Source organism: Streptosporangium sp. NPDC000396, from assembly GCF_042898655.1.
Classification (GTDB): Bacteria; Actinomycetota; Actinomycetes; order Streptosporangiales; family Streptosporangiaceae; genus Streptosporangium.
Genome location: NZ_JBIAZA010000009.1, coordinates 114,058 through 170,082, shown reverse-complemented (window position 1 = coordinate 170,082; position 56,025 = coordinate 114,058). Strand labels below are relative to the sequence as shown.

Below are 56,025 nucleotides of genomic sequence, written 5' to 3'. Positions count from 1 at the left end.
GTGGCTTCTCCCGCTCGGGTGACGTGCTGCTCCAGCCATTGCGGCAGGCCTTGGAACCGTTGTGCCTGCGCATGCCCGAGATACGGCTGTCGAGCCTCGGCGAGGACAGCGTGGTGCTCGGAGCCGCCTGTCTGGCCATCGACCACGTGAACCGGCTCCTGCTCTCCGCCGAGGATCCCCTGCTCGCTCTCAACACTTCTGGAGGGGTCAGGTGAGGCGGCCGCTGCCATGGCCAGGCTGCCGCAACGCCCGCGACCTCGGAGACCTGCCCGGTATCCGGCAGCGCGCATTGATCCGGTCGGAGGGTCATGAACGGCTGACGGCGGAAGGCCGGCGGGCATTGCTGGCCTACGGCGTCAGCCGGGTGATCGACCTGCGTCTTCCCGCCGAGTGTGAGCGGCTGCCCAGCCCGTTCGCCGACTCCCTCGTCTACCGCAACGTGTCGGTGCTCGGCTCGCAAGACGTCCTTCTCGCGGGTATGGGCGCCGACCTCGCCGAGATCTACCGAGTGATCCTTGACGACTTCGCCGCGCACGTCACCTCGGCCGTGGTGGCGATCGCCCAGGCTCCGCCGGGTGGGGTGGTCCTCCACTGTCACTCCGGACGCGATCGCACCGGCCTCGTCACGGCTCTCGCCCTGAGGGTCGCCGGGGTGTCCCGCGTGCTCGTCGCCGAGGACTACGCGCTCACGGCAGCCCATCTCGGGCTCGAGGAGGACACGGACGACATGGCCCGCTCGCACTTCGAGCAGACCCGGCCGGAGACGATGCTGGCCACGCTGGATCACCTGGACGGCCGGTACGGCGGCGCGCTGCCGTACCTTCTCGATCACGGGATGCGGGAAGCCGACGTGCGGGCACTCAGAGGACGACTTTGTGCGGAGCTATTGACGTGAAGACCGCTATCTCCATACTTACGTGGTAGACCATTGAAAGTCGATGGCATTGCCGCCTTGTGGCGGACACGTGCGTACCACCCCCAGGAGGTTCCCATGGCCCGACGTCTGTCGTGCCTGATCACCGGCGCAGTGGTCGCCGCCACCATGCTCAGCGGTTGTGGTGGAGACGCCACCGGCGACGGCCCCGTCGAGATCTCCTATGGCATCTGGGACATCGAGCAGCAGCCGGCGCTGGAGCAGGCGGCGGCCGCGTTCAGCAAGAGCAACCCCAATATCAAAATCAAGATTCAGGTCACGGGCTGGGACGAATACTGGGCCAAGCTCAAGGCCGCGGCGACCGGCGGCGCGGCGCCCGACGTCTTCTGGATGAACGGCCCCAACTTCAAGCTGTACGCCTCCAACGGCATGCTGCTCCCACTGGCGGACAGGATCGCGGCCGAGAAGGTGGACCTGTCGGTCTTCCCGAAGTCCCTGGTGGACCTCTACACCTACGAGGGCAAGTCCTACGGGCTCCCTAAGGACTTCGACACGATCGGCCTCTGGTACAACAAGAAGCTGTTCGACGCCGCCGGTCTGAAATACCCGGACGAGTCGTGGACCTGGGACGACCTGCGTGCCGCGGCGAAGAAGCTGACGGCGGCGGACAAGAGCGTCCACGGGATCGCGGCGGAGCTCAGCAATCAGCCCACCTTCTACAACACCATCGCCCAGGCCGGCGGCTACGTCCTGTCCCCGGACGGCACCAAATCCGGTTACGACCAGCCCGCCACCATCGAGGGACTGAAGTTCTGGACCGACCTCATCAAGGACGGGCTGTCTCCCACCCAGCAGCAGATGACCGACAGCAAGCCGGTCGAGATGTTCGAGTCGGGCAAGGTGGCGATGTACTACTCGGGCAGTTGGTACGCGGGCCGATTCAACAAGAACGCCGCCACCAAGGACACGATCGACGTGGCCCCTCTGCCCGCCGGCAAGAACAGGGCGGTCGTCACTCACGGCGCCACCAACGTGGTGTTCGCCAAGTCGAAGCATGTGGACGCCGCATGGAAGTTCGTCCGCTTTCTCGCCTCCAAGGAGGCCGCCGAGATCATCGGCCGCTCCGGTTCTGTCATTCCCGCCTACGCGGGAACCCAGCAGGCGTGGATCGACTCGGCTCCGCAGTTCAACCTGAAGGTCTTCATCGACCAGCTCTCGGTCTCCTTCCCCTACCCCAGTTCCAAGAACACCGCCGGGTGGATGGATGAGGAGCTGCCGTACCTGTCCAAGGCCTGGACCGGCGAGGTCCCCGTCGAGGAGGCAGCCAAGGCCCTCGCGGCGAAGATGAACGCCTCGCTCGCCCAGGAAAAGTGACAACCGTCGCCCCTCCGAGCCTGGAGGGTTCCGTTTCCGGCTCGAAGATTCCGGCGGGACGGCGTGCGCTCACCGGACGCCGCCGCAGCGAAGCTCTCTGGGGCCTGGTCATGATCGCTCCCTTGGGTCTGGGGCTCGTGGTCTTCTACCTGTGGCCGATCGCGCAGACGTTCTACTTCGGGTTCACCAAATGGGGACCGTTCGGTGGCAGCGAATGGACGGGCCTGGCCAACTACGAGCGTCTCCTGGCCGATGGGGAGGTCTGGACCGCCCTGCGCAACAGCCTTGCCTACACCGCTCTGGTGCTCCTGGGCGTCCCCGTCGCCATCATGTTCGCGGCGTTGCTGAACCAGCGCCGGCTGCGTGGCCGCGGGATCTTTCGCACGATGTACTTCCTGCCCGTGGTCACCATGCCGAGCGCGATCGCGATGCTCTGGCAGTACCTGTACAACGGCGACTTCGGCGTGCTGAACCAGTTACTGGGCCTGGTCGGTGTCGACGGCCCTTCGTGGGTGTCCGATCCCCGCACCGCTGTCTACGCACTAGCCGTGATCGGTGTGTGGATGGCGTTCGGCTACAACCTCGTGATCCTGATGGCCGGGCTGCAGAACGTGCCGAAACATCTCTACGAGGCCTCCGCCATCGACGGAGCCGGTCCGGTCCGCCAGTTCTTCTCCATCACCGTGCCCATGCTCAGCCCGACCATCTTCTTCGTCTCCGTCATTTCGGTGATCGGCACGTTGCAGATGTTCGACCTGGTCTATCTGATGATGCCGCCGGGCAGCCCGGCGTTGCCGGCCACCCAGACGATCGTCCACCTCTTCTACTCCACGTCCTTCGTGAAGAACGATCCGGGGTACGGCGCGGCCATCGCCTTCCTCCTCTTCGTCGTCATCGCGCTGCTGACAGCGGTGCAGTTCCGGATCCAGCGCAGGTGGGTTCACTATGAATAGCCGCCGGTGGGCGCTGGCCGCCTCCTACACCGTTCTCGTCATGGGTGTCCTCATCGTCGTCGGTCCCTTCGTCTGGCAGGCCCTGACCTCGGTCAAGTCCTTCCAGGACTCGGTCCGTATCCCGCCGACGGTGCTGCCGTCGCCGTGGGACTGGTCCGGCTACGCCAAGGTCTTCGAAGCGGTGCCGCTCGGCCGTCAGTTCGTCAACACCGTGCTGATGGCGGGCGGGCGCACCATCGCTCAGCTTGTCTTCTGCTCGCTGGCGGCTTTCGCCTTCGCCCGCCTGGAGTTTCCCGGACGCCGGTTCTTCTTCGGGCTGTTCCTCGTCGTGCTGATGGTGCCGTCGCAGCTTTTCGTCATTCCCCAGTTCCTCATCATGCAGAAGCTGGGCTGGCTCAACACGATCCAGGCTCTGATCGTGCCGGGCATGTTCAGCGCCTTCGGCACATTTCTGCTCCGCCAGTTCTTCGCCGGCCTGCCCCGGGAGCTGGACGAGGCGGCCGAGCTGGACGGGTGCGGGCCGCTCCAAAGGTACTGGCGCATCCTGCTGCCGCTGAGCAAACCAGGGCTGATCGCGCTCGCCGTGCTCACCCTGCTGTGGTCGTGGAACGACCTCATGTGGCCGCTCATCGTCAATACCGATCCCGAGATGATGACCCTCTCCGCAGGCCTGGCGACGCTCAGCGGCCAGCACAACATCGAACACCCCACCCTCATGGCAGGTTCGCTGATAGCCACCGCGCCGGTGATCGTCATCTTCGCGATCCTGCAGAAGCAGATCATCGAGGGCATCGCCAACACCGGCTCCAAGTCCTGATCATCAGTCCCCCTAACCCCCAAGGCGATGCGTGATGTCCAGAATCCCCCAATTTACCGTATTTATCGCTATTTACCTCTTATCGGCGCTGGTCGTACTGCCCGCCCCGGCCCAGGCCGCCGTACCGGTCAAACCGAAGATCATGCAGTTCAACCTGGCCGGTGGAGAGTGGTGGAAGGGAACCAAGAATCCCGTCGTCAACGCGATCGCCGCCACCGCGCGGCAGGTCCAGCCCGATGTGATCACACTCAACGAGATCTGCCGCGACCAGTACGACGCCCTGCGGGACATGCTGAAGCCCGAAGACGGCAACGGCTGGCGGATCAGCGGATGGGACTTCCACGCCGAGGCCGACAGCCTGAAGTACACCCGCTGCCTGGGCCTCAACGGGACGAGTGAGCCCTGCTACGCCGCCGGCACCTGCCACCTGGCAGTCGGCTCGGCCATTCTGACGCGGCTGGGCGCGAGGGACCGGAAGGTGTGGGACCTGCCGAGATTCATCCGCAGCGACGGCGCCGAGTACAAGATGCTCTGCGTGAAGACCTGGTTGCCGGTCGAACAGTCACCGCCGCGCCACCAGTACTCCCAGGTCTGCGTCACGCACCTGGATCCCGTCGGCGGAGTCGTGGACCCGGCCAAGATGGTGGACGGCTGGACCTCGTTCTGCCTGCCGAAGACCGCGACCTGGCCAGGGGAGGACATCCGGCACTGCCAGGCGAGCGTGATCCGCGCCCGGCTCGAAGAGAACATGATGATCCCGGATGCCAACGGACACCACGCCCCCCTCCTGGTCGCAGGAGATCTGAACCAGAGACTGAACGAAGTGGCCTTCACCTCCTACGCGCAGGTCCAGCAGCGTGCCGCACAGGTCACCCCCGGTCGCCGCTACTTCGGATTCTCCGATTTCCAGTTGCCCGGAACGGCTCCCCTGAAGTTCCACTACCGGGAGGCGGGGGTGGCCACCAACCCGTGGACCTTCTGCCGCGTGCCCGGCGTCCCCACGAACGCCCTGCCGCCGGTCAACGTCTCCTGCTCACCCGACAGCACCCCCGTGAAACTCGACCACGTCGTGTACCAGACCGAGTTCTGGAATTCCCCCACCGCCCAGGCGACGAGCATGTATCGCTCCCCAGGCGACAGCTCCTCCGGCCTGCTTTCCGATCACCGGCGTTATGACGCCCAGCTGACCTGGCGGCCGCTCCCTTAGCCAGACGCGTATCCCTCACACATCAGGAGAACCCATGCTCCCCCCTTCCCTTCGCAGAATCGCATTAGCAACAACCCTGGCCGCCGCGGCACTCACCGCGGCCCAGCCGGGTACGGCTCAGGCTCAACCGGACAATGGCCCGGTGAACGTCCAGCTGCTGTCCCTCACCGACTTCCACGGCTACATCCGGCCGCAGCCTGCCACGGTCAAGGACGCTCAGGGAAACAGCATCGTGGTGGGGGGAGGTCCGTACATCGCCACGCATCTGAAGAACCTGCGCGCCGGTCACGAGAACTCCATCACCTTCACCACAGGCGACGACTTCAGTGGCTGGCCGAATGAGGTCTCCTTCCACGCCGACGAGCCCACCATCGAGTTCCTCAACGCCATCGATGTGGACTTCACCACGGCCGGCAACCACGAATTCGACATCTCCTTAGATTTCCTACGGAACCATATGGTCAAGGGGCAGTGCTTCGGCCAGATCGACGTCGACAGCTGCTTCACCGACTCCACCGGCCGTCGTTTCCACGGCGCCGACTACACCATCTCCTCCGCCAATATCACCAGGAAGGGCTCGACCAAGCCGCTGCTGCCGCCGTACGTCATCAAGCACGTCAAAGCGGGCGGCAGGCAGATCCCCGTGGGCTTCATCAACCTGACCACCCCCACCACGGTCACCGGCACGACCTCCTACCAGCCGGGACTGGACAACCTGCCTCTGGTGGAGACCGCGAACAAATACGTCGCCGAACTCAAGCGCCGCGGTGTGGAGGCGATCGTGGCCAACGTGCACGAGGGCGGAACAGCCGGAGACATCTATGACCGGTGCACCGATCCGAAGGGGCCCATCTTCGACTTCGCCAGGCAGGTCTCACCGGAGATCGACGCGATCGTCTCCGGGCACTGGCACGCTCTGTTCAACTGCACCGTGCCGGACCCCGACGGCAACCTCCGCCCGGTGGTGGAGGCGGCCAACCACGGTCGGCTGATCAACGAGATCAACCTGCGGATCGACCCGCGCACCCGCGACGTCATCCGTTCGGCCACCACCTCGGTGAACCACCCGGTCACCCGCGACGTCCCAGCCGACCCGGAGACGGTCAGGCTCGTCGACCACTGGGTGGCGAAGGGCGCACAGACCTTCGCCCGGCCGGTCGGCACGATCGCCGGTGACCTCACCCGGGTCCGTGATGCCGACGGTGAGAGCACGCTGGGCAACGTCATCGCCGACGCGCAGCTCGCGGACTCCCAGCGGACCCGCGGCGGCGTCGCCGATTTGGCGGTCGTCGCCGTCGCGCCCCTGAAGGGCTCGGCCTCCCTGCGCGGCGACCTGCTCCACGCCAAGGGCACCGATCCGGCCGACAGCGATGGCACCGTGCTGTACGGCGAAGCCCGCGCGGCCTTCGGGTATGCCAATCCCGTGCTCACCGTGTCGGTCACCGGCGCCCAGCTGGACCAAGCGCTGGAGCAGCAGTGGCAGACCCAGCCCGACGGCACGGTACGCTTCGGCCCGCTGGCCGTCTCCGGGAACGTCCGCTACTCCTACGACGCATCCCGGCCGGTCGGTGACCGGGTCAACCCCGCCGACGTCCTGATCGGCGGCCAGCCCCTGGACGTTGGGCGGAGCTACCGGGTCGCGGGTCTCGCCTACACCCTGACCGGGGCCGACGGCTTCAGCGCGTTCACCGGATTCACCGACGCCGTACGCGGCAGCCGTGACTACGAGGCGTTCCGCGAGTATCTCGTGCGCAGCGCGACGGTGACGCCGCCCCCGCTGGACCGCGCCACGGCGCTTGGGTAACTCCACCACAAGAGTCCCCAGGTCATCGACCTGGGGACTCTTGCTCGCATGGCGGCCCGTTACGGCACGCAGTCGGGGCTCCTGCGGGTGCGATTAATCATCCGGCCAGGTCAAGCTACGTGCCGGTACTCCCTCAGGACGCCTCCCAGTCGATCATGCCGGCGGATGCCGAGCGGCGAGATTGAGGCTGAGCCGCTGTTGGGATCGGGAAGTGGTCGGAGCGGGGCTGCCTGCCGGAGGGTGCGGTGTGGCCAGTGTTCGTTGTAGAAGGCCTCGGTGAACTTGGCATCGCGGTCACGGATAAGGAATTTCGCTGCGCTGCCGGCGTCTTACAGGTCCATGACGAGGTTGTGGCCGAGCTGAGCGACCCACTCTACGGTGGGATGGGCGGTGACGCCGAGGACTCGATGACCGTAAGGTCCCGTGCGGCATCCTGTTCGTGCTCTCCACCGCGATCCTGGGGGAGTTCCTGCCCCGGGAACTGGGCTTCGGCTCAGGGATGACCTGCTGGCGTTGGTTGCGCGACTGGCAGCAGACCGGTGTCTGGGATCGGCAACGCTGTATGCCGACCGGGCCTACGACCACGATTGCCACCGCCGTTCGGCGCGCGAGAAACGGATTGGCCCGGTCATCGCCCGCCGTGGCACGGCGCATGGCTCCGGCCTCGGCGTGCACCGCTGGGTGGTCGAGCAGACGATCGCGCTCCTGCACTGGTTCCGCTGACGTCGGCGCGGGTGCTGCACGTGTTCTTCACGCCGTCGCCGGAGGAGGCGGCCTGGGCCGATCAGCGCACCGGCAGTCCCGAATCGTGCTTCGCGCTGGTGCTGGCGGTGAAGTGCTTTCAGAAGATGGCGCGGTTCCCGTGAAGGCCACCTCCAGCGACGATCGCAATGCTCGGTCCGACGCCCGCATCCAGCGTTTCGGCGACTACGCCACCGACGAGGTCGCCCACGCGCCCGAGCCGTTCGACGCCCGCCACCACTGGTCAGGATCTTCGCGATCGACCTGGTCCACGAGCTTGTCCGCACTGGGCGCGCTTGAGGAGGTGGAGCGCAGTCGCCGCGACACTGTCGTGCTGTCGATCGATGACGACCGGCGTCACGGAAAATTCTTCAAAGAAATCCGGGAGGAGGTGTCGGATCGGGGCGGTGGTGTTCGTAGCAGGGGTGAGGCCGCCCGCAAGGGGCGGAGCCAAGGCCAAGGAGCCGCGATCATGAAGCTGACGACCATGACTCAGGTCACCATCGATGGAGTGATGCAGGGAAACGGCGCCGCGTCGGATGACCGCAGGAACGGATTCGAGCGCGGCGGATGGGCCCGGGGGAAGGGCGACGACGAGACCAGGACGTTCATCACGCAGACCTACCAGCGCGCAGAGGCGTTCCTGTTCGGCCGGCGCACCTACGAGCTGTTCGCCGGCTCCTGGGGATCAATAGACCAGATGCGCGCACATCCCATCGGCGTGGCCTTGAACGAGGCCCCCAAGTACGTTGCCTCGACCACGCTCACCGCGCCGCGCTGGGAGGACACGACCGTTCTCCGCGGTGACCTCGCGGCGGCTATCAGTGAGCTGAAGGCCAAGCCCGGGGGTGAGCTGCAGGTGCATGGCAGTGGCATCCTGACCCAGTGGTTGTTGGAGAACGACCTGGTCGACGAGATGATTCTGATCGTGATCCCGGTGATCCTCGGCCAGGGCGCGAGACTGTTCCCGGAGACCGGTCCGGATCTTGCGCTCGACCTGGTCGAGTCGCGGGTCGACTCGAAGGGTGTGACGATCCAGGTCTACCGGCCGGCCGGGCGCCCGCGGTATGCAACGGCCTGAAGTCCCTGACCAGCGAACCACGCTGTCTTGACACCACAGGAGATGATCTTCAGATGCGGTACCTGGTTTCCGTGATCGATGACAAGAGCAATCCCGGCAGCACGGACAGGCGGCCTGCCATCAGCGCGTTCAACGAACGACTGATCGCCGAGGGCTACTGGGTTTTCGCGGGCGGACTCGCGGACACCGACGCGGCCACGGTCATCGACAACCGGGGCGAGCAGGCGGTGTTCAGCGACGGGCCTTTCGTGGAGTCGAAGGAGTACCTCGCCGGCGTCTGGGTGTGGGAGGCCCCCGATCTGGATGTGGCACTCAAGCTCGCCGCCGAGGCGTCGAAGGTCTGCGATCGGAAGGTCGAGGTGCGGCCGTTCCTGTGAGCGACGTCGAGGAGGCGATCACCCGGGCCCACCACGACGAGTGGGCGCGGGTGGTGGCCGCCCTGACCAGGCGTTTCGGTGACCTCGACATCGCCGAGGAGGTGGCTGCCGAGGCGTTCGCGACCGCCGTGGAACGGTGGCGGGCCGACGGTGTGCCGCCCAATCCCGGCGCGTGGCTGACCACCACCGCCAACCGCAAGGCCATCGACCGGATCCGGCGTGAGAACAAGCGCGACGACAAGCACAGGGAGGCTCAGATGACATACGACGACCCGCCCGAGCCTGTTGGCGCCATCGATGACGACCGGCTCCGGCTGATCTTCACCTGCTGTCACCCGGCGCTGGCGATGGAAGCGCGCGTGGCGTTGACGCTGCGCATGCTCGGCGGTCTGACCGTGCCCGAGATCGCCCGTGCCTTCCTGGTGCAGGGGACCACCATGGAGCGGCGCATCACCCGCGCGAAGGCCAAGATCAAGGCGGCTCGCATCCCCTATCGGATGCCGTCCGCCGATGATCTGCCGGCTCGTGTCTCCGGCGTCCTGGCAGTCCTGTTCCTCGTTTTCAACGAGGGCTACCTGGCCAGCGGCCCCGACACCGATCCCGTACGACACGAGCTGACCACCGAGGCGATCCGGCTCACCCGCCTGATCCGCGCGCTCCTGCCGCAGGACGGAGAAGTGGCCGGGCTGCTGGCGCTGATGCTGCTCACCGAGGCCCGCCGCACCGCCCGGATCTCGGCGAACGGCGAACTGGTCGCGCTCGACGAGCAGGACCGTGGGGCCTGGGACGCGGAACTGATCGCCGAAGGTCATCGGCTGGTGCGCGAGCGCCTGGCCGCTGCCGCTGCCGGGGTGGCTCCGGGTCGCTACCAGATCCTCGCCGCGATCAACGCGGTGCACACCTCCGCCCGTGACATCCGCGACACTGACTGGTCGCAGGTCCTCGCCCTCTACGACCAGCTCGTCCGCCTCGACCCCTCGCCGATCATCGCCCTCAACCGGGCCATCGCCGTGGCCGAGCTCGACGGGCCGGAGGTGGCACTGGCCATCGTTGACCACCTCGCCGAGGCGTTGGCCGGCTATCACGCCTACCACGCCACCCGTGCCGACCTGCTGCGCCGGCTGGGCCAAAGTCAGCAGTCACGCGCGGCCTACGACCGGGCCATCGAGCTGGCCGGCAACACCGGCGAGACCGTCTACCTCACCCGCCGCCGCGACCAACTGCAGTAGCGCCCGCGCTTGAAGAGCGCACTTGATACGGGTCCAGCCGAGATACGGGTAAAACCGGCCATGAGTCGATCTTGAGAACGTCAGGGCCGCGGATGAATTCGGTTGCACTGGGACTGTTGAGCTTGGTGGGGTATCTGCATGAATGGTGCCACTGAGCAGGGGCAACGGGCGAGGACAGGAAGAGACCGTACGATCACGCGATGTCCGGCTCCATGGCACAGGCTGGCGGTGCTCGGGGCTCTGATGCTGGCCGCCCTCACCTTCAACACCGCGGAGAACCTGCCGGTCGGCCTCCTGAGGCTCATGTCCGAAGACCTACGGGTGTCCTTGTCAGCGGTTGGTCTCCTGGTCACCGGTTACGGCGTTACGGTGGCCATCGCATCTGTGCCGATTGCCCACGTCGTGCGGGCCGTGCCCCGACGTTATGTGCTCATGGGACTGCTGGCCGCGCTCGTGGTGTCCAGTCTCGTTGCCGCGCTGGCCCCCTCTTACTGGCTGCTCCTCGTGGCGCGGCTGCTGACCGCGCTCGCCCAGGCGCTGTTCTGGGCCGTGATGGGGCCGGTCGCGGTGGGCCTGTTCGCACCCGAGTTTCGGGGGCGTGTGGTCGGGGCGCTGTCCGTGGCTGGCTCGCTCGCCCTCGTGTTCGGTGTTCCCGCTGGGACCTGGCTGGGCCAGAAGAGTACCTGGCAGGTGCCCATCGCCATGCTGGCGGCTCTGGGGCTTGTCTCTTTGGTGACGATCGCCGTTCTGCTGCCGACTTCTCGTCCGGAAGAAGAGCCCGCCGCCTACGCGACCGATCCCGACGCGTGGCGGTTCGGGACGGTGCTGGCGGCCGGGACCTTGTCCGCCACCGGGGCGTTCACGGGATACACCTACATCGTCACGTTCCTGGGCGACGTGAGCGGGTTCTCCCCCCGCGCGGTCAGCATCCTGTTCGTGGTTTTCGGCGTCGCGTGTCTGGCCGGAGTGAGCATCACCGGGGCGTTCCTGGACCGCTTTCCGCAGACCGCGCTGGCCACCGCCGTGACCACGCAGGCCGTGGGCATGCTCGGCCTGTACGCGTACGGCGCTCATCCGGTGGCGGCGGTGATGTTCCTTACGCTGATGGGCGGCGCACTCGGCCCGGTGTTCATGACCACGCAAAACGCGATGTTGCACTACGCGCCGGGCCGCACGGACATTGCCCTCGCAGCGAACTCCGGTGCCTACAACGTCGGCATCGCGGCGGGTGCCGCGCTTGGGGGACTGGTCCTGCCGCTCGCCGATGTACGGAGCACCTTCCTCGCCGGCGGGCTGCTGACCGTCGGGTCCTGCGTGGCCCTACTCGGAGAGGCTCCAATCCCCTTCCGAGATTACGAACATGATCGGCTCGTGGCCGCTTCTGGCCGTATCTCGGCCGGACCCGTGATACAGCGATGAAAGGCGACGCGGAACGCTGCACTATTGACATGTTCAGACGCCAACCCTTCTCGCCGAGCAACGGCGCAGGCTTCAGCTCGCCGTGTAGAGGCTCAGTGCAGAGAGCTTGAAGCGTTGCTCTTGTGCGCGCCTAAACGCTAATGGGGTTGTGATATACTTTGTAAAGGCGCTCTGGGGGCCAACCTAACGGTCGGCCCCCAATAGAGGACTAAAGACTCACATCAACAAGCAAAAATTCGGGGGACGAGTCTATGCGGTGGGTGAGTTGGTCGCGAGCCATCTGTCGATGTGTGTGGATGAGGGCGGCAATCTCTTTGATGGAGAGACCACCCGGCACATAGGCCTCGCGTGCTGCTTCCTCGGGAAAGAGAGCGTCTCTGCGGGCGCGAGCATGGGCGAGGATTCGGCCGGCTGCGGCGAAAGCTGCCGCGCGGGTGGACGTGGCGCTATTTTCACATATTTCTAGAAAAGTCAGAACATCTCGAACTTTGTGTAGATGGTTCACTCTGAAGGTGCGGCCGACGGACCGTTTTCCCTGGGGAGGCGTAATCGGTCTTCGTTGTATGAATTTCGGCGTTCCGCGTGCTGACCTTACGTGATGCTGGAGCGGACCAAGGAGCGTCTGCGCTGCAAGCCCAGGGGCGGGCGGCATGCCCGGGGTGAGGCGGCCCGGATGCGCTCCGGCTAGGTTGATCGCGATCTGTCCCGCTCTGAGAGGAGTCTCCGGCCCCATGGCCTCCATCCGCCACGAAATCGTGATCGACGCGTCCCCCGAGCACACCTGGGACGTGCTGCGCGACGTCGGCGCCGTGCACGAGCGCCTGCTGCCCGGCCGCGTCGCCGGCACCCGGATCGAGGGCGACCAGCGGTTCCTGACCTTCCCCGACGGACACGTGATCCGCGAGCTGATCGTCGCGATCGACGATGACGCCCGCCGCCTGGCCTACTCCGTCGTCGAGGGCGCGCGGCCGCCGGTCGAGCACCATCACGCCTCGTTCGAGGTCCGCCCTGAGGGGGACCTGGCGAGCCGGCTGATCTGGACCACCGACGTCCTGCCGCACCCGCTCGCCGCCGAGATCCGGATCCGCGTCGAACGCGGCGCGGCGGAGATGAAGCAGGCGATCGAGGCGGCGGTACGGGGCTGAACCGCGGGCCGGGGTGCCCGCTCGCCGTACGGCGGGCCTGGTCGCCTCCGTGCGGCGAGCGGGTGTCACGCCCGGCCTGTACGGTGGACCTGCTGGTGACCTTGACCAAGGTTTGTCAATCAAGTGATTGACTGGGCGATATGTCCGATTTACGGTCATCTGCATGGTTTCTGATGAAGGCGGTCAGCGGGAAATGATCCTGCAGGTCGCGACCAGGCTGTTCGCCGCACTCGGCTACGACGGCACGTCGACCCGTCAGATAGCCGAAGCCGCCGGGTTGAACATCGCCACCGTCAGCTACCACGTCGGCACCAAGCGGGACCTGTATCTCGCGGTCATGGAGCGCGCCCACCGGACCCACACGGCCGTCCTGGAGGCGGCGGTCAAAGACCTGATGGCCGCCTCGCCCGAGCGGAAGGTCGCCGCCGTGCACCGGCTCATCGACAGTTACATCGACTTCTGCGCGGAGAATCCCGAGTTCCCCGCGTTGTGGATGCATCGCTGGCTCTCCGACGCCAGCGACATCACCCACCTGGAGCCGCAGTACGTCCAGCCGCTGGCCCAGCTCGTCATCGACACCGTCGCCCCGGTGGCGACCGCGGGGGACGCCGATCTGGACTACACGATCAACTCGGTGATCTGGTGCGTCCACAGCTTCGTCCAGAGCGGGGTGCTCGACAAGGCGGGCGAGCGTCGCGGCCCGGACGACCCGCGCGCCCTGCGGCGTTTCCGTGCCCACATGCACCAGATGGTCCACCGTACCCTCGGACTCCCGGGTGATCCTCCTCGCGGAGAGAACCGCGAAGAGAACGGAGAGAACAAGGCGTAGAGCGGGTCCGGCGCGGGCGTTCCGCTGCGGAGACCGGGACGGCGAGGGCGATGACGGGTGCCCCGCGCGGTGGTGTGCGCGCCGATCCCAATAGACTGACACAACGTGACTGCCAAGCCGCTTATCCCCAATGTCCTGGCCGCCCGCTACGCTTCGGCCGAGCTGGCCCGCCTGTGGTCTCCCGAGTACAAGGTGACAGCCGAGCGGCGCCTGTGGCTGGCCGTGCTGGCCGCGCAGGCAGAACTGGGCATCGAGGTTCCCGCGCAGGCCGTGACCGACTACGAGAAGGTCGTCGAGCAGGTGGACCTGGCCTCCATCGCCGAGCGGGAGCGGATCACCCGCCACGACGTCAAGGCCCGCATCGAGGAGTTCAACGCCCTGGCCGGGCACGAGCACGTGCACAAGGGCATGACCTCGCGGGACCTGACCGAGAACGTCGAGCAGCTGCAGATCCGCGACAGCCTGCTGGTGGTCCGTGACCGGTGCGTGGCGCTGCTGGCCCGCCTGGGGACACTGGCCGCCGAGCACTCGGGCACGGTGATGGCGGGGCGGTCGCACAACGTGGCCGCGCAGTCGACCACGCTCGGTAAGCGTTTCGCGTCGGTGGCCGACGAGCTGCTGGTGGCCTTCGCCCGGCTGGAGGAGCTGATCGTCCGCTACCCGCTGCGCGGGATCAAGGGCCCGGTGGGCACCGCCCAGGACATGTTGGACCTGCTGGGTGGCGATCGGGACAAACTGGCGCGGCTGGAGGATCGGGTGGCCGCGCACCTGGGGTTCGCGCACCGCCTGACCAGCGTCGGGCAGGTCTACCCCCGCTCGCTGGACTACGAGGTGGTCACGACGCTGGTGCAGCTGGCCGCGGCCCCCTCCTCGCTGGCCAAGACGATCCGGCTGATGGCCGGGCACGAGCTGGTCACCGAGGGCTTCGCCGAGGGACAGGTCGGCTCTTCGGCGATGCCGCACAAGATGAACACCCGCTCGTGCGAGCGGGTCAACGGCCTGACGGTGATCTTGCGTGGTTACGCCTCCATGGCGGGAGAGCTGGCGGGCGACCAGTGGAACGAGGGCGACGTGTCCTGCTCGGTGGTGCGCCGGGTGGCGCTGCCGGATGCGTTCTTCGCCTTTGACGGACTGGTGGAGACGATGCTGACCGTGCTCTCGGAGTTCGGCGCGTTCCCGGCGGTCATCGCCGCCGAGCTGGACCGGTACCTGCCGTTCCTGGCGACCACGAAGATGCTGATGGCCGCGGTGCGGGCAGGGGTGGGCCGGGAGAGCGCACACGAGCTGATCAAGGAGCACGCGGTCGCGTCGGCCCTGGCGATGCGCGAGCGGGGCGTGGGCAACGAGCTGCTGGAGCGCCTGGCGGCCGATGAGCGCTTCCCGCTGGACGCGGACGCGCTGGCCGGGCTGATCGAGCAGCGGATCGCGTTCACCGGAGCGGCGGCCGAGCAGGTCGAGGCGGTCGTGGCGCGAATCGGTGAGATCACCACCCGCTACCCGGTGGCGGCCGCCTACGCCCCCGGCGCGATCCTCTGAACGGGGTGGAACTCACCGAGGTCGGCGATGTGGTCGCCGCCAGCGGTGACGACACACTGATCGTGTGGACCGCGCAGGGAATGCGCGACGGGGTGCGGGCATGGGCGCTGGGGGAGGCGGTGGCCGTGGCCTGCCCCCAGCTGAACCGCCGCGACCGGTTGACGGTACGCGGGCCCGCGCACCAGGTGGCCGCCCTGGTACGGCTGGCGCTGCCCGAGCTGGGGTCGTCATATCGGCTGCAGGGCGATCAGGCGCTTATCACCGAGCTGGTCGAGCGGTTGCCCGCCGGCGGGCCGGCGCACTCGTTCGAGTGGATGGACAGCGCCCAGGCGTTGTCCCCGGCCGAGGAGCACGCTGGTGAGGACGCGGGCGAGGCCGGGTGGTTACGAGATGCCGACGGTGAGGTCAGTGCCCTGCTGGCCGAGGCGTCTCCGTCGGCGTGGGCGGTTCCCGGCCTGGCGGGGATCCGCCGCTGGGCGGGACTGCGCGGCCCGGACGGGGCCCTGGTGGCCACGGCCGCCGACGCCTGGTCCTGCCCGCAGGTGGGGTTCGTCGCCGGGGTGGCCACCGCTGTCACCCGCCGGCGGCGAGGATACGGGGAAAGGGTGTGCCGGTTCGTCTTCGACGAATTGGTCGCCGTGCACGGCCGGGTCGCCCTGATGGTCGACGCCGACAACCACGGAGCCATCGGCCTCTACGAGCGCCTGGGCTTGCGCGGCCGGCCGGTGGCGGCGTGCGTTGTGGGCTGAGAATCCCTGACGAATCGACCGCTGCCGCACCCCGATGACGGGGTGGTCGTTTGTCGGCGGCACCCCGTTCACCACCCGTGATCCGCAGGCGGCACACGTACGAGCGGGCCGGTCGGGGGTCGCCGCCGGGCGTGCCGCCGGCCGCTCACCGGGACATCGCGTTGCCGACGGCCGTCTCGTCGATGGCCTGCCCGGCCAGGAGGCCCTCACGCCCGGCGGACGTGAGGCGGGCCTGTTCCGCCCAGCGCACGGCCGGGCCCGTGGCGAACCCGGCGAGTAGGAACAACACGCCCAGCGCCAGCCACCCCCGGGCGTCCTGGGTGAGGATCAGCGTGGTGAGCAGCAGCGGGCCGGCCATCCTCGCCACCGTCACACCCATGCCGAAGAAACCCTGATACTGGCCCTGCTTGTCCGAGGGTGCCAGAGCGAAACCGATCTCCCACGCGCCGGAGGCCAGCAGCATCTCCCCGAGCACCTGCAAACCGGCGCCGGCCAGAAGGACGCCTACCGCGACCCACGTCGATGTCCCCGTCGACAGCGCGAACACCGCGCACGCGGCGAGCATCACCACACCCGCGTGCCGTACGAGCCGGGAAGCGCTCGCAAGGCCGGTCACTCGCCGGGCCACCCGGACCTGGAACAGGACCACGCTGAGGGTGTTGAGCACCAGCAGCGCCGACACCATCCAGGCCGGAGCCGTGGTCCGCTGCACGATCCACAGGGGGAGCACCACGCTGAGCAGCGGCATGTAGAGCATCATGAACGCGTTGAGAAGGGTGATCAGGGCGTAGGGCCGGTCCCGCAGCACCGTCAGGTGAGCCTCACCACCGGCCACGGCAGGAGCGGGCGGCACTGCGGGAAGCCGCAGGAGCACCAGAGCCGCGGCGAGGAAACTGGCCGAGTCCATGAGGAAGACGGCCAGGTACGCCGTCGAGGTGCCGATGTGCAACGCCACCCCGCCGAACGCCGCGCCGACGGCCAGCCCGGCGTTGGCCGTCGACTGGAGGTACGCCCGTGTCTCGGTCCGTCTCTCCGGCTCCACGAGCCCGGCCAGCAACGCCTGCCGTGCGGCCCCGAAGCCGCTGACGCAGGTGGCGTAGAGGACGGCCGCCACCACGAACGCCGGGAACGATCTGACGAACAGGAAGGAGCCGACCGTCACAGCGGTCGCGACGGCCAGCAGCGCCGCCACGCCACGTGGCCCCCGCCGGTCGGCCAGATGCCCGAGCGGTACCCCCATGACAGAACCGACGGCCCAGCCGAGGGTCAGGGCGAAGCCGATCTGGGTCGGCGACAGTCCCACGATCCGGGTGAAGTACAGCACCGAGCAGACGTAGTAAGCGCCGTCGCCGACGGCGCCGATCAACTGTGCCAGGGCCAGAACCCGCGGCGCCCCGGAAGCCGGGAGAAACTTGCTGAACATGACACTCCTAAACAGGCCCGGAAGTTTCCAGCCGCGAAGGCGGCGCGGGCCTCGATGAAGGACGGCCGGGTGCCCGTGACATGGCGGATGGCCGATCAGAGGGGGGTGGTGGTGCGGGGTGGAAGACGGCCGGGTGGCCGGGGCATGGTGGGTGGCCGATCAGGGGAGTGAAACGGGACAGGAAGACCGGGGCGTCGTCTGACAGGGTCTCCTGGTGGGTTTGGCGGGGTTTCCTGGATGGGAGGAGCCGGGACGGTACGGCGGATCGCCGTTCTGGCGAGGATCCGGCGGGGGTCTGGCGGGGGGAGTCCTGGCAGGGAAGCCAGGTGTGAGCAGGAGGCGGCCGATCTGAAGGTGCCGGCCACGGCGCGCAGGACGAGCCGTGGCCCGCGGCGCCGAACCATATCCGGCGAACTGCGACGCTGGATTTCTCCCGTGCCGGGTGACTCTCGGCGCCGCCGGGATCACTTCTTGTCGATCAGTGCTCTGGCCGCGGGGACCACCTCGCGTGTCCAGCGCAGGAGCTGGGTGGAGTCGGCCTGCTCGGGCCAGTAGATGGCGGCGTCGAAACCCTCAAGCCCGGCGATGAACTCGGCCCACTGGGCGGGCGTGGCGCGGATGGGATCGCTGCCTTCCTTTGGAAGGCTGCGTGCCGGGGTGTCGGTGATGTGGCCGACGATCTGGGCCAGGCGGGTGATGTCGGCCGGGTCGCGCCCCGCGTCGAGAGCGGCCTGGCTGATCGTCCGCTGGGCGGTATCCCATTTCTCGTAGGGAAGGTACGAAGGAATCGGCGCGGCCCAACCGTCGGCGATGCGACCGGTCTGGGCGTGGCCGCGCGGGCCGACGGAACCGAGCCAGATGCCGATCGGATGAGCCGGGGCGGGACCGCTGTGGATGCCGTCGACGGTGTAGTGCTCACCGGTCACCCTGACCGTGTGGCCGGACTGCCACATGGCCCGCATGATCTCGATGCCCTCTTCCAGCGCGGCCTGCGCCGTGGCGGGAGTGTGGGTGGGCCCGCCCATGGCGGCGATGGCCTGCTGGAAGCCACCGGCGCCCAGGCCGAGCTCGAACCGTCCTCCGCTCAGCAGGTCGAGCGTGGCCGCGGCCTTGGCGATGAGGGCGGGCCCGCGGAGGGGAAGGCTCGCCACGTCGGGAAATATCCGGATCTGGGTGGTGTCGGCGAGGAGCGTACCGATCAGCGTGAACGTGTCGGCGAGCTGGGGAGCGTAAGGGTGGTCCTGCACGCCGAGCAGGTCGAGGCCTTCGGTGTCGGCGAGCCTGGTGAGCTCGCGGATGGACCGGAGGTCGGCGGCGGTGGGGTTGAGTTGGAGGCCAAAGCGAAAGGTCATGGTCAGCTCACGGAGTCGTTCGAGTTTGGGCGCGGGATATGTGAGTCGGTGGTGCCGCGTCGAGGTCGATGCGGACGCGACCGTCTTCTGTTGGGTTGCTGAGCTCTGAAGGCTTCTGCCGGGTTGTTGAGTTCTGCGGGGCGACCCCCGGAGGAGGACGTTCCTCAGAACTCTGTCTTACTGCATGGCAGAACTCTGTCTTACTGCACGGCGCTCAGGCGGCGCCTCGCTGCGTTGTCGCTCTGCCATGAGAGCGCCACGCAGGCTTCCCGCTCGTGCAGCCTCGGGGTGTGCCGCCATGCTCCGGCGGCTTCTCCGCGTTGCGGGATATCCGTTCGGATCGCCGCTCGCGGCGGACGAGACCACGGGGCACTCCCTAGGTCGCTCATCGATTCACCTCTTCGGGGAGCAGTGCAGGAAGACACTAAACGGATCAGTTTCATTCGTCAACTAAACCGTTCAGTGTTGACTATGTCCTAAACCGTGTAGTTAAATTCTTGCCATGAGTTCAAGCGCAGGTTCCCGTGTGAATCGGGCCGTCTCCGGCTTCGAGGGCGAAGGGCCCCCGTCGGGGGCCGACTGGGCGAGGCGGATCCCGTCATGACCGCCCTTGTCTCGACTTCGCCGCTTTCCTCGGCGAGGCCGAAGTCCTGGATGGGTCTCGGCCTGCGACTGACCGCGTTGGTCGCGCCCGCCGCGGCGGGTGCGGGCGGGCTCAACGTGGTGGCGTTCCACGTGGCCAACCGATCAGGATCGCGGCAGGCCACCGGTCTGGTCGCGATCGGCAGTGCGGCCGGCGGCACCGGTGGCGTCTTCGCCGGGGCGGTCGTCATGAACCTGTTGTCGTGGCAGGCCGTTCTGGCCCTGCCGCTGCTCAGCCTGCTGGCCGTGCCCGCCGCCCTGGGCCTGGCCGAGTCGGGGCGCTCGCGGGCACCGTTCTTCCCTCCGCTCGCCGTACTGAGGGAGAAAACCTTCCTGGTCGCGACGGTGCTGATGCTCGCGCTGGCCACGGTCAACTTCGGGCTGGTCTACGCGGCGCCGTCCCGGCTCGCCGCGCTCAGCGGGTGGTCGGCCGTGCAGACGGGGATCGCGTCGTCGGCGGCCTCGTTCGCCGGCGCGATGCTCTCGTGGACGCTCGTGCGGACCGCGCCCCGTCTCGGGCCGGTCGGCCTGCGGGCGGTGCTGATGGCGGCCTCCGTCGCCGCGCTCGTGCTGGCGGGATGCGGCCCGTGGGTCGCCGGGCTGCTGCTGGGGTCGGCCGCCGGGTCGTTCTCCGCGGCGTCGGGCCAGGGCGTGCTCATCGGCCCCGCGATCGCCGACCTGCCCGAGGAGCATCGTCCGGCGGTGATCGGCCTGTTCAACCTGGCCTTTCTGCTGGGCACGGCGGCAGGACCGGCCCTCGCGAGCCTGCTCAACCAAACCGTTTAGTTCATATAGTGAGCGCCATGGATCTGTTGAACGAGTTCGGCATTCCGGTCATCCCTGACGCCGTCAACACCACCCAGCGCAAGCGCGAATCGATCATCGAAGCGGCGCTGGCGGAGTTTCTGCGCGAGGGTTACGCCGCGGCATCGGTCGACTCGATCGCGAGCCGTGCCAAGGTGTCCAAACCGACCATCTACAAACATTTCGGCAACAAGGAGCGGCTTTTCCTCGCGGTGATCGGTGGTGTCCTGCCGAAGACCTACGCCGATCTGGAGCCTTACAATTCCATGATCGCCGAGGCCTCCGACCTGCGGACCGCCCTGATCCGCCTGACACTTGACTGGACCAAGCTGTTGTTGCGCGACGACATCCTGTCGCTGCGCAGTCTGGTCATCGGCGAGATCGACAGGTTCCCGCAACTCGGTCACCTGTGGTATCGCGTGAGCTACGAGATGAACAACGCGCCACTGGTCAACGCGATCACCGAGCTTCACAAGCGGGGTGTGCTCGACGTGCCCGACCCCGTTCTGGCCGTGCAGCAGCTTGTGGCGCTGACGGTGGGCGTGCCGCAGCTCGTCAAGACGTTGCAGCCGGATCTCGAGATCGACGACGCCGAGCTGACTCGCACGATCACCTCGGGTGTCGATGTCTTTCTCGCCCGCTACCGCAGCGCGAGCCGCCTTTGACCGGTGGTTTCGCCGTGTGCGGTGGCGTGCCCGCCGTACGGTGAAAAACCTGGTGCGCCCGGCGGTTCCGGCAGGCAGAGTTGACGAAATGATGTCCAGTTTTGTGCCTGGTCTGGCGCTTTCGCGTGACTTTTATGCCCAGGTCGTGCGGCCTATGGTCGCCGACGTGCCACACAGTGCGGCGCTCATCGGCGCCGGTTCGGAGGTGCTGGCGTTCGACACCGAACGCTCCACCGACCATGACTGGGGGCCCCGGGTGGTGCTGTTCGTCTCCCCGGAACTGACCGAACAGGTCCGCTCGATCGTCGTCGGCAATCTGCCGGAGGCCTTCGGCGGCTACCCGACCCGTTTCGGCGTGTCGGACGGTGTGCAGGTCACCGATGTGACCGCCTGGTTCCGCGAGCGGATCGGCTTCGACCCGCTGCGACCTCCGACCACGCTGGACTGGCTGGCCACGCCCTGGCAGCGGCTGGCCGAGGTCACCTGTGGTGAGGTTTTCCACGACGGCCTGGGCACGCTGGAGCGCGCCCGCGCCGCCTTGCGCTGGTACCCCGGAGATCTGGGATTGTATGTACTGGCATGTCAGTGGAGGATCCTGGCCCAGCAGGAGGCCTTTCCCGGCCGGTGCGGGGAGGTCGGCGACGATCTCGGTTCGGCGGTGCTCACCGCCTCTCTGGCCCGCGACCTGATGCGGTTGGTGCTGCTGATGCGCCGTCGCTACCCGCCGTACGCCAAATGGCTGGGCAGCGCTTTCGCGCGCCTGTCCGGCACGGCCGAACTCGGTGAGGACCTGTCCAGAGCGGTCGCGGCCGGTGACTGGCGAACCCGGGAGTCTCATCTGGGGGACGCCTACCGGCGCGTCGCCGCCCTGCACAACCGGCTCGGCGTGGGAGAGCAGCTTGACACCGCGACCCGCGGCTTTCACGACCGGCCGTTCCAGGTGATCGGTGCCCAGCGTTTCGCCGACGCGCTCACCGGAGCCATAGCCGACCCCTGGATCCGGGCGCTGCCCCCGATCGGGTCGGTCGACCAGCTCAGCGGCTCCACCGACCTGCTCACCGACCCGGAGAGGTGCCGTACGGCGATGCGAGCCGTACTCGATCTCTAGGGGTCTGTTCGTGGATCCGCGGCGCAGGCGAAGCTCCGCGGAACAGCTCTCAGGTCTCAGGCCGCGACCGGCTCGCGGCCGCGACCCAGCATGCGCCGCTCGAACCACAGCGAGGTGAACGGGGGCACCGCGCACGCCAGGCCCAGCACGATCGTGCCCGTGCTCCAGCGCGCCACCCGGGCCGCGGCGAACACCCCGGCCACGTAGAGCACGAACAGCGTGCCGTGGATCGGGCCGAAGATCTTCACTCCCAGGTCGCCCGCGTCGGTGAAGTATTTGAAGTACATGCCCACCAGCAGCCCCGCCCATGAACATGCCTCGGCAATCGCCACGTAACGGAACAAACGCAGTGCGGTCGGCACAGCGGACACCTCTCCTCGGATGCGGGCAACGGCCCCAAGCCTAGGGCCTTGGTGACGATGACTTCGGCAGCCGGGCAGCGTTGCCGAGCCGCTGCGGAAAGGCGTGCTTGGGTGAGCCGGTCGTTGAGGTGGTGCTCGATGGAGCGCATGTGGCGATGAGGCTGTTGCGGCGCGGCCGGGTGAGATCGTAGCCGGCGTTCGTCATGGGGTACGGCGTGCCGGGCAGTCCGGTCATCAGGCAGCTCGTCGAGGGTGCGCAGACGGCGCCGGCAGCCCCGATCGTTCGGGGCGTTGACGACGGTTTCGATCCGCGGGGCCTTGCCGTTCTTGCGGTAATGCCTGATCCGGGAATGCCGGTGGAAGGCGTTGGCGGTGGCCTCGATGCCGCGGGTGACCATCTTGGTCGTGAAATCGCCGGTCGCATTCGCACACCTGCCGATCGAAGATGATCTCCAGGGCGCCCGGGTGCCTCGAGTGTATTTCCTATCATCTGAGTGGGTAATGCCGTGAGAAATCGGCCTCTCCTTCCGTCGTCCGCGTAGGAGTCTTTTCGTTTTACTTAATCTGGTCCGCTGTCGAGTGTGGCGTTTGTGTAGAGTTTCGCTGACCAACCTCCTCAAGTGTCGTTTAATGTGGGACGATTTGTGCCGTGCGGGACGAGGTGGAGTTCGCTCGGGCGAGTAGCGCACCGTCGGCTAGCCTCTATAAGGGGATGCGTCTGTTCACGGTCGCGTTTCTGCTGCTCACCCTCACGCTATGGCCCGATTTCGTGGATCGGGACCCCACCCCTTCCCGATGGTTCATCGTGGCCGGAGGTGTGGCCTTCTTTGGTGTCTGTTATGTCCGGGTGGTGTCCTCTTCGATACCGCGAACCGAGCGAATCCGCACGCCATGGGCATTCGCCGGCATGGTGGTCGGGGGATTTGCGCTGATTCCCGGCCTGCCGCCTAGCTGGATTTATTATCTGCCCTTTTATCTGCTTACCGCACTGGTCATAACGCACCGTCCGTACGTGGGGCTGATCTCCGCTGCGGGATGCGTCCTCATCGTGGTGTTCGTCGGGCTGCTCCGCGGAATCGCCCCGGTCCAACTCGGCATGCTGGCGCTCGAGCTGGGAGTGTTCGCCGTCACCCTGACCGGCATCCACCAGTTGATCGAGTTCACGGTCACCCAGTGGGAGACCCAGAAGACCTCCGAGCGGCTGGCCACCGAGCGCGAGCGTCGGCGGCTTTCCCAGGACCTGCACGACCTGGTCGGCCGCGACCTGGTCGCACTGGTCATGCGGGCCGAGGTGGTGGCGCGGAGCGAGCCGGGACGCCATGTGGAGGAGGAACTGCGCCACATCGCGGCGCTGGCCCGGACGACGTTGAACAACACGCTGGCCGTCGTCGAGGAGATGCGGGCCCCGGACGTCGCGGCGGAGCTGGACGATGCCCGCGAACTGCTGATCTGGGCGGGCATCGATCTGGCGGTGTTCGGCGTCCCTGCCGAGGTCCACCGGCGGGCGGCGTTCGCATGGTTCCTGCGCGAAGCCGTTACCAACGTGGTCAAGCACAGCGGCGCTCAGACCTGCAGGGTGATCTTCGGACCCGACCGGCTGACGGTGGAGGACGACGGGCGCCCCGGATGGGCGGTGGTGCCCGGGGCCGGCCTGACAGGACTGCGGGAACGGCTTGAACAAGTCGGCGGGGAACTGCTCATCGGGCGCTCGCAGGACGGGGGTGTCCGGGTGGTCGCGAGGCTCGTCAAAGGGAGATAGCGCCATGCCGGAAGCACCGCTGGACATCCTCATCGCCGAGGACCAGAGCCTGATTCGCAACGCGCTGGAACTGCTGCTGTCGGGGTATCCGGGCCTGCGGGTCGTGGGGAGCGCGGCGAGCGTGGAGGAGGCCGTGTCCATGGGTACGCTGACGCAGCCCCACGTGGCACTGGTCGACCTCCAGATGCCCGGGAAGGCGGGGAACGCCGAGGACGACGCGCGCAACGGGGTGGAGGTGGTGGCGGCGCTCGGGAAGCGGTCGCCGCAGACCAGATGCCTGATCCTCTCGGCGTTCCGCGAGCCGGACGCCCTGCGGGCGGCACTGGCCGCCGGGGCGCGCGGCTACCTGGTCAAGGACACCTCGCCGGCCGAACTGGTCGTCGCGATCAGGCAGGTGGCCGCGGGCGAGTTCGTGATCGACGACAGGCTCGCCGCCCGTATCGCGCTGGCCAAGCCCTGTCCGCTCACCAGGCAGGAGGTCGCGGTGCTGCGTCACGCCCGCGACTTCCTCGCCATCGCTGAGATCGCCAAGACGATGCGGCTGAGCGGCGGCACCGTCCGCAACTACCTGACCCGGGCGATCCAGAAGACCGGCGCGCGTAACCGTCACGAGGCGGTGCGCATCGCCGCGGCCAACGACTGGCTGTGACGGTCGCGAGCGCGCCATGAGCCCCGTCTACCGGGCGGGGCTCAGCGCTTCGGGACGCAGCCGCGCCAAGACGGCCATGCCGGCGAGCGCCGTCCAGCACGCCAGCACCAGCAGCGGTATGGCCACCGGCCCCGTCCCCTGCTCGGCGGCCAGCCCGAGCCGGTAGAGCGCGCTGGTGGGCAGGTACTGGACGACCTGGCGCACCGCCTCGGGGAAGGCCGAGGTGGGAAACCACAGGCCGCCCAGGATGGCCAGCGGGAAGAACACCCCAAGGCAGGCGAACTGCGTGGCGTCCCCGGCGACCAGCAGCCCGATCGCCACGCCGAACACGGCGAAGCAGAGGCTGCCGCCCCAGGTCGCCGCCAGCGTGAGCGCCCAGTTGACGGCCGGCATGGTCACCTGGTTGAGCGTCACGCCGAGCAGGAAGATGGCCATGAGCGCCGGAAAGGCGAGCAGCCAGGCCGCGACCAGCTTGCCGAGCACATACCGCCGGGGTGACAGCGGGGTAAGGGTGAGCTGGCGCGCCCAGCCGCTGCCACGTTCCTCACCGAGCCGGATCCCGCCGCCGGTGAGCGCCGCGTAGAAGGCACCCGACACTGCGAGGGAGAGCATGTACGTGGCGGCGAACCCGGGCTTTTCGGTCCAGCCTTGCACGGTGAACAGCTTGGTGAACATCACGTAGAAGCCGGCCGAGAAGAGCACGGAGAAGACCAGGAAGTAGCCGCTGCGCACCATGCTCACCACGTCCAGCCGAATGTAGCGGCCCATCAGCGTCCGGTCTCCTTCGTCAGTGCCAGCAGGACGTCCTCGAGCGAGGTGCGGGAGATCTCCAAGCCGGTCACCCCCGACCGTCCGGCACCGTACAAGGTGTCGAGCGTCGCGTCCTGGTCGGAGGTGACCAGTTCCCAGCGTCCGCCCTCGGAGGGGCCGTTCCGCACCCGCACGATGCCGGGAAGACGGGCGAGATCCTCCTCGCGCGCCTCCTGCTTGCCGAAGCGGAGGGTCACGTCGCTGACCCGGGTCATGATCTGCCGGGCGGGCCCGTCGGCCACCACCTTGCCCTCCTGCAGGACGATGATCCGATTGGCGTACTCCTCCGCCTCCTCGATGTAGTGGGTGGCGAACACGATCGTCCTGCCCCGCCCGGCCCGGTCGAGGATGTCCTGCCAGAACGCGTGGCGGGATTGTACGTCGAGCGCGGCGGTGGGCTCGTCGAGGAAGAGCAGCTCGGGGTCTCCGGCGATGGCGAGGGCGAACTTGACCCGCTGCCGCTGGCCGCCCGAGAGCCTGCCCACGCGACGCGACCCGAGGTCGGCCAGCCCGGCGTCCCTGAGGATGTCTTCGGTCCGGGCGGCCCGGCCGTACTGCGCCGCGACCAGACCCACCAGCTCGCGCACGCTCACATACCGCATCAGGCCGGTGTCCTGAAGCATCACCCCGACCCGCCCGCGCGCGACGGCGTTCTGCGGGCGGGCGCCGAACAGGTGCACCTGGCCGGCCTGTGGCGTCAGAAGACCCAGCATGACGTGGGTGAGCGTGCTCTTGCCCGCGCCGTTCGGCCCGAGCAGGGCGACGACCTCGCCGGCGCGGACCTCCAGGGAGACCCCCGCGAGCGCTCGCAGCCTGCCATAGCTGAACGCCGCGTCTTTGATGCTCACTTGCGCGGTGTCACGTGTCATGTGGTCAGCGCCTCCCGGTGTCGTCGGCGGACGCGATCAGCGTGCGGCGGAAAGACGGAAACCCGAAGTCTCGCCGCCGTAGCACTTTACGGCTGACGTCAGAAAAGTCCACAGACTCGTTTTCCATCATTTACCGATGACATTTGTCACTGCCGGCATGGTTAAGTTCTCATCATTGACAGAAAAATCGGTTATGTGAGGATCGGTGCGTCCGACAAAGTGAAATGGGGCTTTTTGGTGGGTCGGGTGCGGAGCCCGGGCCAGCCATGAATCCGCGACCTCGATCTTCTGGGGGCCTCCGTTCGGCAGCCGTGTGAGGGGGTGAACCACTCATGAAGCTTGAGAGCACCGCGACCATCGACCACCGCAGCATGACCGCTCAGCCGCTCGGTGCCGGCCTGTCCGGTGCGGAGTTCGGCGTCGTCGTACCGGGCGCGTCGTCGTGCTGCGCGGGCTGCACGTCCAGTTCGTGCGGCGCCATCGTGCGGCCGTAACCAGCAAGCAGCGGGGCCCGCGGCTCGTCTTTCGGGCCCCGCCTCCACCAAATGCCGATCATCGACAGGAAAGCGCGGTGCCAGCCATGCAGAACGACTCGAAAATCGACGTCTGCGCCATTCCCAAGCCCGTCCTCATCAACATCCCGGTCGACGACATGGAACGCGGCCTCGCCTTTTATCAGGCGTTCCTCGGGATGCCGCTGGCGCGTTCACTTTCGTACGAAATCTCCTACCACGCGCCGGTGTCCAGCGACGGAATCCTGCTCACGGTGAACCAGCGCAGGTTCCCCGGCGAGCCGGTGACCCTCTACTACCACGTCGCCGACCTGGACGCCGTGTTGAAGCAGATCGTCGAGCACGGTGGCAAGGTGACCGCCGGGCCCTACGACCTGCCGCTGCCCAAGCAGCTCAAGCCGGAGTTCCAGGAACAGTTCCGCGACAGCCCCTTCTATCACGGCGACGCGGGCGACTCGATGGGCAGCGGCGCCAGCGTGGCCGACGCCGAGGGCAACCGGTTCGGGCTGGTGCAGTTCAACGAGTGGGCCCACGCGACGTTCCGGCTCGGCGAGTACGCCACCCCCGTCACCGCCGAGCAGCTCGTCGACCAGTCGATCGCGCTGAACCGGAAGGTGCCTCCGCCCACCGAGATCTTCGAGGGGTAAGTGCGTCGATGGACAACGTCACCGACCCGCAACTCGCCGAGGCCAGCGCCGGGGTGAGCGCCTACCGCCTGCTCAGCCCGGGCCTCGAAGCGGCCGGCCTGCGCACCCACCAGGCACGTTATGACAACCTGGGCGAGGCGCGCTTCCCCCGCGTGGCCGAGGAGTTCATCGTCGCCGGCCGCTTCGCCCCGTGGGACCGCGAGGCGCAGCTCTCCGGCGCCGACTACTTCGGCGACGTGATGGCCACCGCCCTGTCGGTGATCGACCACGAGACGCCGAACGCCGCCGACACCGTCGAGTTGCCGCCGCCGGTCCCGCTGGCGATCGCGTTGGACGAGGCCGTCGCACGCAGGCGCAGCGTGCGCAGGTATACCGGCGACCCGGTCGCCCTGGCCGAGGTGGGCACGATGCTGCGGTTCGCCGCCGGCGTCACCGGCGAGGCCGACGCCGAGCTGATGCGCGGCGGCACCGCCACCTACCGGTTCCGCGCGGTGCCGAGCGGTGGCGGACTCTACCCCGTCGAGGTCCACCTCGCCGCCTTGGACGTGCCCGAGCTCGCTGTCGGCACCTACCGCTACAGCCCCGTTGAGGACGTCCTGGTCCGCACCGGGGACCGCGCCACGGTGGACCGGCTGCGCGAGTCGTTCGCCATCCCCGGCGGCATCATCTCCGTCGAGAGCGCCGCGGCCGTCGTCCTCCTGGTGGCCAGGCCCTGGCGGTCCATGCGCAAGTACGGCCCGCGCGGCATGCGCTTCGTGCTGCACGAGTGCGGCGGCATGGCGCAGAACATCCACCTGGCCGCCACCGGGTTCGGCCTGGGGACGACCGACTGCTCCAGTTACATCGACGACCTGTCCAACGAGGCGCTCGGACTGGACGGGGTGCTGTCCTTCCTGGCCCACACGATCTTCGTCGGATGGCCGGGGTGAACGAGGCACGACCGCTGCTGGTCTACGTGCACATCCCGTTCTGCAGTTCCAAGTGCCACTTCTGCGACTGGGTCACCGAGATCCCCACCGCCGAACTGCTGCTGCGCCCCGCCGACACCCCGAGGCGCGCCTACATCGCCGCGCTCTGCCGAGAGATCAGGGAACGGGGCGCGGACCTGGCCGCTCGCGGGTACCGGCCGGCCATCATGTACTGGGGCGGAGGCACGGCCAGCATCCTCGCCGAGCATGAGATCGAGCAGATCGGCACGGCCCTGCACGAGGTGTTCGACCTGTCCGAGGGCATGGCCGAGGCGACCATCGAGTGCAGCCCGGAGAGCCTCACCCCGGCCAAGCTCGCCGCCTTCCGCCGCGTCGGCTTCCGGCGCTGGAGCAGCGGGGTGCAGTCCTTCGACGACCGGCGGCTGCGCAGGCTGGGCCGTAGCCACGACGCCGCCGAGGCGCGCCGCGCCGTGCACCTGGCCGCCGAGGCCGGGTTCGACGACCGGTCCATCGACCTGATCTGCGGCCTGCCCGGGGAGGACGTCGAGGAGGTCGCCGCGTCGGTGCGCGCCGCGCTCGACCTGCCGGTGACACACGTGGCGCTGTACCCCTACCGGCCCGCCCACGGCACCGTGCTGCGCCGACAGGTGACCCGCGGAACCACCGCCATGCTGCGCTCGGAGCAGAAGAGCGCGTACACGCGGGCCGCGGCCATGCTGGTGGACGCGGACCTGCCGGAGTACGCGATGAGCCACTTCGGCCACCACCGATGTCTCAGCGACCTGGCCTACTTCCAGCTCCGCATGGACTGGGCCGGGTTCGGCTCCGGCGCCACCTCGCTTATCGCCGGGGAGTACCTCGCGCACCGTCGCGGCTTCCTGGCCGCCTACAACCGAGACCCGCTGCACATGGACGAGCGCTACCCCGCGGCGTCCCCGGCCATCTCCTCCCGGCTGCTCTACCAGTCGCTCACCACGTTCGAAGGCGCCTCGCGGACGCTGTGGCAGGAGCGGACCGGCGTTCCGCTGGAGGAGGTCCTGGCGCTCGGCCCCTGTCGCCACCTGCTCGGCTTCCTGGAACGGGTGGCCGAGGTCCACCGCGACGCCGACGGTGTCCGGCTGCGCCGCGACCAGATCACCGGCGCCTTCATCGACCTGCAGTTCGCCGGGATCGCCGCGCCCGGCGGCGACGAGCCGAGGGCGGCGGCCCTGCTCGCCTGACCGCCGGCGCACGGGCTCCCACCAGGAAGGAACGGCATGCAACAGAGCAAGAACATCCGGATCAAACCCTCCTTCAGCGTCGTCGCGCACGACGCGGACACGGTGGAGCTCCGCCACGGCGTCTGGAACGTCCGCTCTTACACCCTGACCGACCACGCCCGCACCGGCCGCCTGTACGGCCTGCTCAGCGGGCTCGACGGCAGCACCGGCCGCGCCGAGGTGGCCAAGGCCAACGGCGTCACCCGGGCCGAGATCGAGGCCCTGGTGGACCACCTCGACCAACTCGGGGTGATCGCACGAGGCCCGGAGACCGCGCTGGACGCCTACATCGAGAGCACCGGCGCCTACGTCGCCGAGACACCCGCCCCGCCGGTCGTCGTGCTGGGCGGCGCCGCCTTGGCCGACGCGACGGCTCGCGTTCTCGACCCCAGCGCGCCCGCCGGGGTCGAGGTCGCCGGCGAGGATGACCCGCTGCACCGGGCCCTGCTGGAAGCCGATCTGGTCGAGCTGGAGGACGGGCTGGCCTTCGAGCGGTTCGTGGAGCGGTTCGAGCCGTGGCGCGGCAAGCTGCTGGTCCACGTCGCCGAGGAGCCGCACCCCCTGCGGCTCTCGGTGCTCAACCGCGTCGCGCTGGCGCTGCGCACGCCGTGGATCCAGGCTGCCGTCGACGGCCCGATGGTGATGATCGGCCCCTCGTTCTTCCCGCCCACCTCGGCGTGCTTCGCCTGCTTCGAGACGCGGGTGCTGATGAACCTGCGCGAGTCGGCCGGGTACCAGCGGTACAAGGACGCTCTGGTCCGCCAGTCGATCAGGGTCGGCCGGCCGCCCACCCTGGACGCCCTGCGCGCCCTGGTGGCCGGGCACGTGGGCCTGGAGGCGCTCAACCTTGCGCTCACCGGGTCCACCACGACCCTGGGCAAGGTGCTCGGGATCTACGTGCCCACCATGGAGATCGCCTACTCGGAGGTGCTGCGGCTGCCGGGGTGCCGGGCATGCGGGCCAGTGGTCGAGCGCGAGGCCACCGAGCTGTACTTCGACGTGCGGCGGTGGATCGATGCCTGAGGTGATGACGCCGCGGCTCGTTGAGGCCCCCGACCAGTTCACCGCGCGGTTGCGGGCCCGCATGCACTCTCCGCTGTGCGGGCTGATGCCGTCGATGGGCTTCCTGCAGCGCCAGCGGGGCGCGCCCCGGCTGATGGTGGCCGGCGGCGAGCTGACCGGAGTGCACGTGCTGCGCGGCCTGCCGGCGCCCAAGATCGGCGCTTACCACATCGGCGGGTACGGGCTGCGTCCCTTCGAGTCGCACATCCGCACCCTCGGCGAGGTGGTGGAGCGGTACGGCGGCTACCTGGCCCCGGTGAGCGGGCGCTTTCCCATCCGCTACGCCGCGGCCGAGGAACTGCACGCCGCCGGCGAGCCCTGCGACGCCGGGCCGGCCGCGCCGTACACCGCCGAACAATACGACCGCCCCGGGTTCCCCTTCCGCCCCCGCCGGGACGGCGACGTGCTCGGCTGGATCCGTGCCACCCGGCTCGGCGACGGCCGCGACTGCTGGGTGCCCGCCCAGTTGCTGCTGGTCGGCTACGTCGTCCAGGACACCAGGGGCGAGCCGTGGCTGGCCCCGGCCGTGTCCACCGGCACCGCCGCGCACACCGATCCCGACCGGGCCGCGCTCAACGCGCTGGAGGAGATGGTGCAGATCGACGCGGCGCTCAGCCACTGGTACGGCGGCAGCCGGTCGATCCGCATCGCCGCCGGGTCGCGTACCGCCGCCCTGCAGCGGGTCGTGCAGAACGCCTTCGACCCCCGAGGCGACCGGCCGGAGTTCCATCTGCTGCCCAACGCCGACCTGCCCGGGTTCACCGTCGCCTGCCTCATCCGCAGCCCGGACGGCCGGCTGCCCGCCGTCGCCGTGGGCCTCGGCGTCGACGGGGTGCTCGAGCGGGCCATGTACCGGGCGTTGCTGGAGGCGGCGGGTGTACGCGGGCTGGCCACCTGGTCGGCGCTCCAGCAACGGTTCGAGCAGTGGCCTGCCGCGGCCGACGACATCTTCGACCTGGAGTCCAACGTCTCCTACGCCGCCACGCCGGAGGGCGCGCGGGTGGTGGACGCGCGCTTCGCCGACTGCGATGACGCGGCCGCCGACGACCTGCCGCCCGACGACGAGCGTCAGGCCGGCGTTCGGGCGCGCGAGTTGGTGCGGGCCTTCCATGCCACCGGCAAACGCCTGTATGCGGCAGACCTCACCACGGTCGACGTGGCCGACCTGGGGTTCGTCGTGGCGCGATTCTGGTGCCCCGACCTGGTGACGCTGCCGCTGCCCAGCGCCCCGGCCGCGGCCCATGAGCGGTTCACCGCCTACGGAGGATTCCGCCGCCATGACCCCCACCCCTATCCCTGACGTCAGGGCGTACGCCCTGACCGCGCTCGCGCTGCTGTCGCTGTCCTGCCTGACGCTCGTCGCCCACCTGCACACCCGCTGGGCCTGGGTGCGGCGGCTGCCGCTGCTCGGCGTCCACGTGCTGCTCATGGGGACGCTGGTCGCCGCCGGCGGGGCGCTGCTCGGGCCGGTCGCCGTGGTCGTGCCGGTGCCCGGGCACCCGGCCGGCTGGTGGGGGGTGCCAGCGGGTGCGGTCCTGGGAGCCGCGCTCGGCGCGGCGGTCGTCAGAGCCGACCGGGCGATCACCACGGTCGGCCGTGGGCCTCGAGCGGCCCCCGCCGGGCCCAGGCCGCCGCGGATGACGGCGGCCCGGCCCGCCGGGTTCGCGGCCTCCGGCGCCGGCACTGCCGAGCGCCGCCGCACCGGTCTGGTACGCGCCCGCAACGACTACGCGCCCACGGGCGCCGACTTGCGGGTGCGGCCGGAGCTGCTGGTCGCGGTGGCTGTGGGGGAGGAACTGGTCTTCCGCGGCGTGCTCACCCGGCTCGCCTTGCTGCCCGGTGACGCCCTGCTCGCGGCCGGGGCCCTCGCTGTGACGGCGGCCGTCTTCGCCTGCTCCCATGTCTTCTTCGGCTGGGTGCAGGTGCTGGCCAAGACGCCGCTGGCGGTCGGCGCGTGCGTGGCGACGCTGCTCACCGGCAACATCCTGGCGGCCGTCGTCGCCCACGTCGCGTTCAACGTCTGGGTGTGGCGGTACCGGCGCAGCGAGCCGGTGGTGCGGCGGGGGCCGGCGCGCGGGGTGTGGGGGGCGCCGGCGTGACCGCCCTGCCGTGGCCGCTGCGCGCGCTCGTGCTGGCGGCGCTGGTTCTCCTCTACTACAAGTACGCCAAGACGGCCCTGTTCGCCGCCTGCCGCCGGGCCGCCCACCTGCTGCCCTTCGCCGGCCGCTGGGACGCCAGCGAGCGCGGCAGCGTGCTGGAACTGGCCGCGGCCGGAGCCAGCCACGTGCTGGTCGTGATCCTGCTCGCCCTGGTCACCGGCATCGACGTGGGCGGGCTGCCGACCGGCTGGAACCGGCCCGACCTGATCGGGCTCGGCGCCGCGATCGGCGTCGGCGAGGTCGCCCTCGGCTCGCTGCTCTGCCGGGTGCTGATTGAAGGGGTGCAGGCGAGGGGACGCCGCCACGCCTCGGCGCGCGCGCTGCCCGCCACCGCCGCCGGGCAGGAGCGGATGCGGCAGTGGCTCGGGCTGTCGCGGGGCGGCTGGATCCGGCACCACCTGAAGACGATGGAGGTCGTCTCCTTGCCGCTGGCCGTCATGCTCACCGCCGTACAGGTCGGCAGCGAGGAGGTCGTCTTCCGCGGGCTGATGCTGACCTGGCTGCGCGACGCCGGGCCGCTCCTCGCCATCGGCTTGTCCTGCCTGCTGTTCACCGTCATGCAGGTCTTCCTGATGTCCTCCTGGCGGGCGGCGATGTTCCCCGTTGTCGGGGCGATCGTGATGGGCGTGACGCACAGCGTCCTGTACTGGCACTACCCGGCGTTGATCCCTCTGATGGTGGCGCACGTCACCTTCTTCCTGTTCGCCGTGGCCTAGGCCGCGCGGAGAAAGGAATCGCGATGTTCCACGGCCTGTCGCTGCTGCCGGACTGCGCGCCGGCGACCAAGGGACCTGACGACTACTTCCGGGACGTGCTGCTGCTGAGCCGCCTGGCCGACCAGGGAGGGATGAGCCACGTCAAGATGACCGAGCACTACCTCGGGGCCTACGGCGGCTACTGCCCGAGCCCGCTCGCGTTCCTGGCCGCGGTGGCCACGGTGACCAGCCGGATCCGGCTGATGACCGGATGCCTGCTGCCCGTCTTCCACCACCCCGTCCAGCTCGCCTCCGAGACGGCCATGGTCGACGCCGTCAGTGGGGGACGGCTGGACGTCGGCTTCGCCCGCGCTTACCTGCCGCAGGAGTTCGCCGCCTTCCAGGTGCCGCTGGACGGCAGCAGGGAACGCTTCACCACCACCGTGCAGACTGTGCTTCGGCTGTGGACCGAGGAGGGGCTCAGCGTCGACACCCCGTTCTTCGGCTTCCGGGATGTGACCACGCTGCCGCGGCCGGTGCAGCGTCCGCACCCGCCGGTATGGATCGCGGCGGTGCGCTCGCGTTCCAGCTTCGCCTGGATCGGCGAGCAGGGGTACAACCTGCTGGTCACCCCGGCCCTGACGCCGCTCGCCGAGATGAGCGACCACATCGCCGTCTACCGTGAGGCTCACGCCGACGCCGGGCACCCGCACCCGCCGCGCGTGGCGGCGAGTCTCCCGCTTTACGTCGGCGACACCGACGAGGAGGCGTGCCGGATCGCCGACCCGTTGCTGCGCGCCTACCTGGAGGTGTGGGCGGCCGCCGCCGACTCGTGGGGCTCGGCCGTCTCCGGCGACTACCGCGGCTACACCGGCATGAGCAGGGCGATCCGGGCGCTGGACCCGGTGTCGTTCCGCACCATGGGCAGCGCCGTCGTCGGCGCGCCCGCGACGGTGGCCGAGCGGATCGAGGAGATCTCCGAGGCGCTCGGCGCCGACGGGTTCCTCTGGCAGATGGACTTCGGGGCGGTGCCCGGCGAGGTAGCCGTGGCAGGCCTGGAACGGTTCCTGGACAAGGTGCTGCCAGCGCTGCCCGCCGGCCGGTCCTGAAGGAGGTTCGATGCGGATCCCGAGATTCCTCGCGACGCTCGCCGCCGGGCTGGCGCTGGCCGCCACCGGTCTGCCCGTCACGCCCGCCGCCGCGGGCAGCGGGGCCGGCTGCCGCCTGATATCGGTGCCGGTGACCGTGGCCGGCCACCCCGTCACGCTCCAAGGGACGTTGTGCCGGCCCGCCGGCTCGCCCCCTGCCACGATCCAACTGCTGCTGGCCGGCGCGACCTTCGACCAGGCGTATTGGTTCACCCCGCCGGAGGCGGGCGTCCGGCCGTACGCGACCGCCATGACCGCCGCCGGCTACGCCGTGCTCGCCCTCGACCGGCCCGGCACCGGGCGCAGCGGTCGCCCGCCCGCCGACGCGACCACCCTGAGCAGCGAGGTCGAGACCATCCACGACGTGGTGGGGCGGCTGCGGGCCGGAACGGTGGACGGCATCGCCTACCGGCGGGTGGTCGGCGTCGGGCACTCTTTCGGCTCGAGTGTGCTGATCACCGACGCCGCCCGGAACGCCGATCTGGACGCCATCGTGGCCACCGGCTTCGTCCACTCGGTCGGGCCGAAGCTGGACGCGCTCAACCAGGCCATCGTGCCCGCCGCCGCCGACCCCCTGCTGCGGCTCACCCACCCCCCGTCCGGCTACCTCACCACCAGGGCGGGCACTCGCGGCGGCCTGTTCCTGGACGCGGCCGGCGTCTCGTCGGCGATGCCGTCGATCATCGAGCTGACCAAGTCGACGATGACGACGGGCGAGCAGGCGACGCTCGCCGAGGGCGGCGACCCGGCGATCTCCGGCGCCGTCCGCGCTCCGGTGTTCCTCGCGGTCGGCGAGCACGACGACCTGTTCTGCAACGGCCAATACCTCCAGTGCACCGACGCCGCCGCGGTCAGGACCTGGGAGAGCTGGTTCTACCCGCCGGGCGCTCCGCCGTCGACCTTCGTGCTCGCCGGGGCCGGGCACGCGCTCAACCTCCACCGCAACGCCCCGCAGATGTTCGCCGCGATCCGCGACTGGCTGGCCGGGCTGCCGTAGTGATCAAGGGCGGCCCGCTGCGATCAGGGGCGCCTCGCGCCCACCAACGCCGTGCGGGCGTGCGGGCCGCCGTACCAGAACCGCCAGCCGAGGTCGCGCACCTCGACGTCCACGGCCCCCTGCTCGCGCAGCACGGTGGCGTAGTCGGCGGTGTGCCGGAAGTCGGCCAGCCGCAGCCGTCCGCCGGGCCTGAGCACGCGCAGCGCCTCTGCGACCGCCTTGGCGCGCCCGTCCGCGTCCGGGATGTTGTGGACGGCCAGGCTGGAGACCACCAGGTCGAAGGTGCCGTCCTCGAAGGGCAGGGCACGCATGTCGCCGGTGACCAGTTCCACCCGGCCGGCGACACCCTCGGTGCGGGCGTTGGCGAAGGCGGCGTCCTGGCTGTTGCCCGACTGGTCCGACGTCCACAGGTCGACGCCTGTGGCATGGCCGGCCGGGACCCGCGCCGCGGCCTTGATCAGCACCAGGCCGCGGCCACAGCCGAGGTCAAGGACGCGCTCGTCGCCGGCCAGTCCGAGTGCGTCCAACTCGGCGTCCCAGACCCGGAACTTGCCGCGCAGGGTGGTGTGGGCGTAGAAGGCGGCCCCGGCCACGAGCATGAGGCCGCCGACCAGAAGGATCACCGCCAGGATCGTCCAGCCGGCGGCGAAGCAGGCGGCGGCGACGCCCAACTCCGCGACTCCGCCAAGGGCCAGCCCCGCCAGCACCATTGGGGCGTCCACACCGTAACTCGCCCGTGCCTCGGTCACGTTTAGTTCTTACCGGTGATCGTCTTCCGTGTACAGAGATCGACATCTTCGGCTTCCTGGGCTTATGACCGATTCCCGGACTACGTGCCAGCCGATTTCCGCCCGTGCGGCCGCAGCCCGGTCTCAGGCGCCCGCGCGGTCGGCGTTGGCGTGGATCGCGTCGCGGATGTAGCGGGTCAGGCCGATGGCCGACGATTCGTAGTTGGCCGCGAATCTGGGGTCGGCCACATACATGTCGCCCAGGCCGCGATGGATCGCGTAGGAGCAGTCGTAACACCAGCGGGTGATGTGCGCCCGGTGTTCTTCGGCCAGCTCCATCGCCCGCTCGCCGTCGGCCGGCAGGCCTTCGGCGAACGCCTCGGCGAACCCCTCCACCGTCTGGGCGGCCTCGGCCTTGAACCGCCCCCAGTCGGACTTGGTCATCTTGGCCATCCGGCGCCGTGACTGCCTGAACGCCTCGCCGTCACCCCAGCGTTCGCGCACCTCGGCGTCGTAGTCTTCGGGCGTGAAGTTCCCGAAGACCTCAAACCGCTCCTCGGGAGTCAACGAGATGTCCATGATGTTCGCCTCCATGGCGCGTTCCACAGCCGCGACCATTCTCTGCAACCGGCCGATGCGCTCGGTGAGCAGCGCGTGCTGACGCCGCAGGTGCGTCAGCGTGTCGATGGCGGGTTCGTCGAGGATGACCGCGATCTCCTCCAGGGGGAAGCCGAGCTCTCGGTAGAACAGCACGTGCTGTAGCCGTTGCATGTCCGGCTCGCTGTAGCGCCGGTATCCCGAGGCGGTCCGCTCCCCGGGCGACACCAGCCCGATCTCGTCGTAGTGGTGCAGCGTGCGCACCGTCACCCCGGCGAGCCGGGCCACCTGGCCGACCGAGTAGCCCATGGCCGCCCCCTTTCCTTCCGGTGACCTAGTCTGAGGCCTCCCGTTACGGGAGGGTCAAGTAGAGGACCGCCCCTCCGCTCACCTGCCCCCTCGTGCGTGACCCGTACGGCCTGGCCGCCGCGCTCCCGGGAGTCGCGCCAGGCGACCTGTGCCCTGCCACGGCGAAGACCGCCAGCCGGCCCCGTGAGTTGCTGAAAGCCTGGTCAGCTCGGTTCGAAGATTCGTAGTCGGCCCTGATGAAGACCGATATTTGGTCTCATCCCGGGGCGATGTGCTCGGTCTGGGGGCTGGGCCGTCCGAGGTCGATGTCTCGTTGCCACTGGTCGGCCTGGCCAAGGACCCGCATGCCCACCGCCTCATAAACACCCAGGGCGTTGGTCTCGTTCGCGCTGTCGACGTCGACGCCGACCATGGGGCAGCCGCGTTCCCGCAGCTCGGTGAACGCGGTGAGGAGGAGGAAACGGCCCAGACCTCGGCCACGGAAACGCCGCTGGGTGCCGAGCCAGGCGATCCAGCCGCGATCGGGTCGGGCGCGTGCGATGAGCGCGGCTGCCGGGGCCCCGTCGATCTCTGCGATCCACCACAGGCCAGGATCGTGGCCGTCCCGCTGTCGCTGGTTGGTCCAGAATTCTTCGAACGTCCGGCGGTGGTGGTTCCAGTGCCCGGCCAGCGCGTCTTCCAGCACCATGTGGAGGCGGTGCCGGTCGTCGTCTGAGGCGGCGACTCGGACCCGCGTTCCGGGCGGGAGATCGGGGAGGAAGGGCCGCTCGCGGTTCAAGTCGATGATCAGGCGGCTGTAGCGGCGAACCACGGTCCAGCCGTGACGCCGTAGCGGAGACCCGGCGAGGGTGTGCGGCAGCTGGAAGAGTGTGATGATCTGATGGTTTCTCCCTGCCACCGGTGGGTGCCGCCGCGCCCAGGTTTCGATCTGCTGCAACAGCGTGTCAGCCAAGTCGGCGGGGGCGGTGGGTGCCACTGCCAGATGCGCGCGGAGCCGGCCGGCATGCGGTGCGATATGGAGCGCGGCGAATCCGAGGAACCGGCCATCGTGCTCGTGCACGCGGCTGTATCGGCGGAGGTCGAGCCCCGGTGCCGTCAGGATCTGCCGTATGTCGGCCTCATCGGTCTCCGCTCGCCCGATCTCGGCCAGGTTGATCGCCTGAAACAGCTTCACCAACGCCGCCAGATCGCTCGTCGCCGCCGCACGCGTTCGCATGCCGAGACTGTTCCAGCAGGAGAAGTGGGACCGCAACATCATTTTCAGGTGGCCTATTGACTGAACTGAATCCCGAGTTTTCGCAGTTCAGATGGCTGTCTATTAGTGTCCCGCCCCGTGTCTGATCTTCGGCGCCATCTAGCCGGGAACCTCGGGCGTTCATGCCCGAGAGGAATGATTTCCCTCTCCGTGGTTTTGTTGTTACTGTTGGTGACGCGGTGACGGGATTGAACGCACCCGCGTGCCGGGGAACGGCTCTGTGATCTGCTATCGGCATCGCAACGCGGTATGGCCTGGCCATGCCGGGCAGTGAGTCACGCTGCCTTACGCGGCCTGAACCATCGAAGCCATCGATGGTGAGGAGCTGCAAGCTCGGCCCGTTCACGGCCGAGAAGCTGACAGAAGTCTGCCGTCGGTGAATGGCAGTGAGCCACGAGGGCTGGCCCAGGGGTCGTCGCGGGCACCGGCGCGGGCGAACGGGTCGATCCGGTCGGCCGGGTCGAATGACCCGGCCTTCCACTCGTCGAGGAAGCGGTCTCGGGGCGGCCGCCGTGGACGGTGCGGTGCTGCCCGTGTGCGGGGCCGCCCTCGACCTGGCTGGTGTTACTCGGCGTCGGTGCGCCAAGAGGGGACCGGCCGGGCGTTCACGACACGTCCACGAAGATCGGGTTGGCGTAGAACCAGAGGTCGTTCCACGGGTTCTCGTTGGGTCCCGTGTCCGCGGCCGGCTCCATCCCGCCGGGAGCGCTGCGCTTGCCGTCGGTGCCGCGCAGCCGGAAGTAGAACGGCTCGCGGACGTCACGGAACCTGTAGTGGAACTCGGCGACCCGGCCTCTGCCGTTCGGAGTGAACGACTCGACGACGCGCACGTCCGGGGCGGTGAAGCTGTCGGGATCTGTGGCGGGACCCGTGACCGCGCCCCGGATCAGGTCCAGGCGGGCCAGCTTGGGCACGTCGTCGTTGGCGTTGGGGCGGCCGGCGAGGTCGACGGAGATGGTGACGGTGACGTCGTCGCCCCGCCGTACCGACAGCCGGCCGCCGAGGGTGACCGGGGCGTTGCCGGGGGCGTGCGCGTCGACGTGCAGGCCGTCGACGAGGCCGCCCATCGACACCCAGGCGCGACCGGCCTTGATGGCCTCCATGACCGCGCCGTAGCTGCGCGAGGTCGCGCCGACGACGGTCCGGCTGAACTGGCCGGGCCAGAAGTCGGCGTGCCGCTGCGGGACGCCGCCGTCGATCGGGTCCGGATACTTGCCGTGCTGGTCGTACCAGTCACCGGGCCGCGGGGGCTCGATGGTCGTGTCGTTGTTGTAGAAGTGGCCGTCGGAGTTGGCGGTGATCCACCAGCCCTTGCCCTCGGCGAGCATCGAGTCCCACATGCCACCGAGGATGCCGGTCATGGAGTCGAAGCCGCCGTAGGTCGGGTAGTGCTCGGGCCGCCAGCCGGGCCAGGAGTTGGCGTCGGCGGTGTTGTTGAAGTCGCAGCGGGCCCGGGGCTCGTTCTGGGCGCCTGGCGCGCCCTCCATCCCGACCGCGATGTGCGGGGCGGCGTCGCGGTAGGTGCGCAGATCGCGCGGGGAGTACCGGCCACGCCGCATCACGTGGTTGATCAAGAACAGCGCGGAGTTCGCCGAGCCTGCGCGCAGGGCGGTGTCGAGCCAGCCGAGCGCCTCCAGAGCCTTCGCCTCGTTCGCCGGGGTGCTCGCGCCGGTGCCGTTGATCCTGGAGTCGAAGAGCCGCTCGAACGCGCGCAGAAGCTGGACCTCGTCGCGGGCGCCGTCGAAGAACACCGTGGCGTGCTCCCCGCCGGGGACGTTCCACTCCAGGCCCTGCCACAGCAGCAGCTCCGGATGCCTGGCGCGGGACGCGGCGATGTCGGCGTAGGTGGACTCGACCGCGAACTTCTCGTGCGCCGCGTGCCCATGGTCGGTGATGACCAGCCAGTCCATGCGGCCATGCTTGATGGCGCCGGCGGCCTGCTGCTCGATGGTGTACATGCCGTCGTAGCTGTACTGGGTGTGGACGTGGTGATCACCGGCGAGCCACCGGTAGCCGCGCGAGCCGTCGGTGGCGGCGGCCGCGGGGCGCGCGGTCGCCAACCCGCCCAGGGCGGTCACGCCGAGGGCGGCGGCGCCGAGCAGGCCGCTGTTCAACAGGAAACGGCGTCGGCTGACGTCGCTGGGGGACAGCTCGCTCTCCGGCACGGAAAGGTCCGCGAACGCGGCCGTCCCTTCCGGTACATCGTGAGAGTGACCATGACCACGGCACATGGGGGCATACCTTCCTGGGGTACTTCATTTGGAGATGCTGGGTGCGCCGTGCTCGATGTGACCCATCAGGATGTGACCCATGAGCCGGCGCGAGAAGAGAGGGTCGTCGGGGCAGATGACCGTCAGGTCGTACCAGCCGTGGCATCCTCGCAGCAGATTGTGAGGCTTCAGGCTGATCTGGGTGAACGTTGAGCGGGTTACCGGCGATCTGCACGTGAACGGGCCGCCGGGCAAGGTTCACGATCTCCAGCGTGATGGTCCGCGGATCCGCCGCGACGAGATCGCCGGACGAGCCGCGCAGGCCGCGACGGAACCCGCAGTCAGGGAGGGTGCCGAACCGCGGTTTCAAGGCCGCCAGACAGCCGGGCCGCTACGGGAGCCTGTGAGCGAGCTGCCGTCCTGACTCGCGCAACGTGATGTTGAGCCGCCCCTTGAGCAGATCGTGAGGGCCGGTGCCGGGCAGGATCCGGACTACGCCGTGAAAAGCCCTGCGCGACGGCCCGCCGAACACGAACAGGTCACCGGACTCCAGCCTGACGTCCGTCCACGGCCTGCTGCGGGTCTCGGTGTTGCCGAACCGGAACACACACGCGTCTCCCAGGCTCAAGGAGACCACCGGGGCCGCGCTGAGCTCGTCCTTGTCCTGGTGCATGCCCATCTTCGCCGCATCGTCGTAGAAGTTGACCAGCGCGACGTCCGGGTCGTAGGGGCCGCCGAGTGTCTCGGCCACCGCCAGCCGGCCCAGCTCCACCAGCCGGTCCGGCAGCGGCTTGACCGGCTCGCCCGTGTAGCGGTACGGCCGCCACCTGCGGCCCAGGCTCAGTGTTCGCACCGACATCAGCCCGCCGCCGGGCAGCCGGACGCGCTCCATCCCATGGGGCGGGCGCGCCAGATCCCGGCAGGCGGTCACGAGCTCCCGCTGCTGTACGGCGCTCAGCCAGCCGGGAACATGAACCGCGCCGGGGGCGATCTCGGCCCGCTGGCGGGGCAGCAACGCGTCCACGGTCGCAGATCTTAGGACACCGGTGGACTCTCCCCTCGTGGGAGAGGACATGCTTGGGCGGGTGAACGATGACCTGCTGCCCATCGGGCAGTTCGCGCGGCTGTGCCGGCTCAGCGTCAAGCAGCTGCGTCATTACGCCGACCTCGGCCTGCTGGAGCCTGCCTGGATCGACCCCGCCAGCGGATACCGCTACTACCAGGCCGCCCAGGCGCGGCAGGCGCTGTCGATCGGGTTGCTGCGCTCGCTGGACGTGCCGCTGGCCGTGATCGGCGAGGTGCTGTCCGGTACAGCCGCCGACCAGGCGCTGGGCCGGGTCCGCGACGAGCTGGAGGCCGAGCTCGCGCGCCGCCGCCGGACCCTGGCCACGCTGGAGCGGCTGCTTCTGGCCGGACTGCCCGCGGTGGAGGTGCACCTGGCCGAAGAAGACGCCCACCGGGTGGCGCTGACGCGGGACGTGGCGGCCTCCCCGCAGGACATCGCCCGGGCCACCAGCGCGTGCGTGGCCCGGCTGCTCGCCGCGCTGCACGGCTCCCGCGACACCCAGGTGCGGCTGATCGGGTTGTTCCCGGCCGAGCTGGGCGAGCCGATCACCGTCACCGTCGCCGCCGTGATCGACGGCCCGGCTCCGCCGGGAACTCAGCTCGACCTGCTGCCCGGCGGGGTCTTCGCCTGTGCCACCCACGTGGGGCCCTACGACCAGATCAACCTCACCGCCCATGCGCTGCTGGCCTGGTGCGCCGAGCGTGGCTACGCGCCGTACGGGCCGATTCGCGAGGTCTACCTGTCCGATCCGGCGGCCACGCCGCCCGAAGAGCTGGTCACGCGCCTGATGATCCGGCTGGAGGACTCACCTTGAACTCTCCGCGCCGGCCGTCCGGGACGCCGTGCACGACCACCTCGTTGACCGACGCGCAGATCACCGCGGGGAACGGTGTCGGCGCAAAGCCGGCCTTGTAGTCCAGGAACGCCGACTTCGCTCCCGCCCCGGAGATGACCGCCGCGGCGGCCTCGTCCAGTTCGAGCAGGCTGACCCCCACCGCGGCGTGCTCGCGTACGGCGGCCGGCGCGGCCGCCACCACACGGCCGGCCTCACGCATGTCGTCCAGCTCGGCCGCAGTTTTGATCTCCACCATGTGACACGCCCTCGGCCTCCCAATACTTATACCGGTATTGTTATCACAGTGCTAGGATTTCGCGCATGGTGCGACCTCCGCTGAGCGAACTCGACCACGAACGAGGCCACCGCCTGGGCGCGGTCCTGCGCCAGGCGCGGGGCGCCCGCAGCATGGCCGAGGTGGCGTCCGCCGCCGGGATGTCCGCCGAAACCCTCCGCAAGATCGAAACCGGCCGGATTCCGACTCCGGCCTTCTTCACCATCGCGGCGCTCGCCCAGACCTTGGGCGTATCCCTGGACGTTCTGGCCGAGGTGGTCTCCGCGGAGCGCGCCGCCTGACAGCGCCGCCCGGAGCGTTTCCCCAGGGGCTCGAACCTTGATTGTCAGATGATGCATCGTTATCTGACAGACTCCTGGCCATGGCAAACGCGACCGAGTCGTGCTGCGATAGCAGCCGGCTGTGCGTCGGCATTCTCGGTTCCCTGACGCTGGACACCGCTACCGGCCCGACACGGGTCGGGGGCGCGCGGCTGCGGGCATTGCTGGCCCGGCTGGTGCTGGACGCCGGGCGTGCCGTCCGGCCGGCGACCTTGGTCGAGGCGCTGTGGGGCGAGGTGGCGGCACCGGCCGACCACCTGCACGCGCTGCAATCGCTGGTGTCCCGGTTGCGGCATGTCCTGGGCGACCCCGGGCTGCTCACCTCGGGCCCGGCCGGGTACCGGCTGGCCGTCGAGCCGGACGCGGTCGACGCCGTCCGGTTCGAGCGGCTGGCCCGCGCGGGTCGGCGCTCACACGCGCAGTCCCGGCCCGCCGAGGCTGCCGCCACCCTGCGCGAGGCCCTGAGTCTGTGGCGCGGCCCCGCCTTGGCGGACGTGCGCGAGGCACCGTTCGCCGCCGCCGAGGCCGAACGGTTCGAGCGGGCCCGGTTGGCCGCCCTGGAGGATCGGGTCGAAGCCGAGCTCGCGCTGGGCGCCGACCTCGACCTGGTCGCCGAGCTCGAATCGCTGGCCGCCGCGCACCCGTTGCGCGAACGGCTGCACGCCCAGCTGGTCCGAGCCCTGGCGCTGAACGGCCGCGGCGCCGAGGCGCTGGCCGCCTACCAGCGGATCCGCGACCTGCTGGCGGACAGTTTCGGCAGCGATCCCGGACCGCAGCTCCAGGAGGCCCACCTGGCGGTTTTGCGCGGTGAACTTCCCCGGGCCCGCCGATCGCACGGCAACCTGGACGTCCCGCTCACCAGCTTCGTGGGCCGCGACGACGACGTCCGCCGCGTGGCCGACCTGCTCGGTCGAGTTCGGCTGGTCACCCTGGTCGGTCCCGGAGGAGCGGGCAAAACCCGGCTGGCCAGCACCATCGGCCGGCGGCTCACGCCGTCCGGCGGGGTGTGGTTCGTCCCGCTGGCCCCGGTCGGCGCGGACGACGTGCCCCGTGTGGTGCTCGACCTGTTGCGGATGCGCGAAGAGGGCGTGCCGCCGCGGCCCGTCACCCCGGAGGCGGTCCTGGACCACCTGGTCGAGATGCTCGCGGACGACGACCTGGTGCTGGTGCTGGACAACTGCGAGCACGTGATCGAGGCCGCCGCGACGCTCACCGGGTTCCTGCTCGGCCGGTGCCCGAGGCTGCGGGTGCTGGCTACCAGCCGGGAATCCCTGCGGATCGACGGCGAGACCTTGCACCCGGTGCTCCCGCTGGAGCTGCCCGAACCGGGGGCGACGGCCGAGCGGGCCCGCGCCTGCTCGGCGGTCCGGCTGTTCCACGACCGGGCCGCCGCGGTACGGCCGGGCTTCGCTCCAGAAGGCAGCGCGCTGACGGCGACGGTGGAGATCTGCCGCCGCCTGGACGGCCTGCCGCTGGCGATCGAGCTGGCCGCGGCACGGTTGCGCGCCCTGCCGGTCGAGGTGGTCGCGGCACGGCTGGACGACCGCTTCCGGCTGCTCACCGGGGGCAGCCGCACCGCATTGCCGCGGCACCGGACCTTGAGCGCCGCGGTGGCCTGGAGCTGGGACCTGCTCGAAGCCGACGAGCGAGTGCTGCTGGAACGGCTGTCGGTCGTGCCCGGCACCTTCACCGAGGACGCGGCGGAGGCGATCGGCCGGTTGGGCGACGTCCGGGAGCTGCTGACGGCGTTGGTCGACAAGTCCCTGCTGCACCCGGTGGAGCCCGCCGACCCGGTCGAGCCGCGCTACCGCGTGCTGGAGACCATCCGGGAGTACGGCCTCGAGCAACTGGCCCGGCGTGACGAGGTCGACGTCATACGCGGGCGGCACGCCGGGTTCTTCCTTCAGCTGGCCGAGACCGCCGACCCGTACCTGCGCACGTCCGACCAACTGCGCTGGCTGGCCCGCCTGTCGGCAGAACGGGACAACCTGTCGGCCGCGATCCGCTGGGCGGCCGAGTCCGGCGACGCCGATCTGGCGGTCCGGTTCGGCGTCGCGCTGTGCTGGTTCTGGTTCCTGCGAGACCACCCGCCGGAGTCGCTGGACCTGCTCGGCCGGGTGCTCCAGGTCCGCGGCTCGACCGAGCCGCGGGCACGCGCACTGGTGGTCGCCGCGCACGCGCTCGCCACCACTGAGGCCGTCAGCCGGCCGGACGAGGCGGAAGCGGCCTTCGACCGGATCAGGAAGGCGCTGGAGCGCGTCGCCCCCGGCACCCACCCCGTTCTGGAGATGGCCCGGTTGGCGCTTGCCATTGGCTCGGGGCGCGATCGAGCCGCACCGGACCTGTTCGGCTTCCCGGACGAGCGGGCGGATCCGTGGAGCCGGTCGTTGGCTCTGCTGGTTCGAGGCGTGCTGGCCATGAACACCGGGCACGCCGCCGAGGCGACGGACCTGCTGTCGCGCGCGCTGACCGGCTTCGAGGAACTCGGCGAGCGGTGGGGCCTGGCGATCACGCTGAGCACCCTGAACTCGGCGTTGCAGCGGGCCGGCGAACCGGCCGGTGCGCCCGCACTGGCCGAGCGGGCCACCCGGTACTTCCGGGAACTCGGCATGCCCGAGCACACGATGGAGAACGAGGTTGCGGCCGCACTGCGCCAGGCTCGAACCGGCGACGTGGACGGTGGGCGGCGGCAGCTGGCGGACTTGCTCGACCAGGTCGAGCGGACCGGGTCGGCGGAGTCGCAAGCTCAGGTGCGCCTGGGCTTGGCGCAACTGGAGTGGCGGGCCGGGCGGCCGGGGCCGGCCCGCGAACACGCCCGGGCCGGCTTGGCCGAGGCGCCGCCCGGCCGGTCGACCCCGCACCTGACCGCGTTGCTGCTGTGCGTGCTTGCCCAGGTGGACGTCGCGGAGAGCTTCCCGGACGAGGCGGTACGCCGGCTCGACCACCCGGCGGTGCACCTGACGCTGACCTGGCATACGCCGGTCGCGGCGTCGATCGCGATCGTGGTCGCCGCGATCGAGCTGTGCCGAGATCGGCCGGAGCGGGCGGGACGGCTGCTCGGGGCCGCCACGGTGCTGCGGGGCTGGGACGATCTCGGCGACGCCGACGTGCGGATGATCACACAGCGGGCCACGGCCGCCCTGGGCGCCGCCGGGTTCGCGGCCGCGCACGACGCGGGTGCGGCGATGCCGCGGGCCGAGGCCGAAGACCTGGTGTCCGCGATCATCACCGCGCCCGGGTACGGCCGCGCCGATCAGCCGGGGTGAGCCGCGGCCGGCACGGGCTTGCCGAACATGGTGCAGATCACGGCGGTCTGGAGCGCCTGGGCGGCCTTGGCGATCTTCGGGTCGGTCTCGAACTCGGCCCAGGACTCCGTCGAGATGAGGATGGTCGCCGTGCGGCTGCCGGTGCGGTCGGTGACGTTGGCGGTGAGATAGCCGGGGATGCCGCCGTCGTGACCCCAGAACGTGCCGCACGGGGTGGCACCGGTCTGGACGCCCAGCCCGTAGCCGGGCCCGTCCGGCTGCTGCGAGTCCACCGGCACGGTGGTGCGCATCTGCGCCAGCTGGGCGGCGGGCAGCAGCTTGCCGGACATCAACGCGGTGTGGAACCGGGACCAGTCCTGCGTGGTGGACACCACCGCCCCGGCCGCCCCGCCCCACCCGGGGTCGTTGCCGGAGACGTCCACGTGACCGTGGTGACGCGCCCCGGCGAAGTGCCTGAACTCGGCCGGCACACCCGGCGGCATGTGGGCGGCATCCGGTTCGTAGCCGTGGGCATGAGGGCCGCGCCAGGTGGAGTCCGTGGCGTAGTAGGTGTGCTTGAGGTTGAGCGGCCGGGCGATCCGGTCCCGGACCAGATCGGCCAGGCCCGCCCCGGTGACCTGCTCCAGGACGGCGCCGATCGCGGCGTAGCCGGTGTTGCTGTATGACCATTTCGTGCCCGGCGCGAACAGCGGATCGTGCTTCACCCCCACGGCGAGCAGTTTCGCCGAGGTCCACCGCCGCCGGTCTGCGCCGAGGATCGACGGCTGGATCGCGGTGTCCTTGGTGTAGTCGAACAGGCCGCTGGTGTGGTTCAGCAGCATGCGCAACGTGATCGCCTTGCCGTTGGGCACCTTGCCCGGCAGCCACTTCTCCACCGGGTCGGTCAGGGCGAGCCTGCCCTCGGAGGCCAGTTGCAGCACGAGCGTGGCCATCATGGTCTTGGTGCTGGACCCCATCCGGAACTCGTCTCCCACCTTGAGCAGGTGATCCCGTCTGGTCCAGGGGGCCTGCTCGGCGATCTCGACCGGCCGGCCGCGGCCGTCGTCGGCCCGCACGATCACGCCGGGCGCCCCGGCGTCCACCAGCCTCCGCGCCAGCTGCTGTAGCTGAGCGCGCTGCGCCATGGTGCCGCTCCGGGCAGCGGACGGCGGGGCCGCGGCGGCAGCCGGGAACGACGCGGCCACGGTCAGGCTCATGGCCAGCGCCGAAACCGTGACCGTGCGCAGCCGCCGGGGCCGCACCGCGCGATCCGACGAAAAAACACGTGGGGACATTGATGGGGACATTGACCCGTTCCTCCGGGTGATAGGTGACGCGGACGACCTCACCTTCCAACCCGCCGCTCACAAACCGCACTCAGCATGCTGTCAGCCGCCTGACCGGTATCGCCCTGACCCAGCACACCATCGCCACCGCTGGCCGGGCGTCACCCGTTCCCCGACGGCCCGCGCAGCAGCGGATGGGCCCGCATCGCCACTTCCAGCTCGCCGGGCAGCTCATCGCGGTAGCGGCCCAGCGTCGCCAGGTCGCTGTGACCCAGCACCCGCCGTACCGCGTCCATGTCCACCGCGTCGGCCAGCAGGTGAGTGGCGGTGGTGTGCCGCAGGCCGTGCGGAGTCACCGAGCGCCGCCGATCGGGATCCACTCGCCGTTGCACCCGGTCGATCACCGCCTGGACGTCGCCCCGTGCCAGCCGCTTTCCCCGCCATGACAGCAGCAGCGCCTTGTCGGCCGTCTGCGCCCGGCCCCGCGCCAGATATGTCTCCAGCACGCCCGCGACGTCGTCGGGCAGCGGCACGTCGCGCGTCTTGCCGCCCTTGCCGAAGATCCGCCAGTAACGCACCCCGTCGTTGGTGTAGAAATCCTCCACGTTCGCCCGCACCAGCTCAGACACCCGGGGCCCCATCGTCGAAAGCAGCAGCACGATCAGCGCGTCACGTAACTCCGTGCGCTGGTCACGCCGCTGGGCGCGCCCGGCGTCCGGCGCCGGGCCTCCCGAGCTGCCCGGACCGCCCGCGGCGTCCCCGCCGTGACCGTCACTGAGATCACGCGCCGCACCGATCAGCCCCTGAGCCTGCTCGCGCGTCAGCGCCCGCCGTTCGGGGCGCAGCCCCCCGCGCTCCTTGGCAGTCACCGTCGCCAGCGTCATCGGATTGACCTGCACCCAGCCCACCAGCGCCGCATGCTTGAACAACGCCGAGATCGACCTGCGGAACCGCGTCTGTGACGAGGCCGACTGCACCCCTCCGTCCGGTGCGGCCCTTCGCCCGTCGGGCTTGCGCGCGAACGCCAGCAAGATCGCATCCACATCCTCGCCGGTCAGATCGTCCAGGATCCTCTCCTCGCCCGCCAGCCGCACGAACGTGATCACATCCCGCGCGTAGACCTCCGCCGTCGCCGGCGACAACGCCCCCGTCAAGGTCTTCGCCCGGATCAACTCCACGTAGCGATCGGCAGACTCCTGGACGGTGAGACGGTTCAGATCCGCTGGCCGCATGGCTTTCAGGGGCTCCCTTCCTCGGCGATCTCCCGACCGTACCGGTCGGCGCCGACAACAACCCCGCCTCGGCGATCTGTCTGGGGCCTTTGTTCGCTATGTCGCTATTGCCTGGCCGTGGACGTTCATCTCGGAGTGGAGATCAGGGCGTGAAAAGTCGCCGTCGTCGGATCGGACGCCATGAGCGCGCCGACCGCCTGCCGTCTCGTGCGGGGTGGTCACGGTGCCCCCGCGTGGAACCGGTGACCGGGTCGCGCACGAAGAGACCGGAGATCGCCACCTCCGAGATATACGATCGTTTCATGCCGAGTTTGGGATCTACAGAGTTATTCATCCTGCTGGTCGTACTCGCCTTGCTGATCATCGGGCTGGTTCTGCTGGTACGGCGCCGCCCGCGCACGCCGGCGCCCCGGCTCAGCCCTCTGGAGCTTCACCAGCAGGTCGCGGCCTTGGCCGCCGCGCAGGAGATGATCCCCGCGATCAAGCTCGTACGTGAACAGACGGGCCTTGGTCTCGCAGAGGCCAAAAGATACGTCGACGATCTCGCCGCCGGAAGAGCATTTGCACCTGTCTCACCCGGGAATGGCGCCGACCTGGCCACTCGCGTTCGCCAGCTCAAAACGGCCGGCCGTACCGAACAGGCGATGCTTCTCGTCCGAGACGAAACCGGCATGAGCGAGCCCGACGCCCAGCGCTTCGTCGAATCCATTCAGACGGCGACTCAGGGGTAGACGCCCCGGGGCTCCTCACGAGAGGTGCGGCAGGTCACCCGAACCGGCATCCCCTGGCTTCGGAGATGACGTCCACGAGACGATCGGGCACGCCGCCGACGTGGGGAGGGGGCCGCCCCCTCAGTGACTTCGCGCGGGCCGGGGGTTTCGAGCGGTTCATATGTATTCGAGCGGTTCATATGTAGGGGCGGGTGACCGCGACCAGCTCGGCGACGGCGTCGGCGGTCCTGACGAAGACCGCCGATGGGGGAGTCCTCTCGCGCACGTCCTCGGTCCGGATCGCCATGACCGCGGGAGGGCTCCCCAGATCGCCGTATCGGGCGGCGACGGCCTCGGTGATCGCCCCGCTCGCGTCGCTGACCACATTCTTCGCCGATCCTCGCGAGCCGGAGGCCGACAGGTAGCCGATCAGTGCGGCGAACCGCAGCTCATCGGCCATCGAGGGGAGCGACTCGCCGTCGGGCGGAGGCGCCTGCGGCCGGTCCAGCCAGAACACCCCTCCGTGGAGAAAACCCGCATAGGTCGTCTCGCCATGCCGCAGCGTCCGCACCGTGTCGGCCAGCAGACCCCCGAATTCCGACAGATCCGCATCCGGCGGCAGATCGGTGGTGACCAGCAGCGGCACAATCAGCGAATCCAGCATCAGCGAGTATCCCTCCGTGAGTTGGCTCATCGTAGGGCTCGGCACCGACAATCTTGGGGAAGTTCACGCGGGCTCGGCGAGTTGGGCGCCGCCGGGCCCGGGGCGGATTTCCCCAGGCCCGGCTCTCAGCCGCCGATGCTGTCGCGGACGATGAGGTCGCCGGGAAGCAGAAGCCCGGCCTGGGGGGTCACACCGTCGTCGATGGTCTGGAGCAGACGGCTGACCAGGGCGTCGGCGATCCGGCGCAGCGGCAGCCGTACCGTGGTCAGTGCGGGCTGCATGAACGCGGTGATGGGCAGATCGTTGAAACCGGTGACGGCCAGGTCGGTGCCGACGGTCAGGCCCTCCTGCCGCGCGGCCGCGTAGAGGCCCATGGCCAGCCAATCACTGGCGGCGACCACGGCGGACGGCCGGCGGCCGCGGAGCAGCCGCCGTGCGGTCTCGGTGATCTCGGCGGGGTCGTCATCGGGCGCGGCGATCTCCAGAGTGGGGGAGGCGTCGAGGCCGAACCGGCGCACGCCCGCGCGGAACCCCTCCAGGCGGTCGTCCATCCAGGGCAGCCCGGTAGCCGACCCAAGAAAGGCGATCTTGCGGTGTCCGCGGGCGACGAGCAGGCCGATCAGGTCGAGCATCGCCTGCACCGTGTCGACGTCCACCCATGACTGGGGCTGCGCGGCGTCGGTCCTGCCGAACGCCGCGAAGGGGAAGCCCCGCTCCGCCAGGTGGACCACCCTCGGGTCGTCGCGGAGCACGTCGGACAGCAGGAACCCGTCCGCGGTGCGTGCGGCGATCACCTCGTCGAACGCCTGCGTCTGATCCTGGCCCGGGCGGGGCCGTACCAGCAGGATCCGGTAGCCGACCTCACCGGCCGCCGCGACGAGGGACTCCAGGAAGCCGCCCATCAGCGGGTTGGGGTTGGCCGGATCGTCCTCCGGCGTGGTGTAGGCGATGATGCGCCGGGTGCCCGAACGGAGACTGCGCGCCGACTGGTCGGGCCGGTAACCCATCTCCTCGATCAGGGTGGTGACCCTGTCCAGGGTCTCCGGCTTCAGCCGGTAGGGCGCGTTGAGCGCGTTGGAGACGGTCTGCCGGGACACACCGGCCGCACGGGCGACGTCCTCGATGGTCACTCCGCGGCCACGCGGCCGGTGTCCTCCCACTTACTCCTCCTCGGTACGGCGGTGCAGTCTCAGCAACCCGCCCATCGGCACCGTCACCAGGCTCGTCCCGGTGTCCAGGCGCAGCGTCGTCGCGGAGACCAGCTCTCCCCGGCAGTCGTGCACGGTCGCCCGCACCTCCTCGGCCTCCTGACCGAGGAGGATCACGCGGGAGTCGGGATCGGCGTTGGCGATCAGGAGCTCCCGCCAGCCGGAAGCGGGGACCTCCACCGGCACGGGCGCGTAGCGGGCGATGACCATGGTCTGATCATCGTAGGCCCGCACGAGCGGGTATCCGATCTCGGGTCTGGCGGGCTCGAACACCCCGTGCTGCAGCGTGTTGAGGTAGTGACGGAAGATGCCCAGCCAGAACTCCAGGGCCTCCCGCTGCGCGGCGCTTTGCGCGCTCAGATCCACCGAGATCTGCGGTACGGCGAACAGCACGTTGATCAGGTGAACCGCGACCTGCTCGGGAGGCTCGGCGGGGTGCCACATGATCATGTCGGCGTGCACGGCGAGCGGCCCGGCGGTCAGCCGCAGGTCGACCGTGCGCTGCCGGTTCTCCTGCGGGCTGAGCGGGCAGTCGACGGCCCGGACCATGCTCGCGTACGGCCACAGACCCGGGCTCGTGTAGGGCTGCCGGTGTTCGATCATGACGTCGGGCCGGGTACGGCGCAGCCGCGCGTCGAGTTCGTGCAGCAGCCGCCGGGTGCCCTCGCTCGTTTCGGCGCAGTCCATGCCCTCCTTGAACGGGGGCGCGTCCTCCACCGCGAACCAGTCGACGAAGTCGATCTTCAAGCCGTCCATGTCCCAGAGCTCGACCGACTGGGCCAGCCGGTCGATCACGTAGGCCCGGACATCGGGATAGCGGGGGTCGAGGACGCCGGCGTCCATGTGGTCGGCGTAGCGCAGGAGCTTGTCCTCGAACCTGGCGAAGGCGCCGTTCTCCTTGCCGACGAAGGGGATGGCGTACCAGAGCATGTAGGCCATGCCGAGGTCGTGCACCCGCTTGACGTGTGACGCCATGTCGGGGAACGTCGTCAGGTTCGGCTCCCAGTCGCCGCAGTAGGCGTACCCCCGGTTCCGGTCGGCCGTCTGCCAGCCGTCGTCCACGATGATCAGCTCGCAGCCCAGCTCGCGGGCCAGGCGCGCCTGCAGCTCCACATTCTCCTCGCCGACCTCCTGGTGCAGGCTGTACCAGGTCGAATAGGCCGGCAGCCGGGCCGCGCCGGGCATGTCGGGCAGAGCCTGGCCCTCGGCCCACCACGTCGCCACATCCGCCAGGGCGGCGGAGAACAGCCTGTTGGACAGGTCGATCCGGAGCCGGAACGCCTCGCCCTCGTGCTCCACGGTGAACAGGTATTCCCCGGTCTCCTCGATGAGACCGCCGCCGAGCCGTACCCGGGAGACCGATTCGGCGACGGCGACGGTGCACACGTTGGCGTCGGACGTACCGACCAGGGAGACCACCGGAGCGCCCAGCGCCAGCGAGGTCGTCTTCGGCTTGCGCCATGACGGCGGCAGCCACCGCTGCGCGCCGCTGTCAGGGGTCCAGAACCCGGTGACCTCGACGGCGGGAACGCGCCATTCCGCGCGGAAGGTCGCCGGCCCGGAGGCCTCGAGCACCCAGACCCCGTCGGCGACGGTGGTAACCGTGACGTCGAGGCCCTCCCGGGTGGCACCCACCTCGACGGTGACGTCGCCGACCTGGACCGTGGTGGAGCTGGCCGCCTCCGCGGGAGCGGGAGTGTGCGGCTGCCACAACTGCATGGTCATCCCTTCGTGGCTCCGGCCAGCAGGCCGGAGATGAACTGTCGCTGGAAGAAGAGGAACAGGATCATCACCGGGAGCGTCGAGATCGTGCTCGCCAGCAGGACCTGGCCGAAGTCGGTGTTCGCCAGGCCGTTCAGGGTGGCCATGGCGACCGGCAGGGTCTGCATCTCCGCGCTGCGCAGCGCGATCAACGGCCAGACGAAGTCGTTCCAGGCCCAGAGGAAGAGGAAGATCGTCAACGCCGCGAGCACCGGCCGCATGACGGGGACCACGACCCGCCAGATGATGCGCAACTCCCCGGCGCCGTCCACCCGGGCCGCGTCCAGCAGCTCGTCGGGCAGGCCGCTCAACGCCTGGCGCATGAGGAAGATCCCGAACGGCACGGTCAGGTTCGGCAGGATGACCGCCGGATAGCTGTCGAGCAGGTCGAAGTTCAGCATCATCTCGAAGAGCGGGATCAGCCGCACCTGGATCGGGATGACCAGCGTGGCCAGCAGCATGACGAACAGGATGTTCTTGCCGCGGAAGTCGAACTTGGCGAAGGCGTACCCGGCGAGGACCGAGACGATGAGGCCGCCGACGGTCTGCAGGGTGGACACGACGGCCGAGTTGAGCAGCACCCGGGTGAGCCCGATCGACTCCTCCAGCCCGGTCAGGTTGTCCCAGAGGTGGCCGCCGGGCAGGAACTTCGGCGGCCAGGTGAAGATGTCCTTGTCTTCATGGGTGGCGGCCATCACCAGCCAGTAGAAGGGGCCCACGCACAGGCCGAAGGCCGCGGCCAGAGCGAAGGTGAGTGTCCAGCGCTTCACCGGCGCTCTCCCATCAACCGGACCTGGATCATGCCCAGCAGGGCGACCAGGAGCGCCAGCGCGTAGGCGATCGCGGAGGCGTAACCGAAATCGAAGTACGTGAAGCCGTTGACGTAGAGGTACATGGTCACCGTGAGCGTGGCGTTGTCGGGGCCACCGCCGGTGAGCACGAGCGGCTCGTCGAAGAGCTGGAGCGTGCCGATCGTGGAGAGCACCACGGTGAGCAGGATGATCGGCCGCAGCTGGGGCACGGTGATCCGCCGGAACCGGGTGACCGGCCCGGCGCCGTCCACCATCGCGGCCTCGTAGAGCTCCTTGGGGATGCCCTGCAGCCCGGCCAGGTAGATGACCGCGTAATAGCCGACATAGTGCCAGTTCAGCGCGATCACGATACCGATCTTGGCCCAGATGGGGCTGCCCAGCCAGTCGACCTTGTCGATGCCCAGGAAGGAGAGCAGCCAGTTGAGCAGGCCGCCGTCCTTGTTGAGGATCACCGAGAACATCACGCCGTAGGCGACCAGACCGGTGAGCGAGGGCATGAACACCCCGAGCCGCCACACCGCCCTGGCCTTGACCAGGGCCGAGTTCAGCCCGAGCGAGAGCAGCAGGGCCAGGCCCAGCATCAGCGGCACCTGCACGACCAGGATCAGCGCCGTGTTGCGCAGCGCCGTCCAGAACAGCGGGTCCTGCAGCAGCCGCGTGTAGTTGTCCAGGCCGGTGAAGGTGCGCGCCGCGCCCGCGCCCGTGGTGAGGCTGATCCAGGCCGACGCGGCGATCGGGTAGGCCTTGAAGATCCCGAACCCGAGTATCGCGGGCAGGAGCAGCAGGTAAGGAATGTTACGGCGGGTGACCAGCCCCCGGCGCGCGCTGGTGGCGCGCGCCGGGGAAGTCCTGCCGAGCAGGAGCGTCATGCCTGCTGCCGCCCCGTCTGCTGGGCGAGCAGGCCGGCGGCCTCCTTGAGAACGGCGGCCGGGTCCCCGCCCTTGATCAGTACCTTGGTCTGGGCGTCGGAGGCGATCTTCAGCGCCTTGGCGTAGTCACCGGTGAAGTTGGTCGCGTCCGCGCCCTGGTTGAGCACGTCGACGAAGGTCTTCAGCACCGGCTGGTCACCGTAGAAGGGCCAGCCCTCGGTGTAGGTGGGGGCGCTGTGCGCGGCGGTCAGCGCGGGGAACACGCCGCCGGCCTTGAACATCTTGTTCATCGCATCCGGCTTGGTCAGCGCGTACTCCACGAACTTCCACGCGGCGGCCTGGTTCTTGCTGCTCCCGGCCACCGACAGGAAGGTGGAGTTGACGATCGCGGACCGGCTGCCTCCGGCGGTGACCGCGGGCGGCACCATGACCCGCCACTTGCTCTTCTGGTCGGGGAACTTGCTGGCCAGGTATTCCGCCGCCCAGGCGGGGAAGGGCGCGATGGCGAACTTGCCCTCGCCCATCATCCGCTTCCAGGTCCCCTCGCCCGCGGTGTCGGCGAGCAGTCCCGCGTCGTTCAGCTGCTTGATGATCGTCATCGCCTGTACGGCCTGCGGCGAACCAAGCGTGACCTTGC

The 56,025-nt window shown here is 69.4% G+C and carries 54 protein-coding genes and 2 pseudogenes (2 of these 56 cut by a window edge); 36 read left to right on the top strand and 20 right to left on the bottom strand.

What is annotated here, in order from left to right; translation table 11 throughout:
• The 17 genes and pseudogenes from ACFY2X_RS16760 to ACFY2X_RS16680 form a co-directional block, all read left to right on the top strand.
• Window positions 1-215, top strand: the 3' portion of a protein-coding gene (locus ACFY2X_RS16760) for an ROK family transcriptional regulator (RefSeq protein WP_389938961.1). It extends 949 nt beyond the left edge of the window; the window shows 215 of its 1,164 coding nt (coding positions 950-1,164); its start codon lies off the left edge, out of view; it ends in the stop codon at window positions 213-215.
• Window positions 212-895, top strand: a complete 684-nt coding sequence (locus ACFY2X_RS16755) for a tyrosine-protein phosphatase (RefSeq protein WP_389938959.1) — start codon at window positions 212-214, stop codon at window positions 893-895. The genes ACFY2X_RS16760 and ACFY2X_RS16755 overlap by 4 nt, the downstream gene beginning before the upstream one ends.
• 96 nt (window positions 896-991) lie before the next feature.
• Window positions 992-2,248, top strand: coding sequence for an ABC transporter substrate-binding protein (locus tag ACFY2X_RS16750; protein ID WP_389938957.1), 1,257 nt, complete (start codon window positions 992-994; stop codon window positions 2,246-2,248).
• Between the two features lie 110 nt (window positions 2,249-2,358).
• The gene (locus tag ACFY2X_RS16745; protein WP_389938955.1) at window positions 2,359-3,201 is read left to right on the top strand and encodes a carbohydrate ABC transporter permease; all 843 of its coding nucleotides are present in this window, start codon (window positions 2,359-2,361) and stop codon (window positions 3,199-3,201) included.
• On the top strand, window positions 3,194-4,018 hold the full coding sequence (locus ACFY2X_RS16740; RefSeq protein ID WP_389938953.1) for a carbohydrate ABC transporter permease: 825 nt from the start codon (window positions 3,194-3,196) through the stop codon (window positions 4,016-4,018). Before ACFY2X_RS16745 ends, ACFY2X_RS16740 begins: the two co-directional genes overlap by 8 nt.
• Window positions 4,019-4,052: 34 nt before the next feature.
• Complete coding sequence (locus ACFY2X_RS16735; RefSeq protein ID WP_389938951.1) at window positions 4,053-5,225, top strand: endonuclease/exonuclease/phosphatase family protein; 1,173 nt, start codon at window positions 4,053-4,055, stop codon at window positions 5,223-5,225.
• A gap of 142 nt (window positions 5,226-5,367) precedes the next feature.
• Complete coding sequence (locus ACFY2X_RS16730) at window positions 5,368-7,029, top strand: bifunctional metallophosphatase/5'-nucleotidase (RefSeq protein WP_389938949.1); 1,662 nt, start codon at window positions 5,368-5,370, stop codon at window positions 7,027-7,029.
• 409 nt (window positions 7,030-7,438) lie between these two features.
• Window positions 7,439-7,582: pseudogene (locus ACFY2X_RS16725) on the top strand (transposase); the annotation flags it as partial.
• 5 nt (window positions 7,583-7,587) lie between these two features.
• Window positions 7,588-7,749, top strand: a pseudogene (locus ACFY2X_RS16720) (IS5/IS1182 family transposase); the annotation flags it as partial.
• An 88-nt stretch (window positions 7,750-7,837) separates the two neighbouring features.
• On the top strand, window positions 7,838-8,851 hold the full coding sequence (locus ACFY2X_RS16715; RefSeq protein WP_389938947.1) for a dihydrofolate reductase family protein: 1,014 nt from the start codon (window positions 7,838-7,840) through the stop codon (window positions 8,849-8,851).
• A gap of 53 nt (window positions 8,852-8,904) precedes the next feature.
• A complete protein-coding gene (locus tag ACFY2X_RS16710) occupies window positions 8,905-9,228 on the top strand; it encodes a YciI family protein (RefSeq protein WP_389938945.1) in 324 nt (107 codons plus the stop codon).
• The gene (locus ACFY2X_RS16705) at window positions 9,225-10,457 is read left to right on the top strand and encodes an RNA polymerase sigma factor (RefSeq protein ID WP_389938943.1); all 1,233 of its coding nucleotides are present in this window, start codon (window positions 9,225-9,227) and stop codon (window positions 10,455-10,457) included. The genes ACFY2X_RS16710 and ACFY2X_RS16705 overlap by 4 nt, the downstream gene beginning before the upstream one ends.
• 243 nt (window positions 10,458-10,700) lie before the next feature.
• Window positions 10,701-11,876: an MFS transporter gene (locus ACFY2X_RS16700; protein ID WP_389938941.1), complete on the top strand. Its 1,176-nt coding sequence runs from the start codon at window positions 10,701-10,703 to the stop codon at window positions 11,874-11,876.
• A 731-nt stretch (window positions 11,877-12,607) separates the two neighbouring features.
• Window positions 12,608-13,021, top strand: a complete 414-nt coding sequence (locus tag ACFY2X_RS16695) for an SRPBCC family protein (RefSeq protein ID WP_389938939.1) — start codon at window positions 12,608-12,610, stop codon at window positions 13,019-13,021.
• Window positions 13,022-13,184: 163 nt separating this feature from the next.
• Window positions 13,185-13,850, top strand: a complete 666-nt coding sequence (locus ACFY2X_RS16690) for a TetR/AcrR family transcriptional regulator (RefSeq protein ID WP_389938937.1) — start codon at window positions 13,185-13,187, stop codon at window positions 13,848-13,850.
• A 105-nt stretch (window positions 13,851-13,955) separates the two neighbouring features.
• Window positions 13,956-15,386: an adenylosuccinate lyase gene (gene purB / locus ACFY2X_RS16685; RefSeq protein ID WP_389938935.1), complete on the top strand. Its 1,431-nt coding sequence runs from the start codon at window positions 13,956-13,958 to the stop codon at window positions 15,384-15,386.
• Between the two features lie 5 nt (window positions 15,387-15,391).
• Window positions 15,392-16,135, top strand: a complete 744-nt coding sequence (locus ACFY2X_RS16680) for a GNAT family N-acetyltransferase (protein ID WP_389938933.1) — start codon at window positions 15,392-15,394, stop codon at window positions 16,133-16,135.
• A gap of 145 nt (window positions 16,136-16,280) precedes the next feature.
• Here the strand turns inward: ACFY2X_RS16680 and ACFY2X_RS16675 are convergent, their stop codons facing one another.
• Both ACFY2X_RS16675 and ACFY2X_RS16670 read right to left on the bottom strand, forming a co-directional pair.
• Window positions 16,281-17,558 carry an MFS transporter gene (locus ACFY2X_RS16675; protein WP_389938931.1) on the bottom strand — a complete coding sequence of 426 codons (1,278 nt, stop codon included), beginning with the start codon at window positions 17,556-17,558 and terminating at the stop codon, window positions 16,281-16,283.
• Window positions 17,559-18,022: 464 nt separating this feature from the next.
• Window positions 18,023-18,910 carry an LLM class flavin-dependent oxidoreductase gene (locus ACFY2X_RS16670; RefSeq protein ID WP_389938929.1) on the bottom strand — a complete coding sequence of 296 codons (888 nt, stop codon included), beginning with the start codon at window positions 18,908-18,910 and terminating at the stop codon, window positions 18,023-18,025.
• A 600-nt stretch (window positions 18,911-19,510) separates the two neighbouring features.
• Here ACFY2X_RS16670 and ACFY2X_RS16665 point away from each other — a divergent pair.
• The 3 genes from ACFY2X_RS16665 to ACFY2X_RS16655 all read left to right on the top strand — a co-directional run bounded on the left by ACFY2X_RS16665 (window position 19,511) and on the right by ACFY2X_RS16655 (window position 22,129).
• On the top strand, window positions 19,511-20,338 hold the full coding sequence (locus ACFY2X_RS16665) for a hypothetical protein (protein ID WP_389938927.1): 828 nt from the start codon (window positions 19,511-19,513) through the stop codon (window positions 20,336-20,338).
• A 17-nt stretch (window positions 20,339-20,355) separates the two neighbouring features.
• Window positions 20,356-21,021, top strand: coding sequence for a TetR/AcrR family transcriptional regulator (locus ACFY2X_RS16660; protein WP_389938925.1), 666 nt, complete (start codon window positions 20,356-20,358; stop codon window positions 21,019-21,021).
• Window positions 21,022-21,187: 166 nt separating this feature from the next.
• On the top strand, window positions 21,188-22,129 hold the full coding sequence (locus tag ACFY2X_RS16655) for a DUF4037 domain-containing protein (RefSeq protein WP_389938923.1): 942 nt from the start codon (window positions 21,188-21,190) through the stop codon (window positions 22,127-22,129).
• A 56-nt stretch (window positions 22,130-22,185) separates the two neighbouring features.
• On the opposite strand, the gene ACFY2X_RS16650 is transcribed toward ACFY2X_RS16655, so the two are convergent.
• On the bottom strand, window positions 22,186-22,491 hold the full coding sequence (locus ACFY2X_RS16650) for a DUF3817 domain-containing protein (protein WP_389938921.1): 306 nt from the start codon (window positions 22,489-22,491) through the stop codon (window positions 22,186-22,188).
• A gap of 1,012 nt (window positions 22,492-23,503) precedes the next feature.
• Between ACFY2X_RS16650 and ACFY2X_RS16645 the strand changes: the two genes are divergently transcribed.
• Both ACFY2X_RS16645 and ACFY2X_RS16640 read left to right on the top strand, forming a co-directional pair.
• Window positions 23,504-24,250 (top strand): sensor histidine kinase, encoded by a 747-nt coding sequence (locus ACFY2X_RS16645; protein WP_389938919.1) that lies wholly within the window; start codon window positions 23,504-23,506, stop codon window positions 24,248-24,250.
• A 4-nt stretch (window positions 24,251-24,254) separates the two neighbouring features.
• Window positions 24,255-24,899: a response regulator gene (locus ACFY2X_RS16640; RefSeq protein WP_389938917.1), complete on the top strand. Its 645-nt coding sequence runs from the start codon at window positions 24,255-24,257 to the stop codon at window positions 24,897-24,899.
• Window positions 24,900-24,926: 27 nt separating this feature from the next.
• On the opposite strand, the gene ACFY2X_RS16635 is transcribed toward ACFY2X_RS16640, so the two are convergent.
• Complete coding sequence (locus tag ACFY2X_RS16635) at window positions 24,927-25,667, bottom strand: ABC transporter permease (RefSeq protein ID WP_389938915.1); 741 nt, start codon at window positions 25,665-25,667, stop codon at window positions 24,927-24,929.
• A complete protein-coding gene (locus ACFY2X_RS16630) occupies window positions 25,667-26,578 on the bottom strand; it encodes an ABC transporter ATP-binding protein (protein ID WP_389938913.1) in 912 nt (303 codons plus the stop codon). The genes ACFY2X_RS16635 and ACFY2X_RS16630 overlap by 1 nt, the downstream gene beginning before the upstream one ends.
• 332 nt (window positions 26,579-26,910) lie before the next feature.
• On the opposite strand from ACFY2X_RS16630, the gene ACFY2X_RS16625 reads away from it, so the two are divergent.
• From ACFY2X_RS16625 to ACFY2X_RS16580, 10 genes are all read left to right on the top strand, one after another.
• Window positions 26,911-27,072 (top strand): hypothetical protein, encoded by a 162-nt coding sequence (locus ACFY2X_RS16625; RefSeq protein ID WP_389938911.1) that lies wholly within the window; start codon window positions 26,911-26,913, stop codon window positions 27,070-27,072.
• Between the two features lie 86 nt (window positions 27,073-27,158).
• Window positions 27,159-27,737, top strand: coding sequence for a VOC family protein (locus tag ACFY2X_RS16620; protein WP_389939216.1), 579 nt, complete (start codon window positions 27,159-27,161; stop codon window positions 27,735-27,737).
• An 8-nt stretch (window positions 27,738-27,745) separates the two neighbouring features.
• Window positions 27,746-28,666 carry a SagB/ThcOx family dehydrogenase gene (locus tag ACFY2X_RS16615; RefSeq protein ID WP_389938909.1) on the top strand — a complete coding sequence of 307 codons (921 nt, stop codon included), beginning with the start codon at window positions 27,746-27,748 and terminating at the stop codon, window positions 28,664-28,666.
• Window positions 28,663-29,886: a coproporphyrinogen-III oxidase family protein gene (locus tag ACFY2X_RS16610; protein WP_389938908.1), complete on the top strand. Its 1,224-nt coding sequence runs from the start codon at window positions 28,663-28,665 to the stop codon at window positions 29,884-29,886. Before ACFY2X_RS16615 ends, ACFY2X_RS16610 begins: the two co-directional genes overlap by 4 nt.
• A gap of 36 nt (window positions 29,887-29,922) precedes the next feature.
• Window positions 29,923-30,948, top strand: a complete 1,026-nt coding sequence (locus ACFY2X_RS16605; protein WP_389938905.1) for a TOMM precursor leader peptide-binding protein — start codon at window positions 29,923-29,925, stop codon at window positions 30,946-30,948.
• Window positions 30,941-32,287 carry a YcaO-like family protein gene (locus tag ACFY2X_RS16600; RefSeq protein ID WP_389938902.1) on the top strand — a complete coding sequence of 449 codons (1,347 nt, stop codon included), beginning with the start codon at window positions 30,941-30,943 and terminating at the stop codon, window positions 32,285-32,287. Before ACFY2X_RS16605 ends, ACFY2X_RS16600 begins: the two co-directional genes overlap by 8 nt.
• Window positions 32,265-33,086, top strand: coding sequence for a CPBP family intramembrane glutamic endopeptidase (locus ACFY2X_RS16595; RefSeq protein ID WP_389938899.1), 822 nt, complete (start codon window positions 32,265-32,267; stop codon window positions 33,084-33,086). The genes ACFY2X_RS16600 and ACFY2X_RS16595 overlap by 23 nt, the downstream gene beginning before the upstream one ends.
• Window positions 33,083-33,862 carry a CPBP family intramembrane glutamic endopeptidase gene (locus tag ACFY2X_RS16590; protein ID WP_389938896.1) on the top strand — a complete coding sequence of 260 codons (780 nt, stop codon included), beginning with the start codon at window positions 33,083-33,085 and terminating at the stop codon, window positions 33,860-33,862. The genes ACFY2X_RS16595 and ACFY2X_RS16590 overlap by 4 nt, the downstream gene beginning before the upstream one ends.
• A 23-nt stretch (window positions 33,863-33,885) precedes the next feature.
• Complete coding sequence (locus ACFY2X_RS16585; RefSeq protein ID WP_389938893.1) at window positions 33,886-34,950, top strand: LLM class flavin-dependent oxidoreductase; 1,065 nt, start codon at window positions 33,886-33,888, stop codon at window positions 34,948-34,950.
• A gap of 10 nt (window positions 34,951-34,960) precedes the next feature.
• Window positions 34,961-35,986 (top strand): alpha/beta hydrolase, encoded by a 1,026-nt coding sequence (locus ACFY2X_RS16580; RefSeq protein WP_389938891.1) that lies wholly within the window; start codon window positions 34,961-34,963, stop codon window positions 35,984-35,986.
• A 23-nt stretch (window positions 35,987-36,009) separates the two neighbouring features.
• On the opposite strand, the gene ACFY2X_RS16575 is transcribed toward ACFY2X_RS16580, so the two are convergent.
• The 6 genes from ACFY2X_RS16575 to ACFY2X_RS16550 form a co-directional block, all read right to left on the bottom strand.
• Window positions 36,010-36,735 carry a class I SAM-dependent methyltransferase gene (locus ACFY2X_RS16575; RefSeq protein WP_389938888.1) on the bottom strand — a complete coding sequence of 242 codons (726 nt, stop codon included), beginning with the start codon at window positions 36,733-36,735 and terminating at the stop codon, window positions 36,010-36,012.
• 123 nt (window positions 36,736-36,858) lie between these two features.
• A complete protein-coding gene (locus ACFY2X_RS16570; protein WP_389938885.1) occupies window positions 36,859-37,620 on the bottom strand; it encodes a MerR family transcriptional regulator in 762 nt (253 codons plus the stop codon).
• Between the two features lie 256 nt (window positions 37,621-37,876).
• Window positions 37,877-38,836 carry a GNAT family N-acetyltransferase gene (locus ACFY2X_RS16565; RefSeq protein WP_389938882.1) on the bottom strand — a complete coding sequence of 320 codons (960 nt, stop codon included), beginning with the start codon at window positions 38,834-38,836 and terminating at the stop codon, window positions 37,877-37,879.
• 644 nt (window positions 38,837-39,480) lie between these two features.
• Window positions 39,481-41,040, bottom strand: coding sequence for a PHP domain-containing protein (locus ACFY2X_RS16560; RefSeq protein ID WP_389938879.1), 1,560 nt, complete (start codon window positions 41,038-41,040; stop codon window positions 39,481-39,483).
• Window positions 41,041-41,130: 90 nt separating this feature from the next.
• A complete protein-coding gene (locus ACFY2X_RS16555; RefSeq protein ID WP_389938876.1) occupies window positions 41,131-41,340 on the bottom strand; it encodes a phospholipase domain-containing protein in 210 nt (69 codons plus the stop codon).
• Window positions 41,341-41,476: 136 nt separating this feature from the next.
• On the bottom strand, window positions 41,477-42,160 hold the full coding sequence (locus tag ACFY2X_RS16550; protein ID WP_389938873.1) for an alpha-ketoglutarate-dependent dioxygenase AlkB family protein: 684 nt from the start codon (window positions 42,158-42,160) through the stop codon (window positions 41,477-41,479).
• 10 nt (window positions 42,161-42,170) lie between these two features.
• Here ACFY2X_RS16550 and ACFY2X_RS16545 point away from each other — a divergent pair, with 10 nt between their 5' ends.
• Window positions 42,171-42,965: a MerR family transcriptional regulator gene (locus ACFY2X_RS16545; RefSeq protein WP_389938870.1), complete on the top strand. Its 795-nt coding sequence runs from the start codon at window positions 42,171-42,173 to the stop codon at window positions 42,963-42,965.
• Here ACFY2X_RS16545 and ACFY2X_RS16540 read toward each other — a convergent pair.
• Window positions 42,928-43,242, bottom strand: coding sequence for a M24 family metallopeptidase (locus ACFY2X_RS16540; protein WP_389938867.1), 315 nt, complete (start codon window positions 43,240-43,242; stop codon window positions 42,928-42,930). The two genes, ACFY2X_RS16545 and ACFY2X_RS16540, sit on opposite strands and share 38 nt — an antisense overlap.
• A 65-nt stretch (window positions 43,243-43,307) precedes the next feature.
• Here ACFY2X_RS16540 and ACFY2X_RS16535 point away from each other — a divergent pair, with 65 nt between their 5' ends.
• Together ACFY2X_RS16535 and ACFY2X_RS16530 are read left to right on the top strand one after the other, a co-directional pair.
• On the top strand, window positions 43,308-43,562 hold the full coding sequence (locus tag ACFY2X_RS16535; RefSeq protein WP_389938864.1) for a helix-turn-helix domain-containing protein: 255 nt from the start codon (window positions 43,308-43,310) through the stop codon (window positions 43,560-43,562).
• A gap of 80 nt (window positions 43,563-43,642) precedes the next feature.
• Window positions 43,643-46,867 (top strand): BTAD domain-containing putative transcriptional regulator, encoded by a 3,225-nt coding sequence (locus ACFY2X_RS16530; protein ID WP_389938862.1) that lies wholly within the window; start codon window positions 43,643-43,645, stop codon window positions 46,865-46,867.
• Here ACFY2X_RS16530 and ACFY2X_RS16525 read toward each other — a convergent pair.
• Together ACFY2X_RS16525 and ACFY2X_RS16520 are read right to left on the bottom strand one after the other, a co-directional pair.
• Window positions 46,855-48,108, bottom strand: coding sequence for a serine hydrolase domain-containing protein (locus ACFY2X_RS16525; RefSeq protein WP_389938859.1), 1,254 nt, complete (start codon window positions 48,106-48,108; stop codon window positions 46,855-46,857). The genes ACFY2X_RS16530 and ACFY2X_RS16525 overlap by 13 nt on opposite strands.
• A 185-nt stretch (window positions 48,109-48,293) precedes the next feature.
• Window positions 48,294-49,364 (bottom strand): tyrosine-type recombinase/integrase, encoded by a 1,071-nt coding sequence (locus ACFY2X_RS16520; RefSeq protein WP_389938856.1) that lies wholly within the window; start codon window positions 49,362-49,364, stop codon window positions 48,294-48,296.
• A gap of 233 nt (window positions 49,365-49,597) precedes the next feature.
• On the opposite strand from ACFY2X_RS16520, the gene ACFY2X_RS16515 reads away from it, so the two are divergent.
• Complete coding sequence (locus ACFY2X_RS16515) at window positions 49,598-50,095, top strand: ribosomal protein L7/L12 (RefSeq protein WP_389938853.1); 498 nt, start codon at window positions 49,598-49,600, stop codon at window positions 50,093-50,095.
• 175 nt (window positions 50,096-50,270) lie between these two features.
• On the opposite strand, the gene ACFY2X_RS16510 is transcribed toward ACFY2X_RS16515, so the two are convergent.
• The 6 genes from ACFY2X_RS16510 to ACFY2X_RS16485 all read right to left on the bottom strand — a co-directional run.
• Window positions 50,271-50,768, bottom strand: a complete 498-nt coding sequence (locus tag ACFY2X_RS16510; RefSeq protein ID WP_389938850.1) for a hypothetical protein — start codon at window positions 50,766-50,768, stop codon at window positions 50,271-50,273.
• 95 nt (window positions 50,769-50,863) lie between these two features.
• Window positions 50,864-51,898: a LacI family DNA-binding transcriptional regulator gene (locus ACFY2X_RS16505; protein ID WP_389938847.1), complete on the bottom strand. Its 1,035-nt coding sequence runs from the start codon at window positions 51,896-51,898 to the stop codon at window positions 50,864-50,866.
• Window positions 51,899-53,671 (bottom strand): glycoside hydrolase family 36 protein, encoded by a 1,773-nt coding sequence (locus ACFY2X_RS16500; protein WP_389938844.1) that lies wholly within the window; start codon window positions 53,669-53,671, stop codon window positions 51,899-51,901.
• Window positions 53,668-54,477: a carbohydrate ABC transporter permease gene (locus tag ACFY2X_RS16495; protein WP_389938841.1), complete on the bottom strand. Its 810-nt coding sequence runs from the start codon at window positions 54,475-54,477 to the stop codon at window positions 53,668-53,670. Before ACFY2X_RS16495 ends, ACFY2X_RS16500 begins: the two co-directional genes overlap by 4 nt.
• Window positions 54,474-55,388: a carbohydrate ABC transporter permease gene (locus tag ACFY2X_RS16490; RefSeq protein WP_389938838.1), complete on the bottom strand. Its 915-nt coding sequence runs from the start codon at window positions 55,386-55,388 to the stop codon at window positions 54,474-54,476. Before ACFY2X_RS16490 ends, ACFY2X_RS16495 begins: the two co-directional genes overlap by 4 nt.
• Window positions 55,385-56,025, bottom strand: partial view of an ABC transporter substrate-binding protein gene (locus ACFY2X_RS16485; protein WP_389938835.1) — the 3' end only. 679 nt of this gene lie beyond the right edge of the window; only the last 641 of its 1,320 coding nucleotides appear in the window; the start codon falls outside the window, past its right edge — the gene reads right to left on this strand; its stop codon occupies window positions 55,385-55,387. The genes ACFY2X_RS16490 and ACFY2X_RS16485 overlap by 4 nt, the downstream gene beginning before the upstream one ends.

Excerpts from the sequence above, each read along its gene's own strand:
- ACFY2X_RS16750 (WP_389938957.1), top strand. The coding sequence starts at position 992 with ATGGCCCGACGTCTGTCGTGCCTGATCACCGGCGCAGTGGTCGCCGCC.
- ACFY2X_RS16745 (WP_389938955.1), top strand. The coding sequence starts at position 2,359 with ATGATCGCTCCCTTGGGTCTGGGGCTCGTGGTCTTCTACCTGTGGCCG.
- ACFY2X_RS16740 (WP_389938953.1), top strand. The coding sequence starts at position 3,194 with ATGAATAGCCGCCGGTGGGCGCTGGCCGCCTCCTACACCGTTCTCGTC.
- ACFY2X_RS16735 (WP_389938951.1), top strand. The coding sequence starts at position 4,053 with ATGTCCAGAATCCCCCAATTTACCGTATTTATCGCTATTTACCTCTTA.
- ACFY2X_RS16710 (WP_389938945.1), top strand. The coding sequence starts at position 8,905 with ATGCGGTACCTGGTTTCCGTGATCGATGACAAGAGCAATCCCGGCAGC.
- ACFY2X_RS16700 (WP_389938941.1), top strand. The coding sequence starts at position 10,701 with ATGCTGGCCGCCCTCACCTTCAACACCGCGGAGAACCTGCCGGTCGGC.
- ACFY2X_RS16695 (WP_389938939.1), top strand. The coding sequence starts at position 12,608 with ATGGCCTCCATCCGCCACGAAATCGTGATCGACGCGTCCCCCGAGCAC.
- ACFY2X_RS16690 (WP_389938937.1), top strand. The coding sequence starts at position 13,185 with ATGGTTTCTGATGAAGGCGGTCAGCGGGAAATGATCCTGCAGGTCGCG.
- ACFY2X_RS16675 (WP_389938931.1), bottom strand. The coding sequence starts at position 17,558 with ATGTTCAGCAAGTTTCTCCCGGCTTCCGGGGCGCCGCGGGTTCTGGCC.
- ACFY2X_RS16670 (WP_389938929.1), bottom strand. The coding sequence starts at position 18,910 with ATGACCTTTCGCTTTGGCCTCCAACTCAACCCCACCGCCGCCGACCTC.
- ACFY2X_RS16665 (WP_389938927.1), top strand. The coding sequence starts at position 19,511 with ATGACCGCCCTTGTCTCGACTTCGCCGCTTTCCTCGGCGAGGCCGAAG.
- ACFY2X_RS16660 (WP_389938925.1), top strand. The coding sequence starts at position 20,356 with ATGGATCTGTTGAACGAGTTCGGCATTCCGGTCATCCCTGACGCCGTC.
- ACFY2X_RS16640 (WP_389938917.1), top strand. The coding sequence starts at position 24,255 with ATGCCGGAAGCACCGCTGGACATCCTCATCGCCGAGGACCAGAGCCTG.
- ACFY2X_RS16635 (WP_389938915.1), bottom strand. The coding sequence starts at position 25,667 with ATGGGCCGCTACATTCGGCTGGACGTGGTGAGCATGGTGCGCAGCGGC.
- ACFY2X_RS16630 (WP_389938913.1), bottom strand. The coding sequence starts at position 26,578 with ATGACACGTGACACCGCGCAAGTGAGCATCAAAGACGCGGCGTTCAGC.
- ACFY2X_RS16625 (WP_389938911.1), top strand. The coding sequence starts at position 26,911 with ATGAAGCTTGAGAGCACCGCGACCATCGACCACCGCAGCATGACCGCT.
- ACFY2X_RS16620 (WP_389939216.1), top strand. The coding sequence starts at position 27,159 with ATGCAGAACGACTCGAAAATCGACGTCTGCGCCATTCCCAAGCCCGTC.
- ACFY2X_RS16615 (WP_389938909.1), top strand. The coding sequence starts at position 27,746 with ATGGACAACGTCACCGACCCGCAACTCGCCGAGGCCAGCGCCGGGGTG.
- ACFY2X_RS16605 (WP_389938905.1), top strand. The coding sequence starts at position 29,923 with ATGCAACAGAGCAAGAACATCCGGATCAAACCCTCCTTCAGCGTCGTC.
- ACFY2X_RS16600 (WP_389938902.1), top strand. The coding sequence starts at position 30,941 with ATGCCTGAGGTGATGACGCCGCGGCTCGTTGAGGCCCCCGACCAGTTC.
- ACFY2X_RS16595 (WP_389938899.1), top strand. The coding sequence starts at position 32,265 with ATGACCCCCACCCCTATCCCTGACGTCAGGGCGTACGCCCTGACCGCG.
- ACFY2X_RS16585 (WP_389938893.1), top strand. The coding sequence starts at position 33,886 with ATGTTCCACGGCCTGTCGCTGCTGCCGGACTGCGCGCCGGCGACCAAG.
- ACFY2X_RS16580 (WP_389938891.1), top strand. The coding sequence starts at position 34,961 with ATGCGGATCCCGAGATTCCTCGCGACGCTCGCCGCCGGGCTGGCGCTG.
- ACFY2X_RS16570 (WP_389938885.1), bottom strand. The coding sequence starts at position 37,620 with ATGGGCTACTCGGTCGGCCAGGTGGCCCGGCTCGCCGGGGTGACGGTG.
- ACFY2X_RS16565 (WP_389938882.1), bottom strand. The coding sequence starts at position 38,836 with ATGCGAACGCGTGCGGCGGCGACGAGCGATCTGGCGGCGTTGGTGAAG.
- ACFY2X_RS16550 (WP_389938873.1), bottom strand. The coding sequence starts at position 42,160 with ATGTCCTCTCCCACGAGGGGAGAGTCCACCGGTGTCCTAAGATCTGCG.
- ACFY2X_RS16540 (WP_389938867.1), bottom strand. The coding sequence starts at position 43,242 with ATGGTGGAGATCAAAACTGCGGCCGAGCTGGACGACATGCGTGAGGCC.
- ACFY2X_RS16535 (WP_389938864.1), top strand. The coding sequence starts at position 43,308 with ATGGTGCGACCTCCGCTGAGCGAACTCGACCACGAACGAGGCCACCGC.
- ACFY2X_RS16530 (WP_389938862.1), top strand. The coding sequence starts at position 43,643 with ATGGCAAACGCGACCGAGTCGTGCTGCGATAGCAGCCGGCTGTGCGTC.
- ACFY2X_RS16520 (WP_389938856.1), bottom strand. The coding sequence starts at position 49,364 with ATGCGGCCAGCGGATCTGAACCGTCTCACCGTCCAGGAGTCTGCCGAT.
- ACFY2X_RS16510 (WP_389938850.1), bottom strand. The coding sequence starts at position 50,768 with ATGAGCCAACTCACGGAGGGATACTCGCTGATGCTGGATTCGCTGATT.
- ACFY2X_RS16500 (WP_389938844.1), bottom strand. The coding sequence starts at position 53,671 with ATGACCATGCAGTTGTGGCAGCCGCACACTCCCGCTCCCGCGGAGGCG.
- ACFY2X_RS16490 (WP_389938838.1), bottom strand. The coding sequence starts at position 55,388 with ATGACGCTCCTGCTCGGCAGGACTTCCCCGGCGCGCGCCACCAGCGCG.